Raw genomic sequence first — 57,671 nt, forward strand, 5'->3', positions numbered from 1 at the left:
ACTAGGAGGCCATTGTTTTTGATCCATACCCATTAACCAGCAAACATCAAAAGATTGCCCGGAAGCTTCAAGGACACCAAGGATTTGAATAGGGCTATCAGGCGTTTTCGCCTGAAAATGGTGATTGTTTGCCAGTTGTTGTAACTCACGGATAATCTCGCTGGCACTGTACAATCGGTCTAGCTGATCGAGACAGAGTAATTCTGTCAGCAGGCCTTGAAACTGCATGACTTGTTGGTATTCATTACTGTCTAAACGACGTGTGCCTGGCCAGTTAAGCTGTTCCAGTTGCTGATAAAATATTTGGCTCCACTGCTTGGCACTATTTCGTTTTGCTCGGTTTTCCTGAGAGTAAAACAGAGCCTGTAAGCGCTCCGCTAGACTGATGTTGTCAGTGCCTTTTTCTGGCTCGTAAAGCGCTTCCAGCTTTTTCGCGACCTTGTCGGCACATTGCCTTAACTGGGCTGCTCGAATGTGTTCCTGTTGAAGATCACGCAGCGAGAATTCGAGCTGTTGTCGCTCTGCTAATGGCAGCTCCATTTCCAGTTCAGCGTTGTTATGCCAAAAGGGGCTCTGTAAAAGTTGGCAAAGTTTATCGACTTCGAGCTGCTCCATATTTAGGGCAAGCAAAGCGATAGCCGATTCAATAATAGGGCATTGTCCTAAAGGAGTTCCTGCCGAGAAGTTAAAGGGCAATGTGTAACGGTCGGTCTCGCTGTATAAAAACTGTGGCTCTAGAACCTCGGTAAAGATTCTTTCGATTTTATCTCGGCGTTGTCCGAGTTGAGGGTCGACTATGGCGATTTTTGGTAGAGCCATATTGTTGCTCTGTGCCGCTAACAATTCGTTTTGCACAAATTTTGCGCACTGGTATATCTCATCATTGCCGTCTTCGCAAGGCAGTTGAAACGCTTGGTTTTGCTCAAGATGCTTCAACTGAATGAACTTTACTTCATCCGCTATAGCTGTAGTTAAACCTTGTCTTAAAGGCGATAAATCATCGAAACCCAACATTAACACTTGATGATGGCGCTTTAACGCATTTGAACCTAAGGCTGTAGTCAGAATTTGGCATTGCTGAGGGCTGTCGATAAGATTTAACGCTTTACAGCGTTCATCAAATTTTAGCCCCCAATGATAAAGAATTTCGGATTCTCTATGGCCTTTATCGAGCAGTTCTTGGGCACTTATTTGCCACTCACTCAGCAGCTGCCAAGCAGAGGCTGCCTGTTTGGCAAGTAAATCTGGGCAGATTAAATCGGCACTTTCCTCGCTATTACTAATGATTTCCTGCCACAGAAGCTGGCTTTGTGTGGGCTTGATCAAAAGTTGCGCTGATTCTGGATAAGCTTGGCCTTGCAGCGCTATCCATGATTCGCTCAACCATTGCTGAAAACTCAATATACGACTTGAGTCGATCCCTTTGGGGGTATCGTCTTGCGAGTCCGCCTTTGAAGAAAATTGCTTTAACAAGTAGCGCCTTTGACGGCTATTCGCCGTTAGCACGATGCTTTGTTCATCAATAAGCGCGGCTAAGTCTTCAATTGATAAGGCTTGATTTTCCATGGGCGTGCCTATGCAGTAAACTTAGTATTGGTTGGGCACACAGTATAACGTCAATACCATTAAGCACTAAAGCAAAGCCTTTTCAGCGTAAGCATCACAGGAGTATTTATGAGCACGCAAATTCGGGGTGTAAAAGCGGATTTTGATCAAAAGAATGCAGTAGAGGCTAAACCTTCGGCTAGCGTTATATTAATGAGAGATTCTAGCAATGGCCCTGAAGCGCTTATGTTAAAGCGTAGCGAGGGCTTATCCTTCTCTCCTGGCTTGTGGGTATTTCCTGGTGGAGCCTTAGACCCTGAAGAAGTCGCTGAAATTTCTAGTGAAGAAGAGAAACGAAGCGAAGATGCGTTTAAATTAGCTGCACTTAGGGAAACCTTTGAAGAAAGCCGAGTGCTGCTTGCTAGGCATGATGATAACGAGCCGACCATAGATTCTACTTGCTATGAAGATTTCTGTCGGCAGCATGATTGGCCCAGGCTTCCCCAGCATTTCAACTTAGTAGCTCAGCTTGCAAAAGTTAATTGGCAGTTAAATTTGACAGCCTTAACGCATTTATCGACTTGGACCACACCTTTGCAGGCCAAAAAAAGATTTCTAACGCGATTCTATGTTGCTCGAATGCCACAGGGGCAAACGGCCAGTTGTGATGGCAGTGAAACTGTTGAAGCACGTTGGCAAAGTTTGGCTACGCTGAAATCTGAAATTGATCAGGGTACTTTAAAATTGATGTTCCCAACAGAAATGAATATTACCTGGCTGTCTCAGTTCGACAGTTTAGCCGAGTTGGAGGCGGCCTTAGTCAACCATGTAGCTCCTTCGGTTATGCCGAGAATGGAGAAACATCCAGAAGGGGTTATGTTGAATATTCCTACTGAAGCGGGGTATGGAATTAGCCAGCGCCTTATGCGTATGTAATTTTTCGTTTGTTATTGGTGCAATCTACTAAACCAGTATGGGAAATTACTGCGGTCAGCTGTTACAAAAGTCAACAGTTTCTATGAAAAGTGGTAACAAATTTCCAGCAATCTGGGCGAATAATGCTCATTGTTAGGCAATGAAATTTGGTCAATCGAAGTTCCACGGTTAATGGCTACTAACTTTTTATGCACATTAAATTTTGGCTGGGCTGGCAGCAAAGAATTTTCTTTAAAAATTCTTGATTTGCGCTATTGACATTCGTAAGTCACTGTTTTTAAAGGATAAAATATATTAGGTTAAAAAGTATACAATTTGTAGATCACCCTTATTTTTACGCAATTGAGCCGGTTTTCTAATGCCTATCCACTGACTTATCCACAGAATCTGTGGAAAAGTGTAAAGCTACTGTTAAAAGACGATTGAGCCGCCTGTTTTCTGACGCGGCAACTATTTACCGCTCTTAATTTATTTAAGTAGCAAAAGAACTGGCTCACTACATGGGCCTTAATTGGAATCTAAAGAAAACACTATGACCCCTGAAAGACTCGCTAAAATCCGTGCCGTTTTAAACCGTCGTCAACCGGACCTGACAGTGATCAATGATGAAGTGCACAAAGGGCGAAATTTGGCCGCAATTATGCGCACTTGTGATGCGGTGGGAATTGATCACATGCATATCGTTGAGCCAAAAGAGGGGTACCGCTCGTTTAGGGGGACTGCGTCGGGTAGCAATAAGTGGGTGGAAGTCTCTACCTATGATTCTGTAAGCCAGGCTATTAAGTCTGTTAAAAGCGCCGGAATGAAAGTGGTTGCCGCTCACCTTGATGAGCGAGCAGTTGACTACCGCTCGATAGATTATTGCCAGCCTGTCGCGTTGTTAATGGGGATGGAAAAAGAGGGAGTGAGCGAAGAAGCATTGAGCCTAGCTGACGAGACTGTGGTCATTCCAATGCAGGGTATGGTTGAATCATTTAATGTTTCGGTCGCCGCGGCGATTATCCTTGCTGAGGCGCAGCGTCAACGCCAGGTGGCAGGCATGTACGAAACTGGGCGTTTATCTGAATCGCATTATCAACGTCGGTTCTTCCAGTGGGCACACCCGCAGGTTTCTCGCTTTTGTGATGGCAAAGGCTTAGCGTACCCTCCTGTAAACGCAGAGGGTGAGATTATAGATGGCGCAAGCTGGTATCGGCAGACCGCCCAAGGCATCGTATGAGTATTTTCAAATCGAGCGCTATTCGTCCGTCAGGTGATCCAGCGGCATTTCGGTTTTATATTGAACCTGCTTTAGAGAAAAGCTGCTTTTTATACTTGCGATGCCTTCGTATTGAGTGAGCTTGTCATCCAGGAAGTGCTGGTAGGCAACCAGATCGGGCAGGGCAACACGGATCAGGTAGTCAAAGTCCCCCGCCATTAGGTAACACTCCATAACCTCCGGCCATGCTGAGACGGTTTCTTCAAAGTGTTGCAGTTGCTTTTTGACCTGATGGCCTAGGGTAACTTGTATAAACACATGTACATTAACCCCAATGGCATCTGGGTGGAGTAGGGTTACATTGCCCTTAAAGTAACCTGCTTCTTCAAGCATTTTTACCCGGCGCGAGCAGGGTGAGGGAGATAGGGCGATCATATCTGCCAATTCGAGATTGGAAAGAGAGCCATCTTTTTGCAAGATCTCAAGGATCTTTCGGTCGGTTTTATCAAGGTTGTGGGCCATGGGTCTTATCACCATAAACTACTCGTTTTTTGGTGATTCTAACCAGTAAACGATCTAATTGCGACCCGTTGGGTTCAGTTCAATGGTTTTGAGCCATTTAACATGGAGATTGAGATTAGGCCGGCGTCATAGCCGGCCTAATGGTTTACGCTGACAGTGATTTCGAGAATTTATCGATAGCGGATACCACCTCATTAGCTCCGGTTTGTATTTTTGATATGACCTCCCCGGTCTGACTCGCTAGATCAACACCGCGATTTGCTTGGTCTAAGCATTTCTCCATACTGTTAGACGCGCTGCCGGTATCCTCTTGAATCTTGCTGATCATTGCCGAGATCTCCGAGGTAGATTGGGAGGTACGAGCCGCCAATTGGCGAACTTCATCAGCAACCACGGCAAAGCCTCTACCTTGTTCGCCCGCTCTAGCCGCTTCAATAGCGGCATTGAGCGCAAGCAAGTTGGTCTGATCTGCAATCTCTTGGATCGTATTGATGATGGAGTTAATTTCCCCTGATTGCATATTTAAGCGCTCGATGTGTTGGGATGATGCGTGAACCGACTCGGCGATTTTATTCATTTCGTCGACAGCTTCATTGATGACACTGCCACCGTTTTTGGCAACATCGAGTGTCTCATTGGAAATTCGATAGGCGATTGCGGCGCTTTCCCTTTCGAGTTCCGCTTGCTCGGTTTGGGCGGTTATGTCCGTCGCAAATTTTACGATGCGATAGAGTTTACCGTTGCTGTCATATACAGGATTGTATGAGGCCTCAAGCCACAAGGTTTGCCCTTGGGCATTCACCCGTTTAAATTGACCGGAGAAATACTCGCCGTTGTTAAGTCGGCGCCAGAAATCCTGGTACTCTGTGGTCGCGGCATATTCAGGGTCGCAAAATATTCGATGATGCTTGCCTATGATATCGGTTTTTCGGTAGCCTACCGCATTTGTAAAGTTCTCATTGCAATTAATAATTGTGCCGTCTTTTTCAAACTCAATGATGGCGCTTGAGCGACTTAAAGAATCCAGTTTCCCTTTATCTTCAGCGTCATTTAGAACTTTGGCGGTAATATCAGATGCAAACTTAATGACCTTTACGAGTTTTCGATTAGCATCGAAGACTGGGTTGTAAGTAGCTTCAAGCCAAAGTGTTTCACCGAGTTTGTTGACTCTCCTAAATTGACCGCTAAAGAACTCCCCACGGTTTAACTGTGCCCAAAAGTCACGATATTCTTCCGTGCTTGAATATTCAGTGTCGCAAAAAATTCGGTGATGCTTGCCTTGGATTTCGGCTAGGCTGTAACCGACCGTTTTTAGAAAGTTTTCATTAGCCGATAGAATCTCGCCGCTTGGTCGAAATTCGATTACCGCCATTGACCTATTAATGGCGTTAATAATCGAGGATTGTTCCGCGAATTTTACTAGTAGTTCTTCGTATTGCGCCTTATATTGTTGTCCAAACACCTGACCCTCCAAACCTGAGCGGCTGTTATAGGATTGATTAAATCGGAGCTTTTCGCGACACTCGGCCGATCCTTTCCTGATTTAGTTGCTATTTATCCTGAGTGTAGATGAATATTTCAATGCTGCGCTAATTATCGGAGCCTGCTTGGCCTCTGTAATTATGCTTGTCTGGACTACTATTGACGGTGTGCGGTAGTTAGATTTAGATCTCGGCTAGAATTCGAAAACCAATTTTGTTACTACGGGTTTCCATGTCGGCACCTTGGCGACTATGGCTGCTGATTTTTTCGATTGCATCGCCATGTGAGCCACCACGTATCGTTTTTTGTTTGCAGCTGGGCTTAAGTCTGGGCTCGGCATTAGGCTTCGCACCCAGATAATGGTCAGTATGGCAGTCGAGCACCCATTCAGATACATTACCAGCTGTATCATAAACTCCAAAAGGGTTTGCTGGATAATAACCTAGTGGGGATGTTTGGCTGCCAAATAATTTGGCGAAATCGCTATTGCAGCCTCGTCGGCAATTGGCCATACGTCGGCTATTTTGTGGCCACCAATAGCTACCAGCATGATTAGCTCTTGCCACATACTCCCATTCAGCTTCACTTAATAATCGATAGCTTCGACCGGTTTTCCGGCTAAGCCACTCGGTATAATCAACGGCGTCTTGCCAGCTAACATTGATGATTGGACGATTGCCTTTGCCCCAGCCGTGATCATCAGGTGCGTGCTTGTTTTTTTGGGCATCTTCTAAAAAAAGTTGATAGTCAGCAAAGCTAATTTCATATCGGCTAACGGCAAAGGTCTTGCTAATTGAGACTTGACGAATAGGAAGGCTATTGCTGTTGAGCTTACTCCCCATGCTGAAGCTGCCACTTGGAACGACGATCATCTCTGGAGCTGAGGAATATTGATCTAAAGTATCGCTAAAGGTATGACCCCGCTGGTACTGCTTAGTTAAGGTGAATTGGCGTGTAACGGCTCGATCGTTTATCTTCACCCAATGCTTCACTGTTTTGTAATTAGCTTTGCTTAATTCGACAAGGTAATTGCCGGCAGCAAGCTCTATGCCCGCATAGTATTTGGGTTTGATATTTAAGATACGAATTCGATCCGCATTAGGAACGCTACTGATTGTTAAGGGGTGATTGGCGAGCTTTTCTGGTGTTTTAGCTTCCAAGGATTGCGCCAGCGAACTGCCGTCTTGTTTCTCATCGAGCTTTTTAAGCTTAAGCTCAGAGTCTCCAAGCTGTTCTTGGCTGGCACTCAAAGTGATATTTGCTGCAGATTTTTCCGAATAAGGAGGCGTACTCTTCGCTGGCGAGCTTGATTCTCTGATGGGCGTAGATAAATGATTTGCGCTAGCGGATTCTTGTATTTTTTGATCTTGCCTCGCATCCAGCGTAAGACTAGGCGGTTGGCTTTTTACTTGCATCTGTTCTTTAATTCGCTCTTGTTTGGGGGCTAAGCTGGCAGACTTGCCCAAAGGAGCAGCCTCTATTGTTTTTTCTGTAAATGAGTTTTGGTAGGTGAAGAAACCAAGCAAAACAAAGAGTGAGGCCATCAATAGTATGGCTAAATTTTGTGGCTTGCGGTGGCTATCCTGGGTTTGAATGCTCTCACTGAATGAATCAGGGTTTTGGCTGGCATTTATTGCTGTGGTGTATCGGCTCGCCTGTGGTAGCTTTTCATGTTGGCTAACTTCGCCCTTAAAGAAGGGGGTGGTTTTTTGCCAAAGAATAAAAATCACAGCTTGTAGGCGTTGAAAGATCCCAAGCTTAAACTCGTCGGAAGCGGCAAGCGATTTATAGTTAATCTTTGGTGTTTGCAGGCCCGTTTCTAAAAGCTCTATTCGTTCGATGAGCTCTTCGCCTGACTGAATCCGGTCCTCTGGGTTTTTTGCTAGAAGCTCGTCAATCAAAGGTTGGAAAAGTGCATGCTGAGGGGGGAGCTTTGGAATTGGTGCTGTCAGGTGCTTGATTGCGATCGCCACGGCTTCTTCAGCTTGATATGGTAGCTTGCCGCAAAGCATCTCAAAAAACACTACGCCTAGGCTGTAGAGGTCAGAGCGTCCATCGCAAGGTTGGCCTTTCGCCTGCTCAGGGCTCATGTAATTCGGCGTACCCAAAACCGTACCGGCATGGGTGACGCCAAGATTTTGCTTGATGGCTTTGGCAACACCAAAATCGCTTAAGACGGCATTATCGTCCGCACGAAATAAAATGTTTTCAGGTTTTATATCGCGGTGTACATAACCACAATGGTGCGCATGGGCGAGGGCAGAGGCTAACTGCTTTAGTATTTTTACCGCTTCAAGACCACTGAGGCCATTGCGCATCTTTTGACTGAGCGAGCCTTTTGCCAAGTAATCCATGGCAATGTAGTTTAAGCCATGGTGCTTGCCAATATCATAGATCGAAATGATGTTAGGGTGAGAAAGTTGCCCTACGATGGTGGCCTCTCTCTGGAAGCGTTCGCTAAAATGCGCGTCTTGTGCCAAAGTGGGGCTCATAACCTTAAGTGCTACCTCGCGACCAATGCTTTGTTGAATGGCGAGATAAACAGATGACATGCCTCCTTGGCTAATTTTTCGAGTAATTTGAAATCCGGGAATTTGCATGTTGCGCTCAAGGATTTATTAGTTATGTCTAGGGTTTGTTAACTTTACGCAGTGAACATTAGTTTGTAGATCGAGCCTTGCAGCTCTTTACCAAAACCATAAGCTGCTTACCAAAATTAGAAAAACCAAGAGAAAAGCAAGCGCTGCAATAGGGCTGATGGTTTTTTCTCTATTACTTTCAAAATCTAAGCTATTGGCTATTTCACTTTGATTGGGGCGGCGTTCTTGCTCAGCCTTCTCATTCTTATAGCCACTGGCTTGATCACAGCTAATAGCTATCATGCTGATGTTATCCTTGCCGCCGGCATCCAATGCCGCTTTTTCTAAGTCTAGCAGTTGCTGTTGCAAGCCCTTGTCATTAGCCAAAATGTCGGCAATTTGTTTGTCGTGTAATTCATCGTTTAGGCCATCGCTACACAGAAGAATGATATCACCGGGCAACCAAAAACTGTTCAATGACTCAACTTCGATGGCGTCATATTCTATCGCCCCCAGGCACTGAGTAATGATGTTCTTCTCGGGGTGTTCGCGAGCTTGCTCGACTGTAATTTGGCCCGCATCGATCAAAGACTGTACATAGGAGTGGTCTCGACTGAGCTGTTCTAGTTTGTTGCTGCGCCAGCGGTAGGCACGGCTGTCGCCAACCCAGCTTATCTGGAATTGCTCTTTATTAAGCTGCTGCATGCAAATGAGTGTAGAGCCCATTGCACTTTGCTGGCCTTGGGATTGCTCGAGAATCATATGGTGTGCGAGTTCGAATGCAGCTTTGGCAGCCTTGCCTTCGCGTAGGGTCTGACTGACAATCTGGCAAGCCAGTTGCGCGGCGACCTCTCCCGCCTCGTGGCCGCCCATCCCATCGGCTAGTAGCCACAAACCCTGTTCACCCATGCACAGCAAGTGGTCTTCGTTGTTATGTCTTACGCATCCAGGGTGACTGCGTGAAGTCCAGCTCAGCTGCATTTACTTGCCTTAGGCAATTTGCCAACAAAGAAGAAGAAATCGCATAGGGTAGTGGTTCGCGTTTTTTCTTCCATAATGAGATTATCGGTTTCTAGCAGCTTAAATGTGAACATGAAAAAATCGCTAGTCTCAAACATTTATGACGAGTTTTGCTGTAGTCGAATGTAATCTAATTCTGATTTACATTAATGGGCTCGCTTGGCGGCTCAATCTACCTAGCTTGGTCTGTCATAGTTAATTTTGGTGATGGTTATCAGTGCCAAGCGCTATTAACTTAGCCTTATGCCATTAGGGTATTAATACATTAATATTAAAAAAGCAAAGTTCATAGGCTAGAATGCAGGACATGTCTCATAATTTAAAGGCATTTCTCGTAAAATTAGCTAAGTAACTGTTTTACGTCCTATTTGTAATTAGGATTTTAGTCTACATTCTTAAGAGGGGTTCAAACGTCGCCCCTTTTGGTTGGAAACTAACACAGAGAAATACGAATGTTAAAATTGCGTCTACGCAACCAATCTCAAAGCTCAGGCTTACACGAAGTATGGCTGGTTGAGCCTCGTTTAGTTATCGGTACTGCCAGAGAATGTCAGCTGGTGCTGCGTGATGAGGGTCTTAAAAAGCAACATGCCGTTGTTGATATTACCGGCGAATCTCTGCGCTTGCGTGCTCTAGGGCCGCTAATTGAGATAAATGGCCGGCCGATCAATGAAGGGGAAGTGTGTGAGCTCAATACCGGAGATAAGCTTTCGATTGCCTCGGTGGTTATGGATGTCGTTGACCCCAAACTGGAGCGGCGAGATCAAAATCCGGCCGCTGCAGCTGCGGCTCAGCAGAGCAGTAATAAGCAAGAATGGGCGCTAAAGGCCAACCATTCGGCATTATCTGATCGCGTCTATAAACTGGGTGAGCAAACGGTGGTCGGCCGTTCTAGTGAGTGTGATATTGTCTTGGCTGCCGCTCACCTTTCACGTCAACACGCTCGCTTGTTTCTTGATCAGGGTGCCTTATATGTTCGGGATCTGGGCTCCTCTAATGGTACATTTCTCAACGGGGTTAGGGTTGAGGAAGCACGGGTAAGGCGTGGTGACGAGCTGGCCTTTGACAGCTTGAGCTTTGGGGTATTGGGGCCCGCCGAAACAGTTGATAAAACATTGCTCCGTGCGCCTGTGAACCCAACGATTGCAAGACCTGTACGCCCTAAGCCGGCTGAGCAGGCCAGCGCCGCTACTGTGCCGGACTTGCAGAAAGGTCGAGCTCAGCTGCAAACTGGCCCTGCGCAAAGTGAAAATGATGAGGAGAAACAGAGCAGTTCAAGTCTCACTTTCTTAGCCATTGCGGCTGTTCTAGTGACAGCGGTGCTGGTATTAGCAAAGTTTACGGAGTTTATTTAAGAGCTTATTGATTTATCCAGTTTTAAGGCAAACTGTTGCCGTCCGTCCCCTAGTTTACAGTTTTTAAGTGTTTAGCCGTAAAAGAGATTAAAGCTCAATCTCTTTGGCGGCCATCATGATTGCTCAATACCTTCAAACTCAGTCTTCATTCGCTCAGCAGTCTAGTTCCTATTATGGGGCTGCTACCGGTGAGTCCGCAGCCAAACAAACCGCTTTACCAAGTAAGCACTCAGGTTTAGAGAAACAAGTCACTATAAGCTCGTCTGAACAAAGCTCTTCTGTAGTCCAGCTGAAAATTCAAAGCTTCAGTGAAGAGCAGAGCTTCGCTCTGTTTGAGCGTCGCCTAGCGGTAAGCCAAGAGCTAAGCTTTGGCTCGAGCCCGGGCCAGAGTGCTGCTGGGCTTGAAAAAAGCGGCAACGCGAATTCAGCCGACGCTGTAGCTGGAAGTATTCTAGGGTTCATATCCGCTCGACTTGAAGCTGATAAGGCCAATGGAGCCAGCTCTGAGCAATTGCAGTCTCGCCTAGAGGCTGGCTTAAAAGGGTTTGAAAGGGGTTTTGGCGAAGCTAAAGAAATGCTCAAAGAGCTTGATCTTCTTGGGCCTAGGGTAGAGAAGGATATTTCCAATACTCGAGACCTGGTATATCAAGGGATTCATCAATTAGCCAGTGATTATGGTGTAGAGTCACCGATTTCAAGTGATGAAAATAAAACAGACTCTTCGTCTATCGGCAGTCCAGCAAAAGGCTTGGATGAAACTGTCATTGAAGCTCGCTTGCCTAACATTGTGGAGCAGCCATTAGCGGCACCTAGTCAACTATCAACCCCTAGCGGCAACTATCAATCTTACCAGCTGGACTATAGTCGCGAGCGCAGTTTTCAAATGGAAGTGCAGACCAGAGATGGTGACACTATCTCAATTGATGCGGCCAGCTTGATTCGATACCAGGAGAGTCAGCAAAATGCTCAAAATGCAGGCTCTGATTTTAGTAGTTTATCTTTCAGTGCGAGTGAGGACTATGCGGCCGCAATACAAATAAGCGGTGATATTGATGAAGGTGAATGGCAAGCGTTTACCGAACTATTCGATCAAGTACTGGAACTGGCTGATAATTTTTATCAGGGTGATGTGGCTACAGCGTTTGAACAAGCATTAAATTTGGGCTACAACGGTGAAGAAATCGCGCAATTTAGTGTGAATTTACAACAGACGACGTCCGTCCAGCAAGCAGCCGTTTATCAATCTATAGAGCCTTCGTCGTGGCAGTCCCAGGCCACCCCCTTAAGTGATTTACAAAATTACGCAGAGCAACTATTAGCCAGTACAGAGCAATTAGCCTTAAAGGGTTTTGATCTAGAGCTTTTACCGGATGTTTTACAGTCTACGCAGCTGGAATCTAGTGAGCAGCACAAAGCTTTTCTAGAGGCTATTTTTGCTCGCTAATATTCATTTATGCACTGTGTCTGATTAACGACAATTACTTATAATGCTGTTCTGAATATCGTCTAGCCATTAGAATGCAGAGCTTTTGGTGTAATGCTTCAGGACGCTCTTTATGAACAGCACAGTAACCCTTTATACAACAGCAGGCTGCCATTTATGTGAGCAGGCTAAGACCTTATTTTGGCCTTGTGCGCAATCGTTGGCGCTTCGCTTGGAAGAAGTGGATATTGCACACAGTGCACAGTTAGTTGAACGTTATGGTATTAGAATTCCAGTAATTGCGACAAAAGAGGGGCGTGAAATTGCTTGGCCTTTTGATCAACAGCAGCTATTCGATTTTTTGCAAAATGCGTAGATGAGCTGCCAAACCTAACTCTTAAGCCGCCAACCCCTAGTTAATAATCTTTTCATTATTATGGATTAAGCGTCCTTTGTCGCCCATCCGGTAGGCATAAATAACCGAATAGGAAAGTACATTTTGAACATACCCACGCGTCTCGCGATAGGGTATTGTTTCTATCCAACTATCAAGCTCTAAGTTCGGTGATGCTTTTTTTAGCCAGCGATCTACGCGATGCGGGCCAGCATTGTAGGCGGCAGCGGCAATTGCTCGGTTACCGTTAAAACGCTGCAATAACTGGTTAAGATAACTACTGCCTAAGCGGATGTTTGAGCTTGGTTTATATAGATCCTTGCGACGATACTTTACGCCGATCTTTTGTGCCGTTTGTTTTGCGGTGGCAGGCATTAGCTGCATTAAGCCCATCGCTCCAGCAGGAGAGCGTGCATCAGCAGCAAAAGCGCTTTCCTGTCGAGCAATGGCGTACAATAAGGTTTGTTTTATTTTGGTGCTATCGGCGGCTTTTTTAAGCTCGTCTTGATAGGCGAGGGGAAAGCGCAAATTTAAATCATCCCAGTATTTTAAATGGGCCATGCCCTGAATGGTTTTTATATGCCACTGCCATTCATGAGTTAAAGAGGCGAGCGCTTTTAGCTGTTTTTCTTCTAAGGTTTGAGCTAGATAAAACCATTCACGGTTGGCATTAAGGGTATCGCCAAGGCGGAAATACTCGTGGGCTCTTTGCAAGGCCGCTTGGTTTAACAGTTCTTGTTTTTGGGCCTCATCTACGTTTAAAGGCACGTCTTGTAACTGATATTCTTGCTGAACGTGATCAGCCGATAAAAAGCCATAAAAGCTTCGCTCTTTAGCCAGTTTTCGATAGATGGCATCAGCGCGCAATCCCGGTGTTGGTTGCGGATTGTTCTTCTCTAGACTTCTGGCAAGCCAGTACTGCCAGCGCTCTGATTGTTTAGCAGGCTCTGGTAAACGATCGAGCCAATAGCCCACCATTTTCCAATCTTGTATGGCCAATGACTCTCTGATAAGAGATTCCATTAAGCGGGTGTTATCAATAACTTTGTATTGGGCCAATAGTTGTTTGGCTTCGTCTTTGTGGCCATTTTGGTAGAGCTTGCGAGCTAAAATGTACAGAGTTTCTTGACGCTGTTGCTCTTCAAATAAGTTTTTACTGTCATAGCGAAGCCAAATGCCATAAGCGGCTTTAGCATCCTTGTAGGCGTAACGCCGGAAACCGTGTAACACCACTTGGTTAAGTTTACTTTGCAGTTTGGCATTGCGGGTGCTGAATTTGCCCATGTTTTTTAGGCGGGCAGGGTAGTGGTGTACTTCCTGGTACAAAGCCGCTAATTTCTTTAGTTCAGGGGAAAGTTGTTTGCTGAGGTATTTAGCAAGCGATAGTTTTTTCGCTTGCATAGTTTTGTGCAGCCTTTGCCAAGCAAGTTCATGGTTAATGCCGCCAGCTTTCTTCCAGGCTGTGAAAGCCCGATCGCAATGTTTATTTTGGGAATAAGCTACATTCCAAAGCTTCTCGATTTCTTGGCTAGGAAGCTCTTTACCTAGGCGGGCATGTGCGCTCACCCATTTGCAGCGCATACGTTCAGATTTTATTTTGCCACTGTCAAAATCATTTAGAAAACTGCGCCAATGGCCTTTGCGAGCTAAGGTTTTAAGCCACAGGTATTGCATTCTTTGGCCTAAAGGGCTGCCGGCGTTTTGTTGTAAAAAGTCTTGTACTTCCTGGCGTGGCAGACTGTTGATGCGTCGTGCAATATCTCTATATTGTAGGTCAGGGTAAAGAGGGTAGAGCCGCAGCATGGCTTTGAGACGTTTAAAGCCCTTTACATCGCCTTTTTTTAAGGCCTTGAGTGCTTGCTGATAGACTTTACGCTGGGGTTCCATTTCATCGAGTCCAAGCGCTTTGCTGGGTGCTTGGGCTTCTGTAAGCGCCGTGTAGAAAATTCCGCACAGGACCAACAGGCAGCAGGCGACAACCCTTGGGGCTAGCTTAGAGCTAGTTTGGCTTAACGAGAATACCCATGCTTGCAGAGATGAATTGGTCACAATGATTCCAGCTTTTACGTTATCGGTGTAACGGCTCTAATCATGCTAGCTTTGTGGTTGATAAACAAGCGCTTATAGATATTTCTTTAGTGCTTTTCAAACACCAGTTCAGGCCGCTATCCAGACTGCTCGAAAAACCGTATTATTCGCAGCCCTGTAATAGGGCATTATTACCGGCTCAGCCTTTGCAAATCGCGGTTTAAAGCAGATTACTCTGCATCTAAAGCGTTTAAAATTTGCACAGCTTGTACCTTTGAATCAAAAATGCCCTGACACAATTTATAAGTCCACTGGAAGCGCAACATTCATGCCGATCGTAAAAATTGAAAATGCCCAGCTCAGCTATGGTTTACAGCCGATTTTGGATGAGCAGCAATTAAACCTCTACCGCGGACAGCGCCTTTGTATTATTGGTCGAAATGGAGCCGGCAAATCCAGCTTGATGAAGGTTATTGCCAAAGAGGTTGAGCTTGATAGTGGCAGCGTTTGGCATCGACCGGGTTTAAAACTGGCGCGGCTGGAGCAAGATCTGCCCCTGGCTGATGATTTAACGGTATTTGCCGCTGTTGCTGAAGGCCTTGAGGGCTTAGGTGACTTGCTGACCAGCTACCACGAATTGCTTAATAAGACAGACGTGGATAGCTTAAACCGGCTCGGTCAGTTGCAAACGGAGATCGAGGCTCGAGACGGTTGGCGTCTGCAGCAGCAAGTTGATGCCATTCTAACCCGCTTAGAATTACCGGCAGATGTCACCATGAAGGAGTTGTCCGGTGGCTGGCGGCGGCGGGTGTCATTGGCCAGAGCCTTGGTGAGTGAACCCGATATTTTGCTACTTGATGAGCCTACAAACCACCTTGATATTGAAGCGATTCAATGGTTAGAGCAGCAGCTTTTAAACTACTCAGGTTGTGTTGTTTTCATTACCCACGATAGGGCCTTGCTGCAAAACCTGGCTACCCATATCGCTGAGCTGGAGCGTGGGCACTTGAGTGTTTGGGAGGGAGATTACCAGAGCTTCTTAAATTTTAGGGAGCAGCAGCTAGCGGCGGAAGAAAAACACAATGCTTTATTCGATAAGCGCCTAGCGGAAGAAGAAAAATGGATTAGGCAAGGCATTAAAGCACGACGAACCCGCAATGAAGGTCGCGTTCGTGCGCTAAAGGCTATGCGCGAAGAAAGGGCAGCACGCCGCGAGCGGCAGGGTAATGCGCAAATATTGGCTAATTTGGCTGATAAATCTGGCAAGTTGGTGGCCGAAATTCATAATGTGAGTCATGCATTCGAAGACCATCAGCTTATCAAACAGTTTAGCGGCCGTATCATGCGTGGAGACCGTATCGGTCTAATTGGCGCAAATGGTATGGGTAAGTCTACTTTACTTAGAATTTTACTAGGACAGCTAAAGCCGCTGCAGGGGCATGTCGATCTAGGAACAAATATAGAGGTAGCTTACTTTGATCAGCTGCGTGAGCAGTTAGACCTTACAAAAAACGCCGTTGACAATGTAGCAGGTGGCCGAGAGTCCATCGAAATAAACGGCAGCAGCAAGCATATCATCAGCTATCTCAGCGACTTTTTATTTACCGGAGAACGTGCGAGAACGCCCCTCAAGGCCCTGTCCGGCGGCGAGCGAAATAGGGTTTTGTTGGCTAAGCTGTTTTCCAAGCCAGCAAACCTATTGGTGCTTGATGAGCCAACTAACGATTTAGACGTTGAAACTCTCGAGTTGCTTGAAGAAATGTTGGCTAACTTTTCTGGAACCATGTTGTTAGTGAGTCACGATCGTGCCTTTTTGGACAATGTTGTGACAAGCACTTTTGCATTTGAAGGTAATGGGCAGGTACGTGAATACGTTGGTGGATACCAGGATTGGCTAGCCCAAGGCGGTAAGTGGTGTAGCCTAGCCGAGGACTTACTTCAGTTATCGAATGCTAAATCTGAGCAAACTGCTGATGAGCAAAGCGCGGTAGTTGCTGCCTCGCAGTCCAAGCAGGGAGAGGCAGCCAAGACCAAGAAACTAAGTTATAAACTTCAACGGGAGCTTGATGCTTTACCCGCTAAAATTGAAAAGCAAGAAGCTAAGGTTGAAGCACTACAAGAACAAACGGCCGCCGCCGATTTTTATCAGAAGGATCATCAAGTGGTTGCTGAAACCTTGGCGAAACTCGCCCAAGAAGAGAGTGAGCTGGAAGGTTTATATCAGCGCTGGGAAGAGCTTGATAACGCTTGAGCCGTGTATTGAAATTGTTTCAGCAAGGGCTGTTTCCTGTTCAATGGCTAGCGTGGTTAAAGCGCAAATGACAGCATTTGCGCTTTAGGCGATTTGGTTTATTCGCTTGGATGAACTCGCACTGCCAATACATCGCAGTTTGCGCCGTGCAAAACACCATTGGAAGTAGAGCCAAGGAGTAGGGCAAGACCCGAACGGCCGTGGCTGCCAACGATAATTAAATCGACTTCGGCCTCGTCGGCAATTCTGTGAATCTCAGAGGCTGGCTGTCCAACGACTACTTGGCAATCCTCGGCTTTGATGCCGTGCTGTGCGGCAAGTTTATGGAGTTTTTCTTGGGCTTGGTTTTGCAGTTGTTCTTGAACCTCAGAAAGGTCCATGGGAATGTCACCGCCATAAGCAAATGTAAGTGGTTCAATGACATGAAGTAGGGCAGCATGACAGCCGTTAGATACGGCTAGGCCACGTTCGATAACTTCGCTGGATTCTTGACTTAGATCGACGGCGATTAGTGATTTTTGGTATTTGGCCATGACTTGTCTCCTATGAGGTTTATGTCATGATCTTAGCGGTAAATTACCGCTGCTGTAAATTTTTACCGCGATGAAATATGACGTAGGTCAATTTCACTGAATTTAGCAAAATTGACGGAGAATTCTGAGTTTGAGTATAGGTATTATTTTTGTTGTTTTGGCGGTAGCAATGGTTTTAGGGCCAATTATGCTTATGAAGCCTAGTGGTCGCCAAAGGCAGCTAGCGGGTATGCGCCAGCGTGCACTTGAGTTGGGGCTGCAAAGCCGTATCGCTACTGTTACTGGTGGATTAAAGCATTTTACCGTGGCGCCAACAATTGCTATTTATCAAAAGCGCTGGGTCGATAAACGCTTTTGCCCAGAACGCAGCCTTATGCTTGTGCGCAGCAGTTTTGCACACGATGTGCATTTTCACGGAGTGTGGGATTGGAAAGAGGGTGATGTTGCAGCGCTATCTTTAAGCCAGGCGATGAGTAACTGTTTAGATGAGTTGCCAGAATCCGTCTTGGCCGTTGAGTTTACTCCGTTAGGGGTTGGCTTATACTGGTTGGAAAAGGGCGCAAAAGTTGATGATTTGTTACCAGCATTCCCCGTATTGATGGCTTGGCTGGAAGAGCAGGGTTTGTTGGAAAAAACTGGCGAGACGAGTTAGTTTCGATAACAGTCTGGTTATGCTTTATTCAACGGTTAATGCATCTTCTAGCGTGGTGCCTGGGCTGTTCATAGGTTTTTGGTTGGGGTCGGGGTTGTAAAGCGTTTCTGGCATTAGATCCTCACTTAATGCTAGGCGCTCTCGGTTGATGATTTCACCAAGTTCGTCGATCAATCGTTGACGATTTGGGTGTTTAACTTTTGATTGCATGCTGAGTTTTTGGGCGTGGAAATAGTGTGAATTGGCGTCCACAAATTCACCTTCGTTATAGAGTTTATGTCCTTGAGCCACACCGGAAATAACCTCTACAGTCAATTGGGCATACTCTAATTCTCGCATCAGTGGGCCAAGGGTTTTGTCCGCAATATGTTTGCCGTTAAACATATGTATGAGGGTGTCGATCGCCTCTTGAATTTGCCGCTCGGTTTTATTAATCGCTTGATCATTAGGACGGATACGATTGATGGTTTTGGTATTGCCTTTGCTTTGATAACTTTCCAGTAACTGCTGTGCCCGTTGTATACGAACTTCCACATTATTAGCTTGCGCATCAAAATCAAAAAGCTTCTGGTATCGGCGCAGTAATTCTTGGGCTAGTGTGCAAAATAACTCCTTTTCGCGACTCAGACTCTCAAGGTTGTTAATCATGTCCTCTAAGCTTTCAGCGGCATGCGTGAGTTGCCTAACTTTTAGTCTATGCTCGGCTTGTTTACGTTCACGATAATTCACGTAGGCGAGCAGGGCTAAAGATGAGCCCGCGAGGGCCAGGGCAGTATATAGAATGAAAGAAGCGGACATAAATCTAGTTGTGAATTCAGTGTTACTTAAGTAAAACCCAATTAAGCTGTACAGGGCGTACATTTGTATAAATGTCATCGGCAACAAGCTATTTGGCTTTAGTAAAAACAAATTATTGGTTGAAATCGACAAGGAATATGGTATTCCTAAAAAAGGGCTTGTCTAGTACCGCTTGTGCATTGCCCCCAAATAGTTAGATGTCTGGTTATTTTATGGTCAGTCATATTGGTCATACTTGACCCGAAGAGCGCTTGTCTATATATATGCGCCCCTTAGGCTATGAAAAACCTGCTGGTCTTATATCTTTAACGGGCCTTATAAAAAGCAGGATACGAGTATTTTTTAAGAAGGATAATATGGGAAAATCCCTGGTAATCGTGGAATCGCCTGCCAAGGCCAAAACAATCAATAAGTATCTTGGTAAGGACTTTGTCGTTAAATCCAGTGTCGGTCATATTCGAGATTTGCCGACGTCCGGAGGGAAAAAAGCTCCTGTAGATGCCAAGGAGAGGGCCCGCCAGGCGGCTATCACGCGTAAATTATCGCCTGAAGAAAAAGTCCTCCACAAGCAGCGCAAAGCCAAGACTCAGTTGATTAGCCGCATGGGCATTGACCCAGAGAACGGTTGGCAAGCTAAGTATGAAATCCTGCCCGGCAAAGAAAAAGTGGTTGCTGAACTCAAAGCATTGGCAAAAGATGCTGATACTGTCTATCTCGCAACGGATTTGGATAGGGAGGGGGAGGCCATTGCTTGGCACCTTCGCGAAGCCATTGGTGGAGATGATGACCGTTACCGCCGCGTGGTTTTTAATGAAATCACCAAATCGGCAATCCAAGAGGCTTTTAAAAGCCCGGGTCCCATTGATCAAAACCGCGTAAACGCCCAACAAGCTCGCCGCTTCTTAGATCGCGTAGTGGGTTATATGGTATCTCCATTACTCTGGGAAAAGATTGCGAGAGGTTTATCTGCCGGACGAGTTCAGTCGGTTGCCGTAAAGCTTATTGTGGAGCGTGAGCGCGAAATCAGGGCTTTTATCCCTGAAGAGTATTGGGATATCTTTGCGGACTTAAATAGCAAAGATGCTGAAAAGATTCGCTTTGAGGTAAAGAAAGAAAACGGTAAAGCCTTTAAACCAGTTAATGAAGAACAGGCCATGGCCGCTGTTGCAAAGCTGCAGCAAGCCAGTTACCAAGTTGCTTCACGTGACGATAAGCCTACTAAAGCCAAGCCTGGCGCCCCTTACATCACGTCTACCTTACAGCAGGCCGCGAGCACCCGCTTGGGCTTCTCGGTAAAGAAAACCATGATGATGGCCCAACGTTTGTACGAAGCGGGTTATATCACCTATATGCGTACCGACTCTACTAACCTAAGCCAAGAGGCGGTAGCCAATTGTCGTGATTTTATCGCAGAAGAATATGGTAAGGCCTATCTTCCTGAAAAGGCGAACTCATACAGCAGCAAAGAGGGGGCGCAAGAAGCGCACGAAGCGATTCGGCCATCTAGTGTGACTGTGCAGCCTACCCAGCTAAAAGGCATGGAGAGAGACGCTGAGCGCTTGTATACCTTGATTTGGCGCCAGTTTGTGGCTTGTCAAATGCCGCCTGCTGAATTTACCAGCACATCGATTGCGCTAACCGCTGGGGATTATGAGCTGAGAACACGTGGGCGTGTGATTCGATTTGACGGGTTTATGAAGGTTCAGCCACCACAATCCAAAAAAGAAGAAGATGTGGTACTTCCTGAACTGAAAGTTGGTGACAGTTTAGATCTTCAAAAGCTTGATCCAAAGCAGCATTTTACCAAGCCACCAGCGCGCTTTACTGAAGCGAGCTTGGTTAAAGAATTGGAAAAGCGTGGGATTGGCCGACCATCGACCTATGCTTCGATTATCTCTACTATTCAAGATCGAGGTTATGTTCATACAGAGTCGCGTCGATTCTTTGCCGAGAAAATGGGCGACATTGTTACCGAAAGATTGAGTGAAAGTTTTGTCGATCTGATGGATTACAGCTTTACCGCAAATATGGAAGAGTCTCTGGATAAGGTTGCCGATGGTGAGCTGCAGTGGGATAAGTTGCTGGATGATTTCTATGCGGACTTTAGCCAAAAGCTTAGCCAGGCACAGATCGCTGAAGGTGGAATGCGGGCTAATCAGCCAACCGAAACCGATATCGAGTGCGCCCAATGTGGCCGACATATGCAGATTCGCACAGCCAGTACTGGTGTCTTTTTAGGTTGCTCGGGATATGCCTTACCGCCTAAGGAGCGCTGTAAACACACCATGAACTTAGTGTCGGGTGATGAGGTACTGAACCTTGATGAGGACGATGAGGCCGAGTCTAAACAGTTGCGTAATAAGCACCGCTGTAAACTGTGCGACACGGCGATGGATAGTTACCTACTGGATGAGCAGCGCAAATTGCATATCTGCGGTAACAACCCAGACTGTAGTGGTTTTGAGGTCGAGGCGGGCAGCTTTAAGTTGAAAGGCTATGATGGTCCGACTTTAGAATGCGACAAGTGTGGCAGTGAGATGCAGCTGAAAACCGGTCGCTTTGGTAAGTATTTCGGTTGTACCTCAGAGTCCTGTAAAAATACCCGTAAATTGCTGAGAAACGGTGAGGCGGCTCCTCCAAAGATGGATCCAGTGCCTATGCCCGAGTTAGCCTGCGATAAAGTAGAAGATCATTATGTGTTACGCGATGGCGCTTCAGGGATGTTCTTGGCCGCAAGCCAGTTTCCTAAGAATCGCGAAACCCGAGCTCCGCTTGTAGAAGAGTTGCTGCCCTATAAGAGTGAGATTGATCCAAAGTACAAATTTCTCTTTAGCGCTCCGGTTGAAGACCCTGACGGTAACAAGGCTGTTATTCGCTTTAGCCGTAAGACAAAAGAGCAATATGTTCAGTCGGAGATTGATGGCAAAGCTACCGGTTGGAAGGCTTTCTATGAAGGCGGAAAGTGGGTGGAAACCCAAGCTAAGACTAAGGCTAAGGCAAAAAGTAAGAAAAAATAATGGATCAGTTCCGTCCTTTTCTTACTCAACTGCAGCTTGCTAAGTGCCAGTGTAAAGCTGCTGAAATGACAACGCTTCCCCTTGAAAAGCTTAGTTTTTTAAGGGGAGGGTTTCTTATCATTGAGAGGCTGTGTGGCGCTTGGCTCGCCCAAGAGCTGTTTGAGCACAAGCATGATCTTTATTACCCTCAAAGCATTACTAAACTCAGCGCGCAGATCGACGATAATGTTCGTGAAAACCTCCCAGCGAATGTTCTTCAATTGCAACAGAGTGACTGGTTTGATGATTTTCTTAAAGTAATGAGCCAGTTAGAGGATTTGAACGCCTCATTGGTGATTGATGAAAGTGGTCCAGCAGACATCATTGCAATGTCGCAATCTTCCTTAAGGCCCAGCTTAAAAACCCTAAAAGCTTTCATAAGCAACTTTGAACATTATTTTGAATCTATAATTAAACTCAGTGAAGAGTATTAAGGTGAGTTCATCGATAGCTGTTATGCTGGGAAAAGCGTTATTCGAATCCTACTGCGAAAGCTGTTAGAATTGCCGGCATATTCAATCCCTGGAGTATTAATGGACACCGTCTTATTTGAAATTGTCGAGTTAGCCAACGGCGATGTAGCCTTGCAGAGGGCCGAGGGCAAGGGGGAACCTTTGTTGACTATTCATTTTTCTGAAGAATCTAATTTCTACCTACAAGACGCTAAGATTGAAGTTGCCAGGGCAATGGTTCAGGCTGGTTTGGAAGCTGCTAGCGAAATTGCAGAAGCCAATAAAGCTGATGATTCTAATGAAGAAGTTGATGTGGACTCGGGGCCTGTGCAAATTCACTAGGCGTCTTTTGCTATCCACAGCTAAATCGTTATTCTAATTCAAAGCTTATAAACGATTCTTTGGCTGTTAAGTTTCGCAGTTTCCACTGTTGTACCGTACCCAGTTAACGAATTCGAAGCATTAAGCCCTGGCAGGCGCCTGCTTTTGCGGCTTGTTTTAGTTGCTGGTATTCTTGCCGGCTCAGTACGCCGGGACTGCTAATCACCATATGGCTATTGCCGGCAGCTAAAGCTTCCCATGTTGCCCACAAAGTATCGCTCTTATCTCGCAGGCGTATAATTCTCAAGCGGCTAATGTCGATGCCGTATTGAATAAGCATTTCCTTGCTAATGTTCTCTGCGCCAACCCAGCTTAACCAGCGCCCGCTTTCTTGTTGGCTAAAGTGGGCGACCATCGGCAGTAACCATTGAAGGTAATTATCTTGCTCATGGGTAACCACAAGCTCAGTTAAGCCGTGTTCCGATACGGATTCTTGTGATGCGCTTTGAATGGCTGCTTGGTTCATGATCTTACTCCCTAAATCGGCTAATGTGCTTGGTTTGCCTGCGATATACTTAGCGTCGAATAACGCCTACGCTAAGCCCTTCGATAGCAAACTCTTGTTCACGTAAATCGACCTCAATCGTAGAAAACTCTTCATTCTCGGGATGTAAGTAAATGAGCGGCTGATTGCTGATTTTTTCATAGCGCTTAACGGTTACTTCATCGTCGATACGAGCAACTACAATCTGGCCGTTATGAACACGTTCGGTTTTGTGAACAGCAATGAGGTCACCATCTAATATACCTATATTGCGCATACTTTCACCGTGAACCTTGAGTAGAAAATCAGCGGTAGGCTGAAAGAAAGAGCTTGGAATGTCGCAATAATCCTCAATATTCTCGGTTGCTAGAATTGGGTTGCCCGCTGCTACACGGCCTACCAAAGGAATACCTTGTTGCTCTATTGGCAAGCGAATGCCCCGTGAAGCGCCTGCAATCATTTCGATGACACCCTTACGGGCAAGGGCTTTAAGGTGCTCTTCGGCGGCATTGGCGGAGCGAAAGCCAAGTTCTTTGGCAATCTCGGCGCGCGTTGGCGGGTAACCGGTATCATCAATGTATGACTTGATAAGATCGAGAACTTGCTGTTGGCGTGCTGTAAGTTTGATCATGGTCTTCGCTCTTGGTCTGTTTATTTATACAGTACATGTGATTTTATACAGTGTTTTTTAAAAAGCAAGTAATAAAATACAAGTAGAGATAATTTAACCCCTACCACTGGCGGTTTCGAAAGCATTTAGGTCTTGGGCCGTGTTTGAAGACGTGCTGTGATTGGCGTGTGTCATTGAAGCGAGCAGTGTGTAGGGGCGAGCTGCTCCCAAGCTGCTGTACTCGTAAAGGGCACAAAAAAGCCGGCATTTGCCGGCTTTAGGAGGGGATCTACCTAGTAGCTTAGATAGCTAGCTTTTGTAGGAGGAGGCCCATGGAATTGTAAATGCGGTATTCAGCTAGTTTTTGGTTATAGCTAGCACGAATTAAATTGCGTTTTGCATCAACCACTTCATTTTCAGTGTTAAGTAAATCAAGGAGTGTGCGTCGACCGATATTAAACTGGTTGATATAAGCTTGTTTGGTAGCTTGTGCGGCGTCTACGTGCGCTTGTAAGTACTGTAGCTGAGAGGAAACAGACTCGAACGCTGTCCATGAAAGGCGTAGGCCTTCAACGACTTGGCGGCTGGTGTTATTACGCACATCTTTAGACTCTTCGAGTAGGTAGTGAGTCTGCTTGCGGCGAGCTTTGTCCGCACCACCACGGTATAGGTTGTAGCGCATACGAAGGGCAATTACTTGGCGTTCATCTTCACCTACTACACCGCCGGTATCTTCATTCCAGCTAGCATCGGCCTCTAGTCTTACATCTGGCCAAAATGGCGCTTTGGCAGCTTCTGCCTGGGCGATGGTCGCGTCGATATCGGCATTGGCTGTTTTTAGGGTAGGGTGGCTCTGCAATGCAAGTTCTACAGCGTCTTCTAAATTAGCGGGTAGGTCGATATTGTTGCTAGGCATCGAAAGGGCCTCAACCTCCGGCATAACGCCAGTAACGCGATAATAATTTGTTACGGCGTCCATAAGATTGGCTTGTGCTACAACAACATTGCTTTCAGCAAGCGCCAAACGAGCAGCAATTTGATCGAGGTCGGCACGGCTACCTACGCCAGATTGATTGCGCAGGGTCATCTGATCATAGATGCTCTTATGCTCTTGTAGAGAGGCTTCGGCTAATTTAAGAAGATCTGCTTGGGTTAATAGCGCTAAGTAAACCTCAGAGGTGCGTAGTGCAATGTTTTCTGAGGTGGTCTCTACTTCATGGCGCGCGCTTTCGGTGCGGGCCTCTTGGCGCTTAACCTCTGAGCGAGTAGCAAAGCCATCAAATACTAATTGGCGAGCAGAGATAGATGTCTCTGTACGATCAAGGCTTACATCACGTTGGCCCGTAGTAGGAGACTTTGTGTCTTCTTTGCCGAACCCGGCGGCGACATCAACAGTGGGTAGGTAACCAGCCTTGGCACCTTTAATTTCCTGCTCCCTGGCGAGTACTTCGTGCTTGGCTGCACTCACTTCCGGATGAGAGTTAATAGCAGTTCTAATGGCTTCTTGTATTGTCTGTGCTTGAGCCGTAGTGCCCACTGACGTTACAAGCCCCAAGCCAATCACCCCAATAAGATGCTTAACTTTCATGATCCGTTACCCTTTTCCTTTGGTATTGTTAATTATGTCGAAAGTATTCTAACACTATATCTGTGAATTATGTCACACCTTAAAATAAAAACAGTCAAATAGTATGAGGAATTCGGTTCATCCGCAAAAAACGTCAAAAATCTTACAGATCAAACCTTTACCGACGCTTAATGCGAGGTATTTTCTGTATAAATTCTTGGTGAATACTGGCTATAATCCCTTCATGCGCTGTTAAAAAGGATAGGAAAGAGATGAACCACTTGCCAGCAGAGCCCAAACCATTAGACGGAATGCCTTTGGACCAGCAGCATTTTAAGATGCTTTGTCTCGCCATCGAAAAAGCACATGCTTTGCACATGGGTAAATCGGGTCGTCTGTTAATGAATTTTGAGCTGCGTGAAGGCAATGATGCAGGTCATTTGCCGCGCATACGTCCATTGGGCAATCTTACCTTTATTATCGATGAGGTTTATTTAAAGGCCAGTAACTACTACCTCTATTACGACCCAGATAAGTCACAAGACCTACCTTTGTTGGCTGAGCGTGATGAAACAAGTAATCGCTTTGTCGCTACGGCCAAGAATCTGCTTGGCTTACAAGATCAAATGCATGGTTCCATAGCTGTGCCAGTAGCACGCCTATCGGCTTTACGCGGCCTGCACTACGTTAAGGACTGTGTTTGTCTGCAGATGTATGAAATCGACTTTGACAGGCTGTTTGAAGCGGATGCTGAGTTGGCAGGGCGTTTGAGGCAGTCGCTATTGGAGAAATATCGACGTTTTTACGACTTTGATGCTATTGCCGAGCGATCTTCACAATATGAAGAAGCGGCTCGGCGATTTTTAGAGGGGCAAGACTAAGAGTTGTCTAGTCTGGACGGGCAAAACTAGCCGCGTCGAGGGTCAACTAAGAGCGTAAGGGCTTGTCCAGGCTGTAAATAGTCTTTGGGGTTTAAGCCGTTACTTCTTACTATCGACTTTATACTGGTGCCAAATTTCTTAGCGATTCTGGCAATGGAATCGCCTTTTCTAACCTTGTAAGAAATTCGCTGTTTACCCTTCGCATAATTGGCCTGCTTTGGATATATAAGCAGCTTTTGGCCAAGTTTTAAGGTGCCGTTAACGCTGAGCTTGTTCCAACGAGCGATATCCTCATAATTCACACCGAATTTACGACTAATACTCCACAGGCTATCGCCGCTGCGCACTTTATAGCGCTGCACTCGGCCTTTACCTTGGTTGCGGGCGACACGCTCGTTTAGGCTAAAGCTATAGTGTTTGCCTGGTTTAGAGGCGGTAGGTATAAACAATGCTTGCCCTAAGCGAATAGTGTTGCTGCTTAATCGATTAATTCGCTTGAGCTCGCCTAGGGTTAGATTGTTCTGGCGGGCTATCTTACCCAGCGTATCCCCGGATTTAACTTGATATCGCTTCCAGCCCACGCGCTCAGATTCATCCAAGCTTTCCAAACCGCTGGAGAAGGCGTCAGCTTGCGCAATGGGTATCAAGATGTGCTGTGGGCCATCAGGCGTTGTGGCCCAGCGATTATAGGCAGGATTGAGTAGGTAAAACTCATCCATGGGAAGCTCGGCCAGCTCGGCGGCTTGCGCTAAGTCCAATTGATAATCAAGATCGAAGCGCCGGTAGAAGGGCTCATCGGGAATATTAATCATCTGAATGCCGTACTTTTGAGGTTCGGCAACCAGTTTGGCCAGCCCTAGCAATCTAGGGACATAGATTTGAGTTTCTTTGGGGAGGCGCAGCGACCAAAAGTCAGTGTTTTTACCTTGACGGCGATTACGTTTTATCGCTTTGTTAACAGTTCCTCCGCCAGCATTGTAGGCGGCTAAGGCCAGTAGCCAATCACCATCAAATCGTTTGTGGAGCTTTTCTAAATAATCCAGTGCAGCTTGGGTCGAAGCTTCAATGTCGCGGCGGCCGTCATACCACCAGTTGTTGTGTAGGCCGAAATCTTTCGCGGTTGGTGGGGTAAACTGCCAGAGGCCAGATGCACGGCCGTGTGAATAGGCGAATGGGTCATAGGCGCTTTCCACGATAGGGAGAAGTGCCAGCTCCATGGGTAAATCACGAGCTTTAAGCTCGTTAACGATATAGTAGAGGTATGGACGCGCCCGCTTACTGATTCGATTCATATAATTGGGGTGCTTGCCGTACCAATCCTCTTGTTTATTGATGCGCTTATGTTGAATGGCGGATAAACGGTAGCCATCGCGAATGTGCTGCCATAGATCGGTATCAATGTTGGCTGCTTCAATGCTTACTGCGGCTAAAGCTGTGTCATTGCTTTCTACGATTGCAGAGCCTTGCTTGGCTAGCTTTGTGCCGGCGGCCTGCGGCAATTCAGCGCGCTCGGCATGTTTAGCGGCTTCTAATTGCGCATCGTGGCGAGAAATCTCGGTTTTTTCTGGCTGTTGGCTAAGTTGGGCGCAGCCTCCCAGCGTCAGTACAAGGCCGACAGGTATAAGCAATCGAAGCATAATTCGTTAACTACTAATGGTCGTTTTAAGGTGTTTTTATTGTAGAAATAGGCGCCGATTCTAGAGTGGCAGACCGTCTGGGTCAATCAGCCCAAGGTAAAATTATAGCGGGGTAGTAGGTCAAACACTGTTAAGCAGTGCGCTTAATATAGGGTGCTAATTCGCGATTTTAGGATAGATTGACAAGCCCCTATGAGCATAGGGGCTGCTGTTTAGCGATAGTCGCCGATATTGAAAAGCTAGCGCCTAAAAATTGTCTTTCCATTTACGTATTACGGCAAAGGTTTCTGCAGGGCTGGAGACAATGTTTTTAGCCCTTTGGCTGGCCGATTTTTGAACTTCGCTCTCACGGCAGCGTAAAAAGGGGTTGGTCGCTCGTTCTAGGCTCAATAGTGAGGGCACGGTAGCTTGTTGGTCTTCGCGAAGCGCCTTGGCTTCTTCCATGCGCTCGGCTAAGGCACTATTGCTAGGTTCAACTGCGAGTGCGAAGTTCAAATTGCCCAGGGTGTATTCATGGGCGCAATACACTAAGGTTTGGCCAGATAAGGAGGCAAGCTTTTCTAGTGACTGCTGCATTTGCTCGGGGTTACCTTCAAACATACGGCCACAGCCGCCGGCAAATAGGGTGTCACCGCAAAATAGCACTGGGGTGGCCATATCGCTGCTGTGAAAGGCAATGTGATCTAAGGTGTGGCCAGGTACCTCTAGAACGTTGAAGTTCAAGCTAGGTAATACTTCAACGCTGTCGCCATCGCGACAAGCAACTTGGCTAAGCTCCTGGCTTTCGGGGCCATAGACCACGCAATCTGCGTATTTTTCACAAAGCTCGCTGATACCACCGGTATGGTCAAAGTGATGATGGGTATTGATGATGGCGACCAGCTTCAAATTATCGGCTTCAAGGCGATCTAATACCACCTTGGGGTCGCCTGGGTCGACGACAGCGGCGATCTCACCGTTATCGATTAGCCAGATGTAATTGTCATCAAAAGCAGCGATTGGTCTAATACTATAGTCCATGGATGGCAGGCTCCGTTGTTCTCTTTCAGTGCGGCGGCTGTTATCGAGTACTTTGCCGTTTTAGGTCAAAGTAGGGCCGCCCGCTAAAGCTATTTCTGTTATAGTTTATAAAATTACATAGCCGCGCGTTTTAGTGTCAGTAGAGCGGGCGGCTAAGTCAAACCGAGTTTGTTTAAGTGCAAAGGGCTTTATTGTGAGTCTTGTAGAACAATGTCGTCAATGGTTACATCAGCGCGCCAATGTGCCGCAATCGCCAAAAGCCTTTGCTGAAGATATTAGCCGCTGGTCTAATACGCCATTGGGTGAGGCCATCTTATCAGAAGAGCAAGCTTCCATAGATGAGCTCTTGAGATATCGCTTTGGCTACCACTTATGTGCTTTCAGTCATATCCATGGTTGCGAGCTCATGGAGGAAAGCCGTATCAATCATAAGATTCAGATGGTGCAACTTGATGGTCTGAAAGAATCTCTTGATTCCCAATCATTGAGTGAAAAGGGGCTTTGTGAGGAAGCTTCGGCTTTACCTTTTGATGGCAGCCGAATTCCGCTGGCGACCGATTCGGTGGATGTATTATTACTGCATCACTGTTTGGAATTCTCTTCCAACCCTCATGAGCTATTGCGAGAAGCCCAGCGGGTGCTAATTGATCATGGCCATTTGATCATTACCAGTTTTAACCCTTTGAGTATTTACGGCTTATTTGCTAATGTCGCGCGTTTTTTCAAAGGTAATCAAGTTTGGCGTCGTCGTTTTTTAACGGCCAGCTCAAGTCGAGATTGGCTACAATTGTTGGGTTTGCAGCCCCTTGAGCTTATTCCGCATTTTTATCGATTGCCGTTATCCAATAGTGCGCTGTTAGAGCGTAGTCGTGTGCTAGAAGGCCTGGGCAAGAAGCTGGGCGCTTTGAATTGGGGAGCATCTTACACCTTGGTAGCGCGTAATGATGTCTTCGCTGCCAATGCCCTTAAGCCGCGTTGGCAAAAACCAGCCAATGCTGAGCAGTTTGGTAGTGCCGCGATTGGCCGGCAAGCAAAGAAAGAAAAGCTCAAGCTTGTTATCAACAAGGGCAAGCCTAGCGCACCCACTACCGAATAGTACGAATGCATGGTTTGGTAAAGGCGGCGAAATCTGTTTACATTTGTTTTAGCACTAAAAAAGAGAAGTATTTTTGAATCAAGAAATAAAAACCGTAGAAATATTTACTGATGGCGCCTGTAAAGGTAATCCAGGCCCAGGAGGGTGGGGAGCATTGCTGCGTTATGGTGATACCGAAAAGCCATTATGCGGAGGCGAAAAAAACACCACCAATAATCGCATGGAATTAATGGCAGCAATTGAAGGACTAAGAGCCTTAAAACAAACTTGTAAAGTTATCTTAACCACAGATTCCCAGTACGTCCGACAAGGAATAACCCAATGGATGTTTAACTGGAAGAAAAACGGCTGGAAAACCTCCGCTAAGAAGCCTGTTAAAAATGCTGATCTATGGCAAGAGCTGGATGCAGAAAGTAAGCGTCATGAAATTGAATGGCGTTGGGTAAAAGGGCACAGCGGTCATAGAGAGAATGAAATTGCAGATGAACTGGCCAATCAAGGAATCCCCAGGTAAATCTGAAACTCGCTAAAAGCAAAACAGCTTAAGACAAGAAATCGCAAAACCATTAGGAACAGTCAATGCGCCAAATTGTTCTCGATACCGAAACCACCGGTATTGATCCAAAGTCCGGACATCGAATCATTGAGATTGGTTGTGTCGAATTGTTTAACCGAAAACTCACTGGCAACCATTATCACGAATACGTGAACCCTCAGCGTGTGGTAGAAGATGAAGCGATTGAAGTTCATGGTATTACCAATGAATTTTTGGCTGATAAGCCAGTCTTTTCACAAGTTGCTGACAGCTTCTTAGAATATATTCGTGGTGCAGAATTAATTATTCATAACGCCCCCTTTGATGTGGGCTTTATTGATCATGAATTCAATTTGCTGGGGAAGGGGCATGGCAAGGTTTACGATCATTGTTCGGTGATTGATACCCTGGTCATGGCGCGTGATAAACACCCGGGCCAGCGTAACTCCCTAGACGCATTATGTAAGCGCTACGATGTTGATAACTCTGGCCGCGTTTTGCACGGCGCATTGCTAGACTCCGAGATTCTGGCCGATGTTTATCTAATGATGACAGGTGGCCAAACCATGTTGTCACTCGGTGCAGAATCCGAAGAAAATTCAAGTGGTGCGCAGGCTGGTGCTATTCGTCGCCTAGCCTCTGGCCGCGCGCCATTAAAAGTGGTTGCCGCCAACGCGGAAGAAATGCAGTTGCATGAAGCTAAGCTGGATGCTTTGGGTGAGGATTGTCTTTGGCGTAGGTAGCGTTCGTTGAATCAAGCCTTGCTTGCGAAAAGGTACTTAATGGTTTTGTATTGGACAGCCCTCTAATTCTTAGAGGGCTGTTTTAGTTTGGGGGTTTTATAATTGGATTTGCTCAAAATGCAGCCTCTCGCCTGGCGTGCAAAGAAAGGGTGGCGCGCTAATCATTTGGTGTGAGTATCGTTTTAGCAGCTTAAGTGCTTTCGTTGACCTACTACTAAATAAAAAGCACAAAAATATTGATTAAAGAATAAATTATTTTAAATGCTTAAAAAATGTGAAGCTATTCACTTGCATGTTTAGTTTAAATCCTCGACTATCGCTGCCGAAAAATAAAATTATTTATGTGGTATCTTCAAGGAACGAAAATGCAATTCTCTTTGCGCTCTGCCTTTTTTACGCTTGCTTCTATTGCTGCCCTTCAAATTCCCAGCGTTTTCGCTAGCCAAACGGCGACTCCTCCAGGTTTAAGCTTGCCTGATGCTCAACTTGAACCTAATCTAGGTCCTCAGTTTAACGGCCGCTTAAATGGCCATGCCAGTGTTAACGCTTCCGGGTACGCGAGTATCCAAATACCCATTCCGGTACCAACTCCAACGGGAGGCTTTGCTCCAAATCTAAACCTGAGCTATTCCAGTAGTGGAGCCAATGGCTTACTGGGTGTTGGCTGGTCTATTTCTGGGTTAGATGATTCCATTTATCGCTGCCCTAAAAACATGGCTCAAGACCAGCTGATTCGAGCTGTGGAATACACTGCAAATGATCGTTTTTGCTTGAATGGTCAAAAGTTGATGTTGGTCAGTGGTGTTTATGGTCAAGACGGCGCTGAATATCACACTGAAAATAATCGCTTTTCCAAAATTGTTTCCAAGGGTAATCAAGGCAGTGGTCCAGAATATTTTGAGGTACACACAAAATCCGGTTTGACTAAAACCTATGGAACGAATAGTTCTACAGGGATTGTTGATCTTGCGACAACTAGGCGCTACGGAAGCCAGGAAATTTATCGTTGGTCCATAGCTAAAGTAATGGATAGGAGTTCAAATTTCTATCGATATAGCTATAACCCTGGTCAAGAACTGCTCCATATTTACTACTCCGGCAACGATGCAGCGCCACAGAAATTCCCGATAGATAGGGTGGATTTTATTTATGAAAGCCGCCAAGACTCACAAGAACGGTATACATCTGGGGCTCAGGATCGCCGACTGAATAGACGGCTGAAAGCGATTAGAACTAAGGCTTCAGAGTTTCGAATGAGCTATGAATACACTGAGTACTCAAAGAGTACACGCCTTGTTAGTGTTAAAGAGTGTAGTCGGTCGAGCGGTCAGTGTAAAACCCCCACAACGCTTGAATGGCAATCCCAAGGGGGAGTGGCTTATTCGAAAAGTCAATTGACAGTACCATTAGAAGCGGTAGATCAAACGTGTGAGAAAGTCCGTTATGACAATTCATGGCACTACCCCCGTTGGCATGACTTTAATAACGACGGTAAGGCCGACTATTTGAGTATAAGAAGGCAATACCCAATCTATGGTCACACGAGTAATTTTCAGGCTCTATATGCTGATATCTTATTGTCGAACGATAGTGATGGGTATGATCCTGTTACGTGGCAAATTCCATTCTTGGCATTGCCGGAGCGAATTCGGTTTGTGGATATTAATGGGGACAAAAGAGTAGACCTCGTTTATGTTGTGGTAGATAAGGTTAATAGAAATGTCAAAGTTAATGTAGCATTAAGCACAGCAGCTGGTTTTATTAGTAAAGTTTGGCACGGGCACACTCAGCAAGATACAAGTTGGTTGTTGGGCAGCACATCCTATCCAGTCTCACTGGATGATTTTGATCTTGTTGATGTTGACGGTGACCTATTGCCAGATTTGTTGGTGAAAGAAAAGGCAAAATTGCGTGTGTGGGATGGCTCTCGACATTACTACGAGAGCCTATCAAATGTTTTCGTCCATAGGAATACCGGATCATCTTTCAACAGCGAGGAACTTTGGGCTGAACGAGTTCGTGGTAGCTTAAAATTACAGGACTTGAACCGGGACCGTTTACCGGATCTAGTATATAAAGATGGTGGCTTTCTTCTTAACTCGAATTCTGGGTTTGATATAAATGGGTATAAACCTTATCTGCCGGGTAAGCCAGTAAGGTATGAGGATGTAAATAACGATGGCTATCCAGACTTGTTGTATGAAGATGTGGATGCGCTAGGGAATAATGTAACCAAAGTCCTACAAAACACCGGTAACGATTTTACCAGCTATGCAGCAACTCTTAATCAGTATCACCAATTCGGTCAAATGGATGTTAACGGAGATGGTTATAAAGATACTTCAAACACTAAATATGATGCCTATATTGGTCGCTCCAGCACTTCTTTAAGTCTAAAAGCAACAGATGGGACTCAAAGTCAAAGCTTTCAGTTTATTCGTAGTGAAAGAGGCCAAAGAAAGTCCGAACAATACGTGGACATTAATGGTGATGGCCTATTGGATTACACTCACGCAAAGGTGCAGGCTTGTACCAACCCTCGTACAGGTCCAGGGTATTACAATTACTTTTGGGCTGAGACTAATAAACACGGCTTGTTTTTGAGTGATTCTGTTCCAGCCCATTTACTCGCGGCCGTTCACTATGGCCTTGGCAACTCCGTTGGCTTCGAATACGAATCCATTCGCGACCCTAGTGTTTATACAAAGGGTGAGGCTGCACTATTTCCAGAACAAGATGTACAAAGCAGTCGTTATGTAGTAACCAAAGTCTCACGTTCCAATGGGCTTGGTAGCTTTGATAGCCTTTATAGCTATGAAGGCTTAAAAGCCAATTTGATTGGTCGTGGAGATTTGGGCTTTGAAAAAATTATTGTCGAGAACCAAACCTCCGGAATCACTACAGAAACTACCTATGCACAGGCATTTCCAATTATAAGTCGACCCACACTTATCGAGAAATTCCACACAGCCAGTAACACTAAAATACATCGACAGAGCTACAGCTATGCGACTAAGGGGGTGGTCGGCAGCGGCCCGGTATTCCCTTATGTAGCCTCTGCCACTAGGCAAAGCTACGATCCAGAAGATGGACGCCTGCTCAGTACCAGTATGAGCACTAATACCGTAGATGATTATGGTAATGTGACGTTAACACGAACTGATATCCATGATCATGAAAGCGGGACAAGTTATAACCGTGAGCAGCAACGACAATTCACTATTGATACCAATACTTGGCAGCTTGCTAAGCTTAATCAAGCGAAAGTCCGCTTTGGCTTAAATGGAAGTTTTGATGCGGCTTTAGAGCGGACTACTCAGTATGAGTATTATTCCAATGGGGCGTTGCATAGAAGCATACGAGAACCAGGTGCGGGCGCTCCTTTAGAATTGACAACAGAACTAAGTTACACCCGATTTGGATTGCCGACTCAAACAACCGTAACTGGCCCAGGTATCACTAGCCGAAGTTCCCACACATATTATGATCAAAACGGCCGCTTTGCCACGTCGGCCGTAAACCCTGTGGGGCACAGCGCATCTGCAGCCTATGATGTGACTCGAGGTCTGCCAATAAGCGAAACGGATATTAATGGGCTAACCACAACCCACAGTTACAATGCCATTGGCCAACGAACCTTAACCACACTCCCCGATGGCAATACCATTGAATACAGCGTGCGCTTAGATAACAGTGGTGGAAATAATGGCGCGAAATATTATGTAGAAGTGGTGCCCGATGGCAAACCGGCTGTTCGAACCTTTTACGATGGCCTAGGTAGACAGGTTCGCACACGTAGCCAAAGCTTCGATGGCCGCTATGTCAACCAAGATACTCAATACGATAGCAAGGGGCGCGCTTATCGAGTTTCTGAACCTTTCTTCGATGGCGACACGCCCGTTTGGAACAGGACATATTTCGACAGCTATGGGCGTATTGATTCAGTCGATGCTATTGATAATACCGCCGATAGCCAGTTCGACTATGATGGTTTTTCTACCGGCTTAACAGATGCTCTTGGTCGCCGTAGCAGTGTGGTCAGCAGTGCTACGGGTATGCTTCTTAATTCGGTTGATAAGGCGGGAACCAGTACCTCCTTTAGCTACAATGCTGCCGGTCAGCGTACACAGGTTCGTAATGCTGTGGGCTTAATAAAAGAATTCTCGGTGCATTATCAATACGATCGTTTGGGCCGCTTAACCCAGCAAGATGATCCAAGCCACGGTATTTACACTTATGAATATGATGCTCTGGGTCAAAAAGTAAAAGAAGTTAGTCCTAAAATGTGGGCAGCTAATCAAAGTGTGCAATACCGCTATGACTTATTGGGCCGCATGACGCAGCGCATCGAGCCAGAAGGTACCACCACTTGGGAATACGACAATACTGACAATGGCAATATGGGCCTTGGCCGCTTGCACCGCGAAAGCATGACGGGCTTTAGCCGCGAGTACGAATATGCGGCTGGCCAATATGGCCGCCCAACGGCCGTCGAAACCCAAATTCTTGATGCCAGTTATCGTGAAGTTATGTCTTACGATAACTTTGGTAATCTAGAAGCCTTGCAATACCCAAGCACAGCAAGCTCGCCTAGCGGGTGGCAGGCACACTACCAATATAATGATTTGGGTTATCTAGAGCAGGTGACCGATGGCGCAAACGAGGTGTACTACCAATTGGTAAATACCGATGCCTCTGGTCGATTAACCGAGCAATGGATGGGAGATGGCAGCTTGCTAGAGCAGCAATACAAGCCTCACTCCAGCCGCCTAAGCTCGCAAAAAACCAATAAAGCCGATGGCGCTTTATTACAGCATTTTACCTACCAGTACGATGCGGCCGGTAATATGACACAGCGTCAAGATGTCGCCCGCAGCCTAGTGGAAGATTTTACCTACGATAACCTCGACCGCCTCACCAGAGCTCAAGTTGTAGGTCAAAACAAAGTCGATTATGCCTTCGATGAGGTCGATAACATTACCGAGAAATCGGATATTGGTTTATACGGTTATAGCACGGCCACAGCTAACGCGGTTATCGATACCGAGCTTGCCGGCATCAAATCAAATTACAGCTACGATGATAACGGTAACTTCTTCGCTGGCGACAATATGCCGAATGCGACTTGGAGCAGTTACAACAAACCTTTATCACTTAATAAAGATGGTCATAACTACGAGTTTAATTACGGCCCGAATCGAGCGCGTTATCGTCAACGACATACTGTAGCGGGCAGCGAACGCATTACCCACTATGTAGGTGGTAACTACGAGGTTATCTACAACGGCGCCAATACCGAATATCGTCACTTGCTCCGTGCCAACGGACGCGTCGTGATGATGCGCCGTGAAAAAACAGGTCCAAGCGGCAATTCTATTGAGCATGAATATCTACACCGTGATCATTTAGGCTCGATTACCGCCATCAGTAAAGAGAGCGACGGTAGTTTGCTAGGCGCGATCAGTTACGATGCTTGGGGTAAACGCCGCAGCGCTGATGATTGGGCAGCAAGCTACCAGGCTTCCGCAGCATTGGATGGTTTCGAGCGTGGATATACCGGACATGAGCATTTGTCTGGGGTGGATATTATTCATATGAATGGGCGGGTTTATTCGGCCGAGTTGGGTAAGATGATGAGTCCTGATCCTGTTACTGCGGAGCCGGATAATGGGCGGAATTATAATAGGTATACTTATGCCTTTAATAATCCGCTAAAGTTTACCGACCCTACAGGGTATAGCGTAGAGCCAGCGCCGGGGGCGACTTGCCCCAGAGACGGCCCTCCAGTATGCCCGCCATCAAGCCAGGCTTCATTGAATGACTGGAACCGCGGAGTGGGAGCATTGACTCCTGATGAGGAAGATCATTATGACGGCTGGTCAACGGGCGACTACCAAGATGATGCCCCTCAAAAAGAAACTAAGGAAGAGAATAAACTAAAGCCTACTGAAGAGGAGAAAAAGCTTATTGAACAAGGCAAGCTTGGTGAGATGTGGAAGCAAAGATGTAAAAACGGTGACCCTATTGGTTGTGTCGGGTGGGCTACCTGGGGCAAGCCAAGTGAGATATTACAGTATTTTGGTCTGTTGGTAGGTGGAAAATGGTTGGCTGTCGGACTAACTGTTCGTACAAATGCTGAAAAGGGACTTCTTTTTGCTGATCCATCCTTACTTTTTGATGCTGATAGGCTGGAGAGGAAGAAATTGGAATTCGGCAAAGCAATCGCATATGCGCATCTTAATGCGACAGGTCGTGATAAGGACGGTAGACCATATTCGTTAACCCCAGAAGAAATCACACAATATCATCATGAAGTGTTTGACGACTTCAATGTTCCCAGAGGCTTCTATGGGGGGTCATACGTCTTGGGTGTGCATGATGAATATTTGGCCCCTCATGTCTATTGTTCGCCGAGCTGTGACTCAGAAGAAAGCCATAAGGACGAAAGTTATGATAGGTTTTAAGCCATTAATTCTCTTGACAACATTGTTGGTGGTCGCATGCACACCCGAAATCACAGATAGAGAATGGGAAGGGTTGGTAGTTCCGAGCAAGTATCAAACTGCTCCGGTCAAGGTTTATGGGACATTATCTGATTCGAATTTCGATACTGAAAATCGACCTCTAAGGCTTGTTGTTTTTGAGGAGGAGCTGATAAGGAATGTTCCTGCTGTGAAGAAAATTTATAGACCAGATGGAGGGTTATTTTTCCTTCTCTTTGTTTCGAAAGAAGAGCGAAAAAACAACGATCAATGGGAAATTCAAGATTGGTCTACTCACATTGAGCATAAGAGAGACACAGGGTATACCCGATACTACAAGGACTCAAATAACTGGTTGATGGCTGATAGTGAAAGCAATAAAGTACTTGGTATGTGCACCAAATACTTGCCAAACCTCGACGTAAAATGTGTGTTTCGTTCTGACGCTGGAGGTTACGCTCTGGAGTTTACATTGTATAAAGAAAACATTGCTTTGTATCATGAAATATCTATTTATTTAGAGAGCTTAATAAAAACTTGGGAGCAGACTAAAGGTCAATAGGCCGCTTAAGTTTACGAAGCTAATAGGACACCCATCTATTGCCGATAGTGATCACTTTTAACAGCGGGGCGTGCAGTCCATTCTGGAATGGGTGATCAGTTTCCTCCGGCAGGGTGAGCAATTGGGGCCGGTGCATGCAAATGCATAGGCCACTGGAGTTGCTCTCCTTATCCAACTCCATATGACCTACCTGTCCAGTTTCGTCTGCTCACCCTGCAGGGAAAATATCACGCTTTACTAGAGGAACAGCTCGCTTGTAAACCAGGTGTTCTAAAGCTCTATTTTTCTCAGTATTCCAGATATCTGCCGTGTTCATATGGCTGGATTTTTAGTGTCCTGTTTGATCAGGTTTGATTCAACAATTCAGGACTTGTGGTATAACCAAGCGGACTTTGTACAATTGAGTATGACGCTATGTAGAGCAAGGTGATCTGCTACCATTTTAGTGGGTACCTTCAGGTATATAGTTTTTTATGAGCCAGCGATGATTGATAGACAAGCGAGGAATGAATCCGGTCGAGATTAATAAAATCAATTTGCTCAAAAGTTAGCTAGGACACCCATCTATAGTCGAGAATGATCACTTCTAACAGCGGGCCAATAGGACACCCAAGTTCATTGGCCTAATCCACGGCCAATAGGACACCCAAGTTCATTGGCCTAACAGCTCTATGATTCAAGATGAGCCACATTTCTGAATTTCTCGTTTGCTCTTTGAAAATGCTAATCGAGCGCAGTGGTGTGTAGTAGTCTGCGCTCATGACTACGCCAAGACGCCAACAAATATCACTCTCTGAAACGCCTTTTTACCACTGTGTTAGCCGCTGTGTGCGACGAGCTTTTTTATGTGGGAAGGATCGCTATAGTGGTAGGAACTTTGAGCATCGAAGAGCTTGGATAGAGGAACGTTTGCTATCTTTACAGTCGGTGTTTTGCATAGATGTATGTGCCTATGCTGTGATGAGCAACCATTACCATGTCGTATTGCATGTTGATGCTGAAAAGGCCAACAGCCTAACTGCAAAACAAGTTGCGGACCGCTGGATGGGCCTCTTTAAAGGCAGTTTGTTGATGCAGCGCTTTCAGAGGGGGGAGCAATTAGATCAATCTGAGTTTAATGCTGTAAATTTAGTGATAGAGCAATGGCGAAAAAGATTGGCCGATGTGAGTTGGTATATGCGCTGTTGTAATGAATGGTTAGCGCGAGAAGCTAATAAAGAGGATGAATGTACCGGCCGCTTTTGGGAGGGGCGATTCAAAAGTCAGGCTCTGTTAGATGATAAGGCATTATTGGCTTGTATGGCTTATGTAGACCTAAATCCATTAAGGGCGAAGATGGTCAAGTTGCCGGAAGATTCGAATTACACGTCGATTAAAATGCGAATATCTAGAGCGAAAGAATCAGTTAAGAACACCAGAAACCCAGATAACATTCAACAACAAGCTGTTAATTTATTCCCGTTTGCAGGCTACCCAAGAAAGAACCAGCCAAGAGGGCTTTCATTCAGACTTAGGGATTACCTTGAGCTTGTCGACTGGACGGGGCGCCAAATAAGGAATGGTAAACGGGGTACATTACATGAAGACACTCCAGGGATACTTGTGCGCCTAGATATTGAACCAATGAAGTTCTTAACGGCCGCTACCCAATTTGAGTCTAGATTTAAATCGTTAGCAGGCGGGGTTTCCGCTTTGAGGCAAAAGGCGAAAAATTTTGGTTTGTGCCGTTTGTCGTCACTTGGAGCTTTCTAATATTTAACACTCCTTCGTAGTTATTATATCAATGTTGCAAGTTAATAATGGCTCCAATTCGGTTTCTGCCTAGTTTGAGTGAAGCATTAATTTTTCTTGTTTGTCTATAATTCATCTCAAGTGAATATCTTTCCAATGTAGCTTCAACATAAGGACTTTCGTTTAGCAATGGATCTCCAGTAAAAAGACCGCAAAAGGAAGAAGTGGGTGTCCTGTCGAAAGAGAAAGAAAAATACTAGGCAAAACAGGTGAGGAGCCGAAAGGACAATAGTACCCTTAGTTCATTAGACGCAAATACAACTGTATGAAGCTAAGTGATGCTGTATATAGGTAGTCCGCTGGGCAGACTACCTTATATAGGGTGCTTTGTTGTAGAAACTACAACTTCCATTTATTGTGTTAGTTTTATTTGGTATGTTGATCTAAGAATTTTACAATTTCAGCGTATAATTCGAATTGGTCTTTTTCGTCATACACGCCATGACCCGCTTTAGAAAATCTAAGCCATTTTGGATCGTTGCCCACCTTAGTAAGTGCAGTACGCATTGCTTCACTTTGTTCAAATGGTACGATATGGTCTTTCTTTGCGCCTATTAACAGCACCTTAGCTGAAATTTTATCAGCATAATGTATAGGTGAGTTTTTTTGCAATAATTTTGGCTCTGTTCCGATAGCAGTGTTCAGGTAGCTTTTCCCGTAACGAATATGCCTAACAATACTTTCTTCTGACATTTTTTCAAGATCATATACGCCTACGTAGCCGATAGCACACTGGAATAAATTCCGTTCCTTGGCTGTGGCCATTAATGCTGCTAGCCCTCCATAACTGGCCCCAAAAATACATGCCTTATTGGTCGTTAGCCGTGTTGAGCTTTGAACAAACTTAGTGCCGTCAATGATGTCCTCTACCATTTTCCCGCCCCATTCTTTATAGCCAGCTCGCTCAAATTTATCTCCGTAACCGCCGCTTCCTCTGAAATTGACTTGTAAGACGTTATATCCTTTAAACGCTAGCAACTGAACTTTGGCATTGAACTTCCAATAGTCACGAACTCTGTGAGGTCCGCCGTGTGGAATTACCACAAGTGGAGAGTTAGGGCCGAGCTTGGAAGGGGTAAAGTAGGCGTGAATCTTTAAACCGTCTCGAGCATTAAAACTAAGTGCTTCTACTTTTTGTAAAAGGTCGCTATTAATCCAAGACTGCCTGGCGAATAGTAGATTAGCCTGCTTGCTGTTCGTGTCGAATAGATAAAACTGGGCCGGGGTAGTATCGGAGTCAACTAGAACGACGATCTTTTCACCGTTTTCAGAGTGGTTTAAAAACTTTACTCGTTTACCTTTGAACGCTTTCGCTAGCATCTTGTGAAAGCGTACGGTGTCATTGCTGCCGTAGTAATGATATTGAAACTTATCGGGTTCAGTTATAGCTACGGCAGGCTGGCTCGTTTTGGGGTCCAGAATCCAATCTGAAAGGGGATGGTTGACCCCTGGGAATAGACGCTCAATCTCATAGTTTTGAGTATTGAGCTTATAGAAGCTGGACTTGTCGCCATTCGATAGTTTGCTGCTGAGGTACACTTCTGTGCCAGATTGGTTTATTCCAACTAGTTTGTTTCTATTTCCTAAGCCTTCGATATCTAATGGAAGCCAGCTCTTTGGGTTGTCGGGCGCTCGACGATACACTTTGCTTTGATCGTTTTCGTTAGTATGTGTTAGGAATTCAATTTTTCCGTTTGCACTTGCTATTGGCCTGGCTCCGGGTAGCGAGATAACTTCTTGCTGTCTTTTTTTGCCTGTATAGATATTAATTTTCGAAATGAAAACAGGCTTGTCCTTTAGGTTGTAGTAAAGGGTTCCTATTTTGCTCCAAGGGTGCTCAGCGATTAAGATGTGGTCTTTATCTTCAGGTAGGTAACTCAGGATTGTGGCACTAGCTTTGCGTTCTTTACTTGCTCCTGAGTTTATTAGTGATCCTATTCTGCTCTTGCTAGAGCCAAATCCGTACACTATTCTTTGACGTTTGCCGTTTTTATCGCTGGCTACGATCTGCCCGGTGGGAACCGGACGATCCCTAAAGCTCGTTTTGTAAGCGAACTCAAATACAAGACGATCGTTACTGGCCCAGCTATAACTATAGAAATCATTGCCCGGTTGTGCGGCTAGCCCTCCGGTAGGTTTTAGTGTTTTAGCATCAAGAAAGGCAATGCGGTTGACACCCTTTTGTTTCAATTTTACCGCCAAAGTCTTCCCGTCGGGTGAAATTTTGGCGCTGTGGTAATCGCTATCGGCGATAAAGTACTCAATTTCTTTATCTGCAAAGCTTAGAAGTGGTATAAGACACAAAAGAATGAACGTATAGGGTTTCAACTGTAGCTCCTTGTCTAAACTCGATCCATTGGCTGTCAAAGCATATATTCAAGAAAACCCCTGCTTAAACAACACGGTTTCCGCATAGTTAGGTTAAACAGTTGCTTGGCTGAGAGCAAGTAGGTATTTAGATTACGGCCTCGCACAGACGTAGGATTTCAAGCTAAGTCATAGGTTAGCTATTGATAACTGCCAGGATCAAGCAAGTTGGGCAACTCGCTTGGTGGCTAAAATATTAATAGGCTTCTATCTAGTAGGGCAGCTGATAAAGTTGGGGTTTTCAATATCCACCCACACCAATCGGTGATCCGATGAGGCGTTTCTGTCGGCCACTAGGTAGGCTTCTTTACTATCTGGTTTTGGCCAAAAAACACCGCTGTCTATGAGTTTTAGGCCTTTCGAAGGTAATACATAATCAGCTCGCATTCCCCAAGCAGCTGTATGGCTTTTGGCGTAAGGGCTTTCGGCTTTATTGAGGCTTCCGCCATCCGAGGTGGGGGCTGGATAGTCATTAATAGCAGGGTGCTCTAAAAGCTGATTCATTGTGCCAGGGTAGGCATCGCCTTCGATTGCACTGGCATTGAGATCGCCCAGAATTACAAAACCTCTATTTTTCGCTATACCACCTTTTTGCTGAACGTCGTCATAGTGATAGCTGTTTTTATCGCCCGCGATATAGTCTTTCCAGAAGCGTATTTCGTCATGGTTTCGACGCCCGTTGCGATCTTCCGGGCCGTCGAATACGGGAGGTGTTGGATGGCTAGCCAGAATGCTAATAAGTTTGCCGTCGATATTTATAGGTATATCCCAATGAGATTTGGAAGATAAGCGCATAATATTCACTTCATCATCGCTGTACCAAGATTTCCCGCTTTTATCCATAGGTAGCAGATTTTCAGGCATATCCTTCCAAAGAAATTTTTGGAAAGTACGAACTTGGTTTTTTTCGATTGGGTATTTTGATAACAAAGCCATACCGTATTGGCCAGGGTATCGGCCAAAGCCAAAGTGTCTAAGGCGGTTGTCTTTTCCGCTTAAGCCTGTTTCTATTCCAGTATTAACGCTGTCGATATAAATATACGGGTAGTTAATAGCTTCTTGCCCGTTTTGGCTCTGCTGTAAATACTGTTTAACAAATAAGCCAATCCCATCTTCTTCATTTTCAATGTAATCGAATTCGTTAAGTAGGATTATGTCTGGACGTACGCGCTGAATAATTTCAGCGATGTTTCGAACCTGTGTTTGCTTGCCTTCTTTTAACACTTCGGTGAGACGTGATGCTTGAAAAATACTTTTGCCCTCTACAGGGTAATTGCTAGTTTCCATACTGACATTAAAAGTCGCTATTCGAAGTTTTTTTTGCATTGCGCCCTCAATTTGGCATGTATGGGTGTTGGGTTTGGCATATAGGGCCTTGGCTGCCAATAGAGAGAGAACAAAAACTACGCTCAATCTTGTTGTAATACGCATTGAAATTACTCTTTTGATGATGGGCAATTTATACATCTTAATAAAATTGTTGCGACCAGCGCTTTATTGGTTGCGCAAGTGTCGCCGCAGAATATTTTCTAGGTTAACATTTCTAATGGGCTATCATACAGGCTATTGAGCTGTATTGAGGATTGCTAGGGCTGATTTGTGCGTTTCCCGTAAAGGCAGAGTCCCAAAAACCTAGCCCCAAAAACCTAGTCGCAAAAACCCTAGCCCATAAAACGAAGCATCTGGAATCATTCTAATGAATATTTGTGAAGAACTTGCGATCGACAAACCCATTATCCAAGCTCCGATGGCCGGTGTGCAAGATTGGAGGCTGGCAGCAGCGGTTTCTAATGCTGGTGGGCTAGGATCAATACCTTGTGGTATGTTAGCTGCCGAGCAGCTCGTAGAGCACTTGCATAGCTTTAATAAACACAGCTCTCATAGTTACAATGTCAATTTTTTTTGCCACGATATGCCTATGCCTGATGAGTCAACTTTGGAAGAATGGTTGGCTATGCTATTACCTTATTATGAAGAGTTTGAGGTAGAAGTTCCTAAGGGCTTGACTGGTTTACGGCTTCCATTTGACGATAGCTTTGCAGATATTTTAGAAGAATTTAAGCCACCTGTTGTTAGTTTCCACTTTGGCTTGCCGGCTGCTGATTTACTCGATCGCGTTAAATCCTGGGGCAGCAAAGTGCTGTCATCCGCGACGACCGCCGAAGAGGGCGTTTGGCTGGAGGACAATGGCGCAGATATTGTTATCGCACAAGGCTTGGAAGCGGGTGGCCACCGAGGGATGTTTTTAAGGACTGATTTAAATCAGCAACTAGACACTGCAGAATTGCTTACGCAGCTTAAGGAGAGTATCTCTTTACCTATCGTGGCGGCAGGTGGGATAAACAAGCACTCGGATATTGTCGCCATGATGGATCTGGGGGCCTCGGCGGTTCAGTTGGGTACTGCCTATTTGCTGTGTGAGGAAGCGAGAACCAGCATTGTCCACCGCGCTGCAATAAAGCAGGGTACAGCAAAAACGGCATTGACCAATGTATTCTCTGGTCGTTTAGCCAGGGGGGTGTCTAATCGTGCTATGAAAGAGCTCAGTTTTATTAGTCAGCTAGCGCCAGAATTCCCCTACGCCTCAATTGCACTGGCGCCATTGCGAGCCGCTGCTGAAAAGCGTGGGAGAAATGATTTTACCCCGATGTGGGCAGGTAGCCACTACGCGACTTGTAGAGAAATCTCTGCAGGTGAATTAACCCGGCAACTATGGCCCGAATGATTAGGCATCAAGAGACTACAACCCAGCAGTAAGCCCGCATAGCTTCTTTTTCATTTATTTTTACAAACAGAATCACGCGGTGTTCTTGCTGTTCGTTTTTATACAGGGGTTAGGCGCTCTTTCGTGTTTTAATTGAAGCACACATCGAAGAATTAGAATCTGTGCCCTTTATGGCTATGGGTTTAGCTTGTCGTAGAGCTTTTGAATGCGCTGCTCCTGCCTAATTTCCATTCGTTTTATTTCGCGCAGAACCGCTTGCCGTCCACTTTCATTGAGTAGCCATAGCTTCAGAGGCGCCAAAACAATCATGGCCGCTAGGCTGAGTATACCCCAAAATATCATGCTATGAGTCTCTTGGGCCTGAAAAAACTGATAAGCACAAAAGCACAGAACGCCGCCAATCAGGAAGGCAAAAAAGAAGCTATATACAATCCAAAAGCTCATACTACTGTGATAGCTATCTTGTATGCGGCCAAATAAGCCTTTATCGGCTTGCAATAACAGATCAAGTTGCTCGCTTTCTTGTTTAAGTTGTTCTTTGATTTGTTTATCAATATCCATAGTTGAATCCTTGTTTCTAAGTTGTTGATGACTTGCTAAGTGCATCGCGTAGATGCTGCCGGCCTCGGCTTAGCTGTGACTTTACCGTTCCTAGGCTGACACCTAGTGTTAGGGATATTTCTTTGGTGCTGAACTCTTCCTGATAAAAGAGGTAGATACATTGGCGCTCTTGTTGGGGGAGTTTCTTAATCGCGCTCCACAAATTTAAGCCCTCTAATTTGGATCGAACGTCTTCTTGATCTAGGTCTGACTCGTAAGCCTTTTCGCTGTTTTGGTGAATCTCATTTAGCTGTTTAAGTTGCTCTAATCTTCGAGCTAAGGTTTCTTTCTTGCGGGCCAGGTCCACAATACGATGCCTGAGGCTGCTAAATAGCCAGGCTCTAAATGCCGCAGGATCTTTTAGCTGTGTTAGTTTTCGGCAGCAGTTTAGCCAGCACTCTTGGCAGGCATCTCGCGCCAGCTCGGCATCACTGCTTTGGAGTAGGGCATAGCGCTCTAGAGCTTTGGCGAAACAGAGATAAAGCTTTTGCAGTGACTCGCTGTCTCCTGTTTGGGCTTGCAGGACCAGAAGCTCTATCTCGGCTGAGCTATATTGTGTATTCGGATTTGTCGTCACTTATTGATCCAGCGTAAGCCTTGATCAGGCGGTTTTTGCGATATTTGCTTTGTAGACGCGCTCTATTGCTTATTGGTTGGCAATTAAAGTGTTTTTTACCAGCTATCACTATAGATCTCTGCATAGGCCTAGCGCTTCGCCGCTAGCTGTGGGCTTAAGGGTATCGTTATAGATAAGATTGAAGTGCCTCCATACATTTGGTGAATATCAAATATTGGTAGTATCGATTTCAATTATGTAAGTCCCCGCAATAGACTAAGCCCATAGTCGAGATGAGGGTTATGCCGTCTTCGGTAGCACGCTCATCGGCCCGCTTGGGCGCTATAGCAAATTTATAGCAATCTTACTCTGATATGAGGAACGATCATGTCCGCTTACCAAAATGACATTCAGGCAGCCGGCGCTACCATCGACAAGATGGGCGATTCTTGGAGTGCCATCAACCCAGAATCTGTTGCTCGCATGCGCGCTCAGAACAAATTCAAAACTGGCTTGGACATCGCTAAGTATACCGCTGGTATCATGCGTCGCGACATGGCTGAGTTCGACAAAGACAAAACCAAGTACACCCAGTCTTTGGGCTGCTGGCACGGTTTTGTAGGTCAGCAGAAGCTGATCTCTATCAAGAAGCACTTCGGTTCAACTGAGCGTCGCTACTTGTACCTATCAGGTTGGATGGTTGCGGCTCTACGCTCTGACTTCGGTCCTCTTCCTGACCAGTCTATGCACGAGAAGACTGCTGTAGCTGGCCTAGTAGAAGAGCTATACACCTTCTTGCGTCAAGCTGATGCGCGCGAGCTGGGTGGTTTGTTCCGTGCTTTGGACGCCGCTCGTGAAGCTGGTGATACCGCTAAAGCGGCTGAGATCCAAGATCAAATCGACAACCACGAAACTCACGTAGTGCCAATCGTTGCTGATATCGATGCCGGTTTTGGTAATGCTGAAGCGACTTACTTGATGGCTAAGCAAATGATCGAAGCGGGCGCTTGCTGCTTACAGATCGAAAACCAGGTTGCTGATGAGAAGCAGTGTGGTCACCAGGACGGTAAAGTAACCGTACCTCACGCTGATTTCCACAATAAGCTACGTGCGCTACGTTACGCATTCATGGAGCTAGGTGTTGATGACGGCCTAATCGTTGCTCGTACTGACTCTGAAGGTGCTGGTTTAACCAAAGAAATCGCTGTTGTTAAAGAGCCAGGCGATCAGGGTGATGTATACAACTCTTACCTAGACGTTGAAGAAATCGACGTAGCTGACATGGCTGAGGGTGATGTTGTATTTAATCGTGGTGGCAAGTTGGTTCGTCCTAAGCGTCTACCTTCTGGTTTGTATCAGTTCCGTCAGGGTACTGGCCACGAGCGTTGTGTATTTGACTGTATCGAAGCAATTAACGCCGGTGCTGACCTGTTGTGGATCGAGACCGCGGTTCCAACCGTTCACGAAATTAAGGGTATGATGGACGAAGTACGTAAAGTACATCCTGATGCGAAGTTGGTTTACAACAACTCTCCTTCGTTCAACTGGACTTTGAACTTCCGTCAGCAAACTTACGATGCATGGGCGGCTGAAGGTAAAGACGTTTCTGCCTACGATCGCGACAACCTAATGTCTGCTGATTACGACGGTTCTGAGTTGTCTGCTGCGGCTGATGCGCGCGTTAAGACTTTCCAGGCGGATACGGCTCGCGAAGCGAACGTGTTCCACCACTTGATTACTCTACCGACTTACCACACTACCGCCTTGTCTGTAGACAACTTGGCGAAAGAGTACTTCGGTGAGCAGGGCATGTTGGGTTATGTTGAAGGCGTTCAGCGTAAAGAGATCCGTCAAGGCATCGCTTGCGTTAAGCACCAGAACATGGCGGGTTCTGACTTGGGCGACGATCACAAAGAGTACTACGCTGGTGAGAACGCTCTGAAAGCGGGTGGTGCGAAAAACACCTCTAACCAGTTCAGCTAATCGAGCTGGTTGCTAGGGGCTTAGCAATAGGCTCCACAGCTAAAAAGCGGCCCCTTTTATAGGTGCCGCTTTTTTTATGCCCGCTGATATATAGTGGGTCAGACCCCTAGGGTCTGACCCCGTCATGGGGTAAAATTCTTGTGTTTTAAACCATAGATGATTAAGTGATTGTGATCATGACAGATATTCCAGCTCAATATAAAGATTCTCCCGAGTTATTAAGCCAAGCGGGCTTCGCTACGAGTAATACTTGGTATCACGGCACCTCTTCGGCGCTACTGGGCTCTATTCAGGCCTATGGCCTTAAGCGCTCCGGTGATAAGGCCATGAAGCAAGCTGCTAAGCAGACCATGGCGACTATAGGTAATAGCTATACCGAAACCATTGAGCCGGTGTTTTTAACGCAGAGTAAAGAGTTGGCTTATTATTGGGCAATGCAAACCGTGCGTGATCGCGGAGTGCGAGTAGAGGGTGATGAGCAGCCGGCCATTGTAGAGCTGCAACTGCCTAACGGGCTCAATGAGCAGGTTAAGCCGGACGTTGGGGCAATGAGTCTACTATTGATACAAGAGGGAGAGGCCTATTTGGCGCATGTAGCTGCAATCTATCAGGCCAAAGGTTTAGATGTGCCCGATATCGATCTTCGCAATGCCGACCGTATGGAATACCTCAACAAATTGGGCATGGCCTATATCGATAAAGACATCGCCTTGGAGCATATTCAATTTCTAAGTGCCTAGCGCCGCGTAAAGCATGGATACTTTACACTTGCAGTGAAAGGCGACCGTTTGGCGCATAAAGTAAGGTGCATCTGTTTGCTTGCAGTATACTAATGGCGATTTTGAGTAAATAATCGACATAATAATTAATGTAGCTGCGCAAGGATGCCGCTAGCAAACTATGCCAAACATTTATTTTTTTACCGCCAAGGCTTTGTTGCCCTCTGTTTTAGAGATCAGGAGGGCTAGGCCTTATGTTGTTTCAGGATAATTCCCCTCATCGACGCGCTGTTATGCGAGCTCTTAGTCTGTTTACGGCTTGGGGTGGGCTAATATTCTGCGTGTTAAATATGATGCGAGGCCTGCACTGGCTGGCCGCGATTGAATTCTTTGCGGCCATGGCCGCCGTCTTTGCTTATTACCGTATGGCAAATACACAGCGGCTATTGGCTTGGAGTGTCGGCTTTATCCTGTGCTTCTATTCCATAATGATGATCGCTTTGCTGGTGCCCAATACCAGTCCAACAATCTTTGTTTGGGTGTTTCTACTGCCACTAATTTCTTATCTCACATTGGGAAGCCGCTTAGGCTTAAGGTTCACTGCTGTCTATGTCTTCTTTGCAGTAGTAGCGTTTTACTTGCGTGTTGAAATGGAGATTGGAATTCTTACCTTAAGTAGCTCATTCAATGTCATTTTATGTGTCGCCCTTATTTGGGTGTTTTCACACCTCTATGAAATCAATAGGGAGCGCTCTCAGCAGGCTCTTATGAAGATGGCTTCGCAAGATTCTTTAACGGGTTTAAATAACCGCTTGCGCCTGACAGAGATTTTTCAGCGCGAGATTCAAGTTGCCAAGCGAAACGAGATTGCTCTGAGTCTGCTATTGATTGATGTTGATCACTTTAAAGGGGTTAATGATCGCTATGGGCATTTGTTGGGTGATCGAGTACTGCAGGGTTTGGCCGATTTAATACGCTGTCATAGCCGGCAGACTGATTATGGCTTTCGAGTAGGTGGTGAGGAATTTTGCCTGATTTTATCTGGCGCCGATCTGAACTCTGCGAGCAAAGTTGCTGAAGCTCTACGCGAGTCTATTAAAGCTGAGAGCTTTCAGCTAGATGGTGAAAGTGTATTTGTAACTGTAAGTATTGGGGTGGCTGAATATGGTAACGATGGTAAAGACCTTGATGGCTTGTATCGAGTAGCCGATAAGCGTTTATATGAAGCTAAAACGCTTGGGCGCAACTGTGTTGTTAAAGACGGGTTTGCTCGCACGCTTGATATGCGGTCTGCATCGGCTTCGCATTGATCAAATTCACCTATCTGAATTTAAAATGAAGATGGACAATTCTATATCCTTGGTGAATAATAGCGACCACTGAAATAAAGTGCCGCCTATGAATATCTCCCGTATTGACCTCAATCTTCTTGTTTACCTCGATGTTCTACTCAGAGAGCGTAATGTCACCAAAGCTGCTAGCCACTTGGGTATTAGTCAGCCTGCAATGAGTAATGGCTTAAAGCGTTTACGGGAGCTTTTTAATGATCCTTTGCTGGTTCGAACCAGTGAAGGCATGACACCCACTGAACGCGCCACAGAGCTAGAACCGCAGGTAAGGGCGGTATTGGCCGATATTGAAAAAGCCGTACAGCCTAGGGAGGATTTCGATGCGAAAGGCAGTGAGCGAGTATTTCGTATTATGGCCAGCGATTATGCGGAATCCACGTTGTTTCCTAAGCTTCTCAAGCGTTTACGTAATGACGCGCCGGGTGTAACCCTCGATATCATGACGCCAAGTGATGTGAGCTTTTTGGATGTAGAGCAGGGCAAGGTTGATATGGTAATCAACCGTTTTGATTCGATGCCTCAATCGTTTCACCAATTGACAGTATGGCGTGATAGTTTTTCTTGTCTAATGAGCAAGAAGAACCCAGCGAGGCACGACTTTGATCTGGAAAAATACCTGCAATCAAAACATGTATGGGTGAGTAAAACCGGCATGGGGGTTGGTGTGGGGGTAAACCCAAGTGATGTTCAGCGCCTGGGCTGGGTAGATGAAGCGTTGGCAAAAGCAGGGCACAAGCGTGAAATTACTGTTTTTACCCGACACTACCAAGCTGCAATGCTGCTGGCCGAACAAAAAGATTTGGTGGTAACCATTCCTACCCGTGCAGCACAGCTACAGAGTAAGAATAGCCGCGTAGTTATTAAAGAGCCTCCCTTTGAAATACCGCCGCTAGAATTGAAAATGGCTTGGAGCCCGCTATTGCAGAATAATCCGGCGCACCAATGGCTCCGCCGCTTGATTGCCGAAGTAGCTAAAACGATTGACTGAGGCCTTAGGCCGTACTGAGGAACAAAATGAATAAGACATACGGAGCCCTGTGCTTTTTGGCTGCGATTACTACCCCCTTGTTTGCTCAGGCTGAAGATCGCTGGACAGCTAATTTGTATTTTGAAAACGACCTGTTTACCGGTACCGACCTTAATTATACAAATGGCGTGCGAATGTCCTTTATCTCGCCGGACGTCGACAGTTTCTTAACTAGCCGCGAAGAGGCCTACCCATGGGTGAACACTCTTAACGAGTGGCTGAAATTTATTCACCCGAGTCCACCCAAGAAGGGTGAGCAGTTTGTTCAGCGTAATATGATTTTGAGCGCCGGACAGCTTATGTTTACCCCTACTGATCGCGACCGATTGACTGTCGATCCTAATGATCGTCCCTATGCTGGTTGGTTGTATGGTGGGGTTGGTTATCAAGCTCGAGTTGGTGATCGCCTGCATTCTGTAGAGTTAAATTTGGGGGTGGTTGGGCCGTTGGCCAAAGCCCAAGAGGCGCAGGATTTTATTCATGCCGAGCGCGACATCGATTTGTTCTTAGGTTGGGATAATCAACTTGAAAACGAACCAGGTTTTCAATTGGTTTTTGAGCGTAAACGCCGTTTTCAAATTACCGATGAGCCTATTATGGGTTTTATCGATATGGATTTTATCAATCACTGGGGTGGTAGTATCGGTAATGTTAGCTCATATTTAAATGCCGGTGGCGAACTCCGTCTTGGTTACCGCCTGCCCAACGATTTTGGTGTCTCTACATTACGCCCGGGGGGAGATAATAGTGCGCCTGGCCTAGGTAACCCCCTGGATCGAGATTGGCATGTTTATGGTTTTGTGGCGACAGACGTGCGTCTAGTGGCCAATAATATTTTTCTTGATGGTAACACCTTCCGAGATAGCCATTCTGTTGATAAAGAATATCTGGTGGGTGATGCAGCTATTGGTGCTGCTCTAATCTACGAGCGCTGGAAGCTATCGTATTCCCATGTTTTTCGAAGCAAAGAATTTAAGCAACAGGTAGAAGGGCAAGCCTATGGTTCAATTTCTTTGAGTTATAGCTTCTAAGGCGAAAATAGCTGAAAGCCCCAAAACATTGCGCAAATTATACTTAGGCCTATGCCCGCTAGCATAATTGGCTTCGCTGGACGCTTTATGCGATAGCTATTCGCTAGGGCAGGGTAGTTGTTATTGAGTAGGTTATTATTGCTGTCCATGTGAACCTTAAAAGAGTGCTGAAAGCATAAGAGCTGCTCCAAATCGGCTGCTTCACATGGGCTGCACAGTTCAATATCAATACTATTCTTGCTGATTTTTCTCTGCTCTTGCTTTGAAAAATCTTTGCTAAACTCCTCAAGACAACCATAAATTTTAAGCTTTTGCGCTTGCTGCTCGGTGACGCGTTGCCACCAACTGGCAGCCCAGCTCTGGTTGATGCAATAGGCTTGGCGTTGAAATTCTGCATTAGCTAGGCCTATTTGATTTACAATCAGGCGAGATCCAAGACAGAGAGCTGTTGCGCTATTTCGTTCTTGCGCAAGAAGCTGGTAGTCAAAGCGAATGTCCACGAGCGCTAATCCACTAAGGCTTTGATAAAGCTTGTCGAAAAAATCGCGATCGATCGCTTCAACGGTGTGTGTGTTGTGATTTGAGTGAAAATGGCTCAATAGATTTTCTATTTTTACACTGCTCAACTCTTGCAAAGCAAATTCGGCAGCGGACCAAGCATGGCTTTTAGAGCAGGCCAGCTCTGCACTTAAACAAATGCTGTGCTCGCTAGAAATGATGGCATGGCAGGGGAGATCAGAGAATTCGCTAGGTAGCAAAGCTTGTAACGGTTGGCTATTGTGGCGATTAATGCTTGATTGTGCCATGTTAAGGCAGCCACTAGAGCTGACTTGGCCGTCTTCAAAGACAAGCCATTCCACGGAGGGTTTAATATATATGTATAAATGTGCCGCCATGCCCTACATCCTATAACTAAATCGCTTTTTAAGCACCTGATTTTGTTGCTGCAAAAACCACCACTGTGCTTGCTTATGATGGCTGCGATTGACGTTAACCTTGAGCCAATAATACTCTGAGCGTAGCTGAAGCTGCAGTTTAATTTGGCTTGGAAGTTCGATGGTTTGTAGTTCGTCCAGCTGCCAAAACTGATGGTTATGGCTGAGGGGTTTCTGATTGACCTTGGCAATCAGCGCCACGACTCTTTCACGATCCAACTGATTAAGAAGCAAGGCTTGCAGAAGTGGGGTATCAGCTTTACTGAAAGCATTTATATTCCAACGATTGTATTTGTTGGGCCGAAAACACACAAAATCCGAAAGCTTTTCCCACTGTAGTGTTGTCCAGCTATGAGCCAACAAACGTCGAGCTAACTCGGCCTTGTTGGCTATTGGATCTGGCTGTGAGTGTTGCACTATCTCGCTTGCAAAACGATGCACAAGCTGAAGATCTAATGTGCTTCGAGCGGAGGATGTGTTCTCGATCAGGTACTGCAGTTGCTGCAGCGATGGGCTTTGTTGCAAATGCTGAAGCTTGAAGTCGCTTATGCCATAAAGGTTGATGCAAGGTTTGGCCAGTGCCAGCCGCAGTTGTACTTTGCTGTCGGTGATTGGCAATGAATAAGGTTCAAACCAGGGCTGCTTAGGGTGGCTGTTTTCCGTACTGTCGATCTTTTCACCGAAATATTCGAGCGAAAATTGCTCAATAGCCAGCAGCTCAGAGCTAATCGCTTGCTGCTGCTCCTGCATGGTCAAGCGGCGTTGAAGATGGTAGCTATTCTCCGAGCTATTAACCGCAAGTATACTAATAATAGCAACCAGCAGTAAAACCAATAATAACGCAGCGCCACCTTGTCGCCTCGGGAATAAGGCTTGCGTTTGCGTTATTGATCCGGGCTCACTCATTTGCCTTCTCACTGTGCAACTAAAGTTTGTTGGTATGGAGGCCGATCTTTGTGTTGCCAGTCGATAGCGATAGCTCGAATCGGATTATGGTTGGCTGTGGCCGCTTGATATTGCGCTTTTTGAGAATTGCTATGCAAAATCATTGGTTGTCTCAGCCAGCGACCATCTTTAAAGAATGAAAAGTCACAGAGGTTTGCTATCTTAGAAACCCGAAACTCACCCCAGTGGCCGAGTGAATCGAGTTGATCTCTATAAAGGCCGCGATCATTAACCCGGTAACGTAAATATCGAATGTCATTTGCTCCACTGTCTGCGATCGAGTGTTTTAGCTCTAAGACGAAACAGTTAGCAGGGCTGGCACAATCCTGGCTTGGCCAAATAATATTGCGGCTGTTTATTATGTCACGGCTGATCAACTGCTCGAGAGAAAATTGAGTTTGTAATTGTTGGCTTTTAACGGCTATCTTCTCGTTCAGGACAGAAGCCCGTTGCAAAGCTTGACTGGCTGCAATTGATATTAGCATCAATATGGACAGACTGATCAAGGTTTCTATTAAGCTGATCCCGCTTTGTTGCGCAAAGCGATTCATCGTCCAGCACCGAGATTGCGAGAGGGCTGTGTATAATTTGATTGAACGCTTAAATTATCTTGCCGGCTATTAATAGCAGCTTTCGAGTAAATAGTTTGCGTAGCAAGGAGAACGCCTTCCAATAACACTTCTACGTTTAAGGATTTCCAGTGGCTTAGTGGGCTGCCTTGTGGTGAGAGTTTTACGGTCCAGGTTTTTCCGGCGTAGTTTTGTTGGAATGTTTGCGAAGAGTTTGGCCAGCTGTTGTTCGATAGTTGCAGTTGCGTAGCGAAGTTGTTACTAAGATGTCCGGCAAGGTGACGGATTTCGATTTTGTGTTGTCTGTTTAGCTGAAGTTGTAAACTAGACAGTGCCAAAACCACAGTGCTGGCGAATATCGCTAAGGCAACCAAGACCTCGATCATCGATAAGCCGTTCTCATTTTTAAGCTTACTTTTGCTGGCGCTCATGGTCTTAACGGTAGCTCCTCAATAATGCCGTGGCTGTGTATAAGTAGACCTGTTGCGCTTTCCTTGTGCTCAGCAATTGTTGAAGGTCGCTCCCTCAGTTGGTAACTATCTTGGGCAAGGCCGTCATTAAATAGTAGTTGAAACTGATTGTTACCCTGCGTGTGCGTGGGGCAGGGCTGACATTTTGCAGACTGGCTATGGTAGAGGCAAAGCTCGGTGCTGATCTTTAGTGGTGAGCCAATGGGTAGCCATTGTCGATTCTCTCTGTGTCGCTCTGGTGTGTCGTAAAGCTCCGTAGCTTGGTGGTTTTGTAGTTGTAACATAGAGCCTTCACAGACAATTCGCAGTGGGGTCTGCTGGTAGAAGGATTGCTGGATAGCTTGTTCTACAAAGCGGCCGATCTTAGGCCAATCGTTGCTGACCTTAACGCTACTGATACTTATCATCACTAAACTGCTGGCGAGCGCCAAAATAGCGAGACTAATGAGCACTTCGAGTAAAGTCAGTCCTTGGTTTTTCATCTTAGCTTACGAGTGCATTCATTTGCATAAGTGGAAGTAAAATGGCTAGAACAATTAAAAATACGATTATGCCAACAAGGCTAATTAAGGCGGGCTCCAGTATAGCAAGTGCGATATCAATACTATTGTTAAGCTCCTGCTTTTCTTCTTTAGCCGCTTTTTCTAACATCTGGCCAAGTCGCCCGCTTTGCTCACCATTGCTGATTAACAATAGACTGTTTGGGCTTAAAAGATCACTGTCTTGCAAGAACTCTGTCAGTCGTTGTCCTGTCTTAAGTTGTTGCTGGCCTGTTAAAAGGTGTTGTTTATAGGCCGGGTGTTTAATTAGGCTTGCAGAAGAGCTGACGGCTTCGGCTAGTGGTATGCCAGCGCGATACAGTACGGCAATGGTGGATAGATAACGGCTGGCATCATTTCGGCGAATGAGTTCTCTAAAAATCGGTAGCTGGCTGGCTATTTTTGAGCGCCATCGTTGGTGGCTGAAAAACAGTTTTTTAGCGATAATCAAAATGACTAGAGCAACTATCACAAGCAAACCATAGTCTTGGCTAAATTCGCTGAGCTTAATCATTATTTGGCTTAGCAGTGGTATCTCGCTTTTACCTTCTAGCTGATGGATCAATTTGGGCATTACTGTGCTCAATAATAGGCCGACAATAGCAAAGGCTACGAAACAAAGAATGCTGGGATATAAGCTGGCCATTCTAATTTTATGGTTTTGTGTAATCTGCTCTTCTTGGTGGCGAGCTAAAGCCTCTAGGACCTGTGCCATCTTGCCGGATTTTTCTCCTGCTTGTATTTGAGCGATATACAATTCATCAAACCCCGCTTGGCAATTTTGCAATGCTTTACTTAAACTCTGGCCCTCGTTGAGATACTGAATTAGCTGCTGGCAATGGCTTCTTAGGCTGTCAAGTTTATTGTGGGAAATGATGGCCTCAATGGCTTGCTTAACGGCTATGTTGGCTTCGTAAAAGCTGTGCAGCTGGCGGGTGAATAGCAATACCTCTTTAGGCTTTAATCGGCGTTTGACGCTAAGCCGCTTAAAGCCGCTGCTGGAGCTATGCACTTTAAGCTGTAACAAAGTGAGCCCTTGATCTCTTAGCTGCTGTTTAGCCACAGTGGTCTCTTCAGCGGTGATGATTCCGCTGCTTAGCTTTCCTTTGTTGTCAATCGCGCGATAATGATAGTGGGGCATGTTCAGTAATCTTGGCTTACATTGTAAACCCGCAAGATTTCCTCATAAGTAGTTTCACCAGCAAGTAGCTTATCTATGCAGTGGCTATGCAAGGATCGATCATGTACTTTTTTAAAATGGATTTCTTGTTGCGCATTAATGGCTTCGAGGTTTGTTTTCTGTAATTGCTGCTGTGCGTGTTTATCTATTAAGATCATTTCAAAAACGGCTACTCGTCCACTGTAGCCGCTTTGATCACACCCAGGGCATCCTTTAGCTTCATAAATAACTTGCCCGGCAAGGTTAAGGTGGCCAAGATGTTCAGCCTGCTCGGTAGATATTTCACTGGCTTGGCGACAATGTTCGCATAGTTTTCTTAATAGGCGTTGGGCAATAATTGCTTTGAGCGCACTGGCCAGCAAAAAGGATTCCTGCCCGAGATCCAATAGACGAGTAATTGCTTCATCCGCATTATTGGTGTGCAGAGTACTCAAAACCAGGTGGCCAGTTAAGCTGGCCTGAGTCGCGATGCTGGCTGTTTCGGCATCTCGTATTTCTCCAACCATAAGTACATCTGGATCTTGTCGCAGAATGGCTCGCAAGGCTTTGGCGAAACCCATATCGATTGCTGAGTTAACCGGCACTTGGCCGATACCTGCCAGTTCATACTCGATAGGGTCTTCCACCGTAAGAATATTTTTTTCGCTACTATGGATATCCTGT

Annotated in this window: 47 protein-coding genes (2 of these 47 running past the window's edge); 23 read left to right on the forward strand and 24 right to left on the reverse strand. The window is 45.8% G+C overall.

What is annotated here, in order from left to right:
- On the reverse strand, positions 1-1,566 hold the 5' portion of the coding sequence (locus Q1A41_RS04535; RefSeq protein WP_299975303.1) for a PD-(D/E)XK nuclease family protein. Its footprint begins 1,368 nt before the window's first position; only the first 1,566 of its 2,934 coding nucleotides appear in the window; its start codon is at positions 1,564-1,566; the stop codon falls past the left edge of the window.
- 108 nt (positions 1,567-1,674) lie between these two features.
- Between Q1A41_RS04535 and Q1A41_RS04540 the strand changes: the two genes are divergently transcribed.
- Both Q1A41_RS04540 and trmH read left to right on the forward strand, forming a co-directional pair.
- A complete protein-coding gene (locus Q1A41_RS04540; protein ID WP_299975306.1) occupies positions 1,675-2,481 on the forward strand; it encodes an NUDIX domain-containing protein in 807 nt (268 codons plus the stop codon).
- Positions 2,482-3,013: 532 nt separating this feature from the next.
- Entirely contained in the window at positions 3,014-3,700 is a 687-nt protein-coding gene (gene trmH / locus Q1A41_RS04545; RefSeq protein WP_299975309.1) for a tRNA (guanosine(18)-2'-O)-methyltransferase TrmH, read from the forward strand.
- A gap of 18 nt (positions 3,701-3,718) precedes the next feature.
- Here trmH and Q1A41_RS04550 read toward each other — a convergent pair whose 3' ends face one another.
- The 4 genes from Q1A41_RS04550 to Q1A41_RS04565 all read right to left on the reverse strand — a co-directional run bounded on the left by Q1A41_RS04550 (position 3,719) and on the right by Q1A41_RS04565 (position 9,243).
- Positions 3,719-4,216 (reverse strand): Lrp/AsnC family transcriptional regulator, encoded by a 498-nt coding sequence (locus tag Q1A41_RS04550; RefSeq protein WP_299975312.1) that lies wholly within the window; start codon positions 4,214-4,216, stop codon positions 3,719-3,721.
- 130 nt (positions 4,217-4,346) lie between these two features.
- Entirely contained in the window at positions 4,347-5,663 is a 1,317-nt protein-coding gene (locus tag Q1A41_RS04555) for a PAS domain-containing methyl-accepting chemotaxis protein (RefSeq protein ID WP_299975315.1), read from the reverse strand.
- 202 nt (positions 5,664-5,865) lie between these two features.
- Positions 5,866-8,283, reverse strand: coding sequence for a bifunctional serine/threonine-protein kinase/formylglycine-generating enzyme family protein (locus tag Q1A41_RS04560; protein ID WP_299975318.1), 2,418 nt, complete (start codon positions 8,281-8,283; stop codon positions 5,866-5,868).
- Positions 8,284-8,370: 87 nt separating this feature from the next.
- Complete coding sequence (locus tag Q1A41_RS04565; RefSeq protein WP_299975320.1) at positions 8,371-9,243, reverse strand: protein phosphatase 2C domain-containing protein; 873 nt, start codon at positions 9,241-9,243, stop codon at positions 8,371-8,373.
- A gap of 491 nt (positions 9,244-9,734) precedes the next feature.
- Between Q1A41_RS04565 and Q1A41_RS04570 the strand changes: the two genes are divergently transcribed.
- The 3 genes from Q1A41_RS04570 (at position 9,735) to Q1A41_RS04580 (ending at position 12,436) form a co-directional block, all read left to right on the forward strand.
- A complete protein-coding gene (locus Q1A41_RS04570) occupies positions 9,735-10,637 on the forward strand; it encodes an FHA domain-containing protein (RefSeq protein WP_299975323.1) in 903 nt (300 codons plus the stop codon).
- A 115-nt stretch (positions 10,638-10,752) separates the two neighbouring features.
- Positions 10,753-12,081, forward strand: coding sequence for a DUF5610 domain-containing protein (locus tag Q1A41_RS04575; RefSeq protein WP_299975326.1), 1,329 nt, complete (start codon positions 10,753-10,755; stop codon positions 12,079-12,081).
- Between the two features lie 112 nt (positions 12,082-12,193).
- On the forward strand, positions 12,194-12,436 hold the full coding sequence (locus Q1A41_RS04580) for a glutaredoxin family protein (RefSeq protein ID WP_299975329.1): 243 nt from the start codon (positions 12,194-12,196) through the stop codon (positions 12,434-12,436).
- Between the two features lie 36 nt (positions 12,437-12,472).
- Here Q1A41_RS04580 and Q1A41_RS04585 read toward each other — a convergent pair whose 3' ends face one another.
- The gene (locus Q1A41_RS04585) at positions 12,473-14,503 is read right to left on the reverse strand and encodes a transglycosylase SLT domain-containing protein (protein ID WP_299975331.1); all 2,031 of its coding nucleotides are present in this window, start codon (positions 14,501-14,503) and stop codon (positions 12,473-12,475) included.
- Positions 14,504-14,810: 307 nt separating this feature from the next.
- Between Q1A41_RS04585 and Q1A41_RS04590 the strand changes: the two genes are divergently transcribed.
- Entirely contained in the window at positions 14,811-16,733 is a 1,923-nt protein-coding gene (locus Q1A41_RS04590) for an ATP-binding cassette domain-containing protein (RefSeq protein ID WP_299975335.1), read from the forward strand.
- A 98-nt stretch (positions 16,734-16,831) separates the two neighbouring features.
- On the opposite strand, the gene Q1A41_RS04595 is transcribed toward Q1A41_RS04590, so the two are convergent.
- Positions 16,832-17,266: a universal stress protein gene (locus Q1A41_RS04595; protein WP_299975338.1), complete on the reverse strand. Its 435-nt coding sequence runs from the start codon at positions 17,264-17,266 to the stop codon at positions 16,832-16,834.
- A 130-nt stretch (positions 17,267-17,396) separates the two neighbouring features.
- Here Q1A41_RS04595 and Q1A41_RS04600 point away from each other — a divergent pair, with 130 nt between their 5' ends.
- Entirely contained in the window at positions 17,397-17,918 is a 522-nt protein-coding gene (locus tag Q1A41_RS04600) for a hypothetical protein (RefSeq protein ID WP_299975341.1), read from the forward strand.
- A 24-nt stretch (positions 17,919-17,942) separates the two neighbouring features.
- Here the strand turns inward: Q1A41_RS04600 and Q1A41_RS04605 are convergent, their stop codons facing one another.
- Positions 17,943-18,716, reverse strand: a complete 774-nt coding sequence (locus Q1A41_RS04605) for a hypothetical protein (protein WP_299975343.1) — start codon at positions 18,714-18,716, stop codon at positions 17,943-17,945.
- 356 nt (positions 18,717-19,072) lie between these two features.
- Here Q1A41_RS04605 and topA point away from each other — a divergent pair, with 356 nt between their 5' ends.
- The 3 genes from topA to Q1A41_RS04620 all read left to right on the forward strand — a co-directional run bounded on the left by topA (position 19,073) and on the right by Q1A41_RS04620 (position 22,566).
- Complete coding sequence (gene topA, locus Q1A41_RS04610) at positions 19,073-21,733, forward strand: type I DNA topoisomerase (protein ID WP_299975345.1); 2,661 nt, start codon at positions 19,073-19,075, stop codon at positions 21,731-21,733.
- The gene (locus Q1A41_RS04615; protein WP_299975348.1) at positions 21,733-22,206 is read left to right on the forward strand and encodes a hypothetical protein; all 474 of its coding nucleotides are present in this window, start codon (positions 21,733-21,735) and stop codon (positions 22,204-22,206) included. Before topA ends, Q1A41_RS04615 begins: the two co-directional genes overlap by 1 nt.
- A 99-nt stretch (positions 22,207-22,305) precedes the next feature.
- Complete coding sequence (locus Q1A41_RS04620; protein WP_299975351.1) at positions 22,306-22,566, forward strand: hypothetical protein; 261 nt, start codon at positions 22,306-22,308, stop codon at positions 22,564-22,566.
- Positions 22,567-22,669: 103 nt separating this feature from the next.
- On the opposite strand, the gene Q1A41_RS04625 is transcribed toward Q1A41_RS04620, so the two are convergent.
- The 3 genes from Q1A41_RS04625 to Q1A41_RS04635 all read right to left on the reverse strand — a co-directional run bounded on the left by Q1A41_RS04625 (position 22,670) and on the right by Q1A41_RS04635 (position 25,287).
- Complete coding sequence (locus Q1A41_RS04625; protein ID WP_299975354.1) at positions 22,670-23,071, reverse strand: SulA-like leucine-rich domain-containing protein; 402 nt, start codon at positions 23,069-23,071, stop codon at positions 22,670-22,672.
- A 49-nt stretch (positions 23,072-23,120) separates the two neighbouring features.
- Positions 23,121-23,720: a transcriptional repressor LexA gene (gene lexA, locus Q1A41_RS04630; protein WP_299975357.1), complete on the reverse strand. Its 600-nt coding sequence runs from the start codon at positions 23,718-23,720 to the stop codon at positions 23,121-23,123.
- Between the two features lie 280 nt (positions 23,721-24,000).
- Positions 24,001-25,287 (reverse strand): TolC family outer membrane protein, encoded by a 1,287-nt coding sequence (locus Q1A41_RS04635; RefSeq protein WP_299975360.1) that lies wholly within the window; start codon positions 25,285-25,287, stop codon positions 24,001-24,003.
- A 251-nt stretch (positions 25,288-25,538) separates the two neighbouring features.
- On the opposite strand from Q1A41_RS04635, the gene Q1A41_RS04640 reads away from it, so the two are divergent.
- Positions 25,539-26,147, forward strand: coding sequence for a hypothetical protein (locus tag Q1A41_RS04640; protein WP_299975363.1), 609 nt, complete (start codon positions 25,539-25,541; stop codon positions 26,145-26,147).
- Between the two features lie 26 nt (positions 26,148-26,173).
- Here the strand turns inward: Q1A41_RS04640 and Q1A41_RS04645 are convergent, their stop codons facing one another.
- Both Q1A41_RS04645 and gloB read right to left on the reverse strand, forming a co-directional pair.
- Positions 26,174-27,784, reverse strand: a complete 1,611-nt coding sequence (locus Q1A41_RS04645) for a LysM peptidoglycan-binding domain-containing protein (protein WP_299975366.1) — start codon at positions 27,782-27,784, stop codon at positions 26,174-26,176.
- Positions 27,785-28,030: 246 nt separating this feature from the next.
- The gene (gene gloB, locus Q1A41_RS04650; RefSeq protein WP_299975369.1) at positions 28,031-28,804 is read right to left on the reverse strand and encodes a hydroxyacylglutathione hydrolase; all 774 of its coding nucleotides are present in this window, start codon (positions 28,802-28,804) and stop codon (positions 28,031-28,033) included.
- A 193-nt stretch (positions 28,805-28,997) separates the two neighbouring features.
- Here gloB and Q1A41_RS04655 point away from each other — a divergent pair, with 193 nt between their 5' ends.
- The 6 genes from Q1A41_RS04655 (at position 28,998) to Q1A41_RS04680 (ending at position 39,974) form a co-directional block, all read left to right on the forward strand.
- Entirely contained in the window at positions 28,998-29,900 is a 903-nt protein-coding gene (locus Q1A41_RS04655; RefSeq protein ID WP_299975372.1) for a methyltransferase domain-containing protein, read from the forward strand.
- Positions 29,901-29,985: 85 nt separating this feature from the next.
- Positions 29,986-30,414: a ribonuclease HI gene (gene rnhA / locus Q1A41_RS04660; protein WP_299976161.1), complete on the forward strand. Its 429-nt coding sequence runs from the start codon at positions 29,986-29,988 to the stop codon at positions 30,412-30,414.
- 65 nt (positions 30,415-30,479) lie between these two features.
- Positions 30,480-31,178 carry a DNA polymerase III subunit epsilon gene (gene dnaQ / locus Q1A41_RS04665; RefSeq protein WP_299975374.1) on the forward strand — a complete coding sequence of 233 codons (699 nt, stop codon included), beginning with the start codon at positions 30,480-30,482 and terminating at the stop codon, positions 31,176-31,178.
- A gap of 365 nt (positions 31,179-31,543) precedes the next feature.
- Positions 31,544-37,642, forward strand: a complete 6,099-nt coding sequence (locus Q1A41_RS04670; RefSeq protein WP_299975375.1) for a SpvB/TcaC N-terminal domain-containing protein — start codon at positions 31,544-31,546, stop codon at positions 37,640-37,642.
- Positions 37,629-38,222: a hypothetical protein gene (locus Q1A41_RS04675; protein WP_299975377.1), complete on the forward strand. Its 594-nt coding sequence runs from the start codon at positions 37,629-37,631 to the stop codon at positions 38,220-38,222. Before Q1A41_RS04670 ends, Q1A41_RS04675 begins: the two co-directional genes overlap by 14 nt.
- Positions 38,223-38,981: 759 nt before the next feature.
- A complete protein-coding gene (locus tag Q1A41_RS04680; RefSeq protein ID WP_299975379.1) occupies positions 38,982-39,974 on the forward strand; it encodes a transposase in 993 nt (330 codons plus the stop codon).
- Positions 39,975-40,379: 405 nt separating this feature from the next.
- Here Q1A41_RS04680 and Q1A41_RS04685 read toward each other — a convergent pair whose 3' ends face one another.
- Both Q1A41_RS04685 and Q1A41_RS04690 read right to left on the reverse strand, forming a co-directional pair.
- Positions 40,380-42,341 carry a prolyl oligopeptidase family serine peptidase gene (locus Q1A41_RS04685; RefSeq protein WP_299975381.1) on the reverse strand — a complete coding sequence of 654 codons (1,962 nt, stop codon included), beginning with the start codon at positions 42,339-42,341 and terminating at the stop codon, positions 40,380-40,382.
- A 246-nt stretch (positions 42,342-42,587) separates the two neighbouring features.
- Positions 42,588-43,706: an endonuclease/exonuclease/phosphatase family protein gene (locus Q1A41_RS04690; protein WP_299975383.1), complete on the reverse strand. Its 1,119-nt coding sequence runs from the start codon at positions 43,704-43,706 to the stop codon at positions 42,588-42,590.
- Positions 43,707-44,076: 370 nt separating this feature from the next.
- On the opposite strand from Q1A41_RS04690, the gene Q1A41_RS04695 reads away from it, so the two are divergent.
- A complete protein-coding gene (locus Q1A41_RS04695) occupies positions 44,077-45,105 on the forward strand; it encodes a nitronate monooxygenase (protein WP_299975385.1) in 1,029 nt (342 codons plus the stop codon).
- Positions 45,106-45,279: 174 nt separating this feature from the next.
- On the opposite strand, the gene Q1A41_RS04700 is transcribed toward Q1A41_RS04695, so the two are convergent.
- On the reverse strand, positions 45,280-45,666 hold the full coding sequence (locus Q1A41_RS04700; protein WP_299975387.1) for a DUF6768 family protein: 387 nt from the start codon (positions 45,664-45,666) through the stop codon (positions 45,280-45,282).
- A gap of 16 nt (positions 45,667-45,682) precedes the next feature.
- Complete coding sequence (locus Q1A41_RS04705) at positions 45,683-46,282, reverse strand: sigma-70 family RNA polymerase sigma factor (protein WP_299975389.1); 600 nt, start codon at positions 46,280-46,282, stop codon at positions 45,683-45,685.
- Between the two features lie 366 nt (positions 46,283-46,648).
- On the opposite strand from Q1A41_RS04705, the gene Q1A41_RS04710 reads away from it, so the two are divergent.
- The 5 genes from Q1A41_RS04710 (at position 46,649) to Q1A41_RS04730 (ending at position 52,370) form a co-directional block, all read left to right on the forward strand.
- Positions 46,649-48,244, forward strand: coding sequence for an isocitrate lyase (locus tag Q1A41_RS04710; RefSeq protein WP_299975392.1), 1,596 nt, complete (start codon positions 46,649-46,651; stop codon positions 48,242-48,244).
- A gap of 176 nt (positions 48,245-48,420) precedes the next feature.
- Positions 48,421-48,984 carry a hypothetical protein gene (locus tag Q1A41_RS04715; protein WP_299975394.1) on the forward strand — a complete coding sequence of 188 codons (564 nt, stop codon included), beginning with the start codon at positions 48,421-48,423 and terminating at the stop codon, positions 48,982-48,984.
- Positions 48,985-49,217: 233 nt separating this feature from the next.
- Positions 49,218-50,273, forward strand: coding sequence for a GGDEF domain-containing protein (locus Q1A41_RS04720; protein WP_299975396.1), 1,056 nt, complete (start codon positions 49,218-49,220; stop codon positions 50,271-50,273).
- Between the two features lie 88 nt (positions 50,274-50,361).
- Positions 50,362-51,300 carry a LysR family transcriptional regulator gene (locus Q1A41_RS04725; protein ID WP_299975398.1) on the forward strand — a complete coding sequence of 313 codons (939 nt, stop codon included), beginning with the start codon at positions 50,362-50,364 and terminating at the stop codon, positions 51,298-51,300.
- A gap of 26 nt (positions 51,301-51,326) precedes the next feature.
- A complete protein-coding gene (locus Q1A41_RS04730; RefSeq protein ID WP_299975400.1) occupies positions 51,327-52,370 on the forward strand; it encodes a lipid A deacylase LpxR family protein in 1,044 nt (347 codons plus the stop codon).
- Here Q1A41_RS04730 and Q1A41_RS04735 read toward each other — a convergent pair.
- The 7 genes from Q1A41_RS04735 to Q1A41_RS04765 form a co-directional block, all read right to left on the reverse strand.
- A complete protein-coding gene (locus tag Q1A41_RS04735) occupies positions 52,367-53,176 on the reverse strand; it encodes a hypothetical protein (RefSeq protein WP_299975402.1) in 810 nt (269 codons plus the stop codon). The genes Q1A41_RS04730 and Q1A41_RS04735 overlap by 4 nt on opposite strands.
- A 93-nt stretch (positions 53,177-53,269) precedes the next feature.
- Positions 53,270-54,211, reverse strand: a complete 942-nt coding sequence (locus Q1A41_RS04740; RefSeq protein WP_299975404.1) for a type II secretion system protein GspK — start codon at positions 54,209-54,211, stop codon at positions 53,270-53,272.
- A gap of 8 nt (positions 54,212-54,219) precedes the next feature.
- Positions 54,220-54,801 (reverse strand): hypothetical protein, encoded by a 582-nt coding sequence (locus Q1A41_RS04745; protein WP_299975406.1) that lies wholly within the window; start codon positions 54,799-54,801, stop codon positions 54,220-54,222.
- Positions 54,798-55,250 (reverse strand): type II secretion system minor pseudopilin GspI, encoded by a 453-nt coding sequence (gspI, locus tag Q1A41_RS04750; protein WP_299975408.1) that lies wholly within the window; start codon positions 55,248-55,250, stop codon positions 54,798-54,800. The genes Q1A41_RS04745 and gspI overlap by 4 nt, the downstream gene beginning before the upstream one ends.
- Positions 55,247-55,771, reverse strand: a complete 525-nt coding sequence (locus Q1A41_RS04755) for a prepilin-type N-terminal cleavage/methylation domain-containing protein (protein WP_299975410.1) — start codon at positions 55,769-55,771, stop codon at positions 55,247-55,249. The genes gspI and Q1A41_RS04755 overlap by 4 nt, the downstream gene beginning before the upstream one ends.
- Before the next feature lies 1 nt (position 55,772).
- Positions 55,773-56,969, reverse strand: coding sequence for a type II secretion system F family protein (locus tag Q1A41_RS04760; RefSeq protein ID WP_299975412.1), 1,197 nt, complete (start codon positions 56,967-56,969; stop codon positions 55,773-55,775).
- 2 nt (positions 56,970-56,971) lie between these two features.
- A protein-coding gene (locus Q1A41_RS04765; protein WP_299975414.1) for an ATPase, T2SS/T4P/T4SS family crosses the window boundary here: on the reverse strand, positions 56,972-57,671 show its 3' end. Its footprint extends 764 nt past the window's final position; 700 of the gene's 1,464 nt are visible here — the last part of the coding sequence; its start codon lies beyond the right edge, outside the window — the gene reads right to left on this strand; it ends in the stop codon at positions 56,972-56,974.

Origin of the sequence: uncultured Pseudoteredinibacter sp. (assembly GCF_947502065.1) — a bacterium.
In the GTDB taxonomy this organism is placed as follows: domain Bacteria; phylum Pseudomonadota; class Gammaproteobacteria; order Pseudomonadales; family Cellvibrionaceae; genus Pseudoteredinibacter.

Coding starts and splice junctions, on each gene's coding strand:
- Q1A41_RS04540 (WP_299975306.1), top strand. CDS start 1,675: ATGAGCACGCAAATTCGGGGTGTAAAAGCGGATTTTGATCAAAAGAAT.
- trmH (WP_299975309.1), top strand. CDS start 3,014: ATGACCCCTGAAAGACTCGCTAAAATCCGTGCCGTTTTAAACCGTCGT.
- Q1A41_RS04550 (WP_299975312.1), bottom strand. CDS start 4,216: ATGGTGATAAGACCCATGGCCCACAACCTTGATAAAACCGACCGAAAG.
- Q1A41_RS04560 (WP_299975318.1), bottom strand. CDS start 8,283: ATGCAAATTCCCGGATTTCAAATTACTCGAAAAATTAGCCAAGGAGGC.
- Q1A41_RS04565 (WP_299975320.1), bottom strand. CDS start 9,243: ATGCAGCTGAGCTGGACTTCACGCAGTCACCCTGGATGCGTAAGACAT.
- Q1A41_RS04570 (WP_299975323.1), top strand. CDS start 9,735: ATGTTAAAATTGCGTCTACGCAACCAATCTCAAAGCTCAGGCTTACAC.
- Q1A41_RS04575 (WP_299975326.1), top strand. CDS start 10,753: ATGATTGCTCAATACCTTCAAACTCAGTCTTCATTCGCTCAGCAGTCT.
- Q1A41_RS04580 (WP_299975329.1), top strand. CDS start 12,194: ATGAACAGCACAGTAACCCTTTATACAACAGCAGGCTGCCATTTATGT.
- Q1A41_RS04590 (WP_299975335.1), top strand. CDS start 14,811: ATGCCGATCGTAAAAATTGAAAATGCCCAGCTCAGCTATGGTTTACAG.
- Q1A41_RS04595 (WP_299975338.1), bottom strand. CDS start 17,266: ATGGCCAAATACCAAAAATCACTAATCGCCGTCGATCTAAGTCAAGAA.
- Q1A41_RS04605 (WP_299975343.1), bottom strand. CDS start 18,716: ATGTCCGCTTCTTTCATTCTATATACTGCCCTGGCCCTCGCGGGCTCA.
- topA (WP_299975345.1), top strand. CDS start 19,073: ATGGGAAAATCCCTGGTAATCGTGGAATCGCCTGCCAAGGCCAAAACA.
- Q1A41_RS04615 (WP_299975348.1), top strand. CDS start 21,733: ATGGATCAGTTCCGTCCTTTTCTTACTCAACTGCAGCTTGCTAAGTGC.
- Q1A41_RS04620 (WP_299975351.1), top strand. CDS start 22,306: ATGGACACCGTCTTATTTGAAATTGTCGAGTTAGCCAACGGCGATGTA.
- Q1A41_RS04625 (WP_299975354.1), bottom strand. CDS start 23,071: ATGAACCAAGCAGCCATTCAAAGCGCATCACAAGAATCCGTATCGGAA.
- lexA (WP_299975357.1), bottom strand. CDS start 23,720: ATGATCAAACTTACAGCACGCCAACAGCAAGTTCTCGATCTTATCAAG.
- Q1A41_RS04635 (WP_299975360.1), bottom strand. CDS start 25,287: ATGAAAGTTAAGCATCTTATTGGGGTGATTGGCTTGGGGCTTGTAACG.
- Q1A41_RS04640 (WP_299975363.1), top strand. CDS start 25,539: ATGAACCACTTGCCAGCAGAGCCCAAACCATTAGACGGAATGCCTTTG.
- Q1A41_RS04645 (WP_299975366.1), bottom strand. CDS start 27,784: ATGCTTCGATTGCTTATACCTGTCGGCCTTGTACTGACGCTGGGAGGC.
- gloB (WP_299975369.1), bottom strand. CDS start 28,804: ATGGACTATAGTATTAGACCAATCGCTGCTTTTGATGACAATTACATC.
- dnaQ (WP_299975374.1), top strand. CDS start 30,480: ATGCGCCAAATTGTTCTCGATACCGAAACCACCGGTATTGATCCAAAG.
- Q1A41_RS04670 (WP_299975375.1), top strand. CDS start 31,544: ATGCAATTCTCTTTGCGCTCTGCCTTTTTTACGCTTGCTTCTATTGCT.
- Q1A41_RS04675 (WP_299975377.1), top strand. CDS start 37,629: ATGATAGGTTTTAAGCCATTAATTCTCTTGACAACATTGTTGGTGGTC.
- Q1A41_RS04680 (WP_299975379.1), top strand. CDS start 38,982: ATGACTACGCCAAGACGCCAACAAATATCACTCTCTGAAACGCCTTTT.
- Q1A41_RS04690 (WP_299975383.1), bottom strand. CDS start 43,706: ATGCAAAAAAAACTTCGAATAGCGACTTTTAATGTCAGTATGGAAACT.
- Q1A41_RS04695 (WP_299975385.1), top strand. CDS start 44,077: ATGAATATTTGTGAAGAACTTGCGATCGACAAACCCATTATCCAAGCT.
- Q1A41_RS04700 (WP_299975387.1), bottom strand. CDS start 45,666: ATGGATATTGATAAACAAATCAAAGAACAACTTAAACAAGAAAGCGAG.
- Q1A41_RS04710 (WP_299975392.1), top strand. CDS start 46,649: ATGTCCGCTTACCAAAATGACATTCAGGCAGCCGGCGCTACCATCGAC.
- Q1A41_RS04715 (WP_299975394.1), top strand. CDS start 48,421: ATGACAGATATTCCAGCTCAATATAAAGATTCTCCCGAGTTATTAAGC.
- Q1A41_RS04720 (WP_299975396.1), top strand. CDS start 49,218: ATGTTGTTTCAGGATAATTCCCCTCATCGACGCGCTGTTATGCGAGCT.
- Q1A41_RS04725 (WP_299975398.1), top strand. CDS start 50,362: ATGAATATCTCCCGTATTGACCTCAATCTTCTTGTTTACCTCGATGTT.
- Q1A41_RS04730 (WP_299975400.1), top strand. CDS start 51,327: ATGAATAAGACATACGGAGCCCTGTGCTTTTTGGCTGCGATTACTACC.
- Q1A41_RS04735 (WP_299975402.1), bottom strand. CDS start 53,176: ATGGCACAATCAAGCATTAATCGCCACAATAGCCAACCGTTACAAGCT.
- Q1A41_RS04740 (WP_299975404.1), bottom strand. CDS start 54,211: ATGAGTGAGCCCGGATCAATAACGCAAACGCAAGCCTTATTCCCGAGG.
- Q1A41_RS04745 (WP_299975406.1), bottom strand. CDS start 54,801: ATGAATCGCTTTGCGCAACAAAGCGGGATCAGCTTAATAGAAACCTTG.
- gspI (WP_299975408.1), bottom strand. CDS start 55,250: ATGAGCGCCAGCAAAAGTAAGCTTAAAAATGAGAACGGCTTATCGATG.
- Q1A41_RS04755 (WP_299975410.1), bottom strand. CDS start 55,771: ATGAAAAACCAAGGACTGACTTTACTCGAAGTGCTCATTAGTCTCGCT.
- Q1A41_RS04760 (WP_299975412.1), bottom strand. CDS start 56,969: ATGCCCCACTATCATTATCGCGCGATTGACAACAAAGGAAAGCTAAGC.